This is a genomic window from Paenibacillus sp. DS2015 (assembly GCF_050433705.1).
GTDB lineage: Bacteria > Bacillota > Bacilli > Paenibacillales > Paenibacillaceae > Paenibacillus_AQ.
Map to the genome: position 1 here is coordinate 1 of NZ_JBNPWS010000038.1, position 47,661 is coordinate 47,661.

Sequence of the window (47,661 nt, forward strand, 5' to 3'; positions counted from 1 at the left end):
TCCAGAACGTGTTGGGCAGTATGTGAAATGATTTTTATCTCCCCTCGGGGAGAAGCCATATTAAAAGAGTTTACACAAAACTATTGACAGACCCGCCACTGTGGGTTGAACCGCCTCTTTGAATCAATTTTTCAGGTAGCTTCAGTAGTTATCTTCATCTTCATCCAATACAGTAAAAATTAACATATTCACCCTTTAATTGATTTATAGGATTTATACACTTAATAGCGAATAAATATATTCATGAATTAATTTCATAATTCCAAAGCCTTACTGAGCTTGAGTTTTTAGAGCATGAAAAAAGGAGTACCTCCACAAATCTCGAAGTGTTAAGTACCGCTACCAAACACCGAGAGAGAGAAAGGAAGAACTCCAGATGTATAGTATTCAACAAGAAAGTTTGTTTTCCTTGCAAGACTTGCTGGAAATGTCACCCAAAGATACCTACGGCTATCACTTTGAAACGTTAGATATTAATCCATTCTTACGTGTTGTTTCTAAGAAGGCATTTCTAGGGGCGCCAACACAGCTCAATTATGCAGCTATGCTTCACTCGCTGTTCATTCGGATCGTCGAACGGATCCCGACCATTAAAGATCTAAGAAATCGCTTAAATAGAAGTATTGAATTTAGTATGGACTGTGGCTTTTCCGGTTCCGATCGAATTCCAAGTGAAGCTTCATATACGCGGTTAATCCAAAAGCTTCAAAGATCCCAAGTTTTTCAGCAGTCCAATGAAAAATTAGTTCAACAAGCCTTTCAAGAAGGGTTTATTGATGCATCCGAGATCGCTATGGATGCCACTCATGTTGAAGCTAGAGATCGCCAACCGGAGAAGAAGAAAGACGAACCGAACCAACTAGCAACTGAACCCCCCAAGAAAAAACGTGGCCGAAAATCCAAGGATGAGCGAGAGCAATGGTTAAAGGAACAGTTAGAACTTGAAGAGAATCGTCCCCTGTTCGAGAAGAAAGTAGAAGCACAATTGTCTTACTCGTATGAAGAGTTGGTGGAGGAAATCCCATTGAACCCTGCCTGGGGCGTAAAGAAGAACTCCCAAGGAAAAAATGTGTTCTGGTATGGTTTTAAAGCGCATCTTGTCGTCGATTGTAAAAAGCAATATATCCTTACAGCATTACTTTCTTCCGGTAACATTAACGATGGCAAGATGGCGATCCCCTTACATAAGGGACTTGCCGAAAGGCACCCTGATTTACCAGTTTCTCATGTGCTCGCGGATGCTGGGTATGATTTAGTACCGATTTACAAGCAAGTTCAGGAAATGGGAGCCAGAGCGCTCATCGATTACAACCGTCGTAACGAACAACCAGATCCCGATGCGGATAAGTATTTTCGTCCGATCTGTAAAGAAGGGCATTCTTACCGATATGATAGTTTTGACTCGAAATACCAAAGCATAAAATACACGTAGCCGAAAGAGTGTAAAGAGTGTCCGTTTAACGATGGACAATGCCAGAAGGTATTCAAGAAAAAGGTCGATGATCATCCGAGAAGATACACTGTCCCAGCTCGTGGTAGCGATAGCTACTATGAACAATATAAAAAAAGAACAGCTGTAGAACGCGTGAATGCATATTTGAAGGAATACTTTCAACTGAACAACAGTCGTCATCGCGGAGCATTGGCCAAAGTCGATTTTGAACTAGCTTGTCTGACATACAATGCTTGTAAACTTACCGTTGACCGTTTGAACCAAAGTACTAAAGCAAATAAATTAACTGCGTAGCCCCTAATTTTAAAAATGAATGCGTTAATTATTCGGTTAGTCTGATTACTGTGAAGATGATTTATGAAATTGATTCTCATATAAAATATAAGTTGTGATGGAGTTCATGCAGCCCCCGTTCTTCCATACTAGATAAGTATAAATATGCTATACTAACAGATAATTCACCAGTAAACCCCCTGTGTCATAATAGTTGTCGTACCTCTCAATAGAATGTATTGTAATTAAAAAGAGAGAATGAGGTGGAGCGACAATGGCTAGATATAGTAACGAACTCAAACAACAGATTATGCTGCGGATGATGCCCCCAAATAATGAATCGGTAAATCAGATCGCGAGGGACAGTGGACTATCAGAAGGCACCCTATATAAGTGGCAAAAGGAAGCCCGAGCCAACGGATTTGTTATACCTGGTGGTGAAAAGGAGTCGGAGAAGTGGAGTACCCGAGATAAGTTTGCCATTGTGGTAGAGACATCCACGTTAAGTGAAATTGAGTTGTCCGAGTACTGCCGTGCAAAAGGGCTGTTTGTTGAGCAAGTAGAAGCATGGCGTGACGCGTGTATGCAAGCCAACGGAGGCGTTGCCGAACAAGCAACAAGACTGGAAAAGGAACTGCGAAACAAAGAACGGGAGAACAAGAATCTTGCCCGTGAATTAAAAAGAAAAGATGCCGCATTAGCCGAAACCGCAGCCCTACTGGTGTTGCGAAAAAAGGCCCGAGAGATCTGGGGGGACCCCGAGGAAGAATGATTCCTGCCTCAGATCGTCAAGTTGCCATCACACTTATTGGAGAAGCCGTACAAGCAGGAGCACGGGAACGACTGGCATGTTTGGAACTTTCCCTTACCCAGCGGACGTTACAGCGCTGGCGTAGTGAGCGAACGCCGCTAGAAGATCAACGTCCCCATTCCATCAAGAGAGCTCCTTCGCATAAACTAAATGAAACAGAAGTTCAGCAGATCATTGAAGTGATTAACCAAGCCGAGTTTAAGAGTTTACCACCGAGTCAGATTGTCCCTAGACTTGCAGATCAAGGCATCTATCTCGGTTCATAATCTACCTTTTACCGCGTCATGCACAAGCATGGGCAACAGCAACATCGTGGACGTAGCCAGAAACCCAGCTCCAAGCCCATTACGAGTCACTGTGCTACCAAACCCAATGAAGTATTGATGTGGGATATTAGCTGGCTACAGGGTCCGGTGTTTTATTATCTCTATCTCGTCCTAGATTTATATAGTCGCAAAATTGTAGGTTGGGAGATTTGGGATGAGGAATCTTCTGAATATGCAAGCCAGCTCATGCGCAGAACCGTACTGAGTGAGCAATGTTCCGTGCGAAAAAGTCCTCTTATTTTACATTCGGACAATGGTAGCCCGATGAAAGGCGCAACTCTACTTGAAACCTTATACAGTCTAGGTATTATCCCATCCCGAAGTAGACCGCGAGTAAGCAACGACAATCCGAATGCGGAGTCTATTTTCAGAACGTGTAAATACCGACCGAACTACCCTCTTAAGGGATTTGGATCGAGGGATGAAGCTCGGGAATGGACCTTACGATTTGTCCGTTGGTACAACTCGGAGCATCGCCACAGTGGATTGAACTTCTTGACCCCGAATCAAAGACATATGGGTCTTTCCGAGGAGATCTTTGAGAAGAGAATACAAGTCTATGAGGCAGCAAAAGCGAAAAATCCTAGCCGTTGGTCTGGAAAGACACGTAACTGGGAACTGGATCAAAAGGTATGGCTCAATCCCGAAAAAGATGGAGTCATAGATGCTGATGAAGAACAATTCAAATGACTACATAAATTCTATGGAATCGCGACAACTGTCTTGACAACTACCGTAAAGCAGGGAGCGCACATCGTGGAGAAACCAAAAAACCTTTATCTTCATATCAGACTTACTCTTCTTCTATTTGGTATGTTACGCTGACATATCTATACCCCATACCATTAATATATGGATATTCCATTCATATATCCAGTCTATTTCTCATTCTTGCAATCGCTTTACTAGGTCGAAACACTTCAATTATATTAGCCCTTCTTGTCTGTCTAATCCAATGGCAAGTTTTTAATCAACCGTTGATCGTATGGCTCATCGTTGTTGAGGTTATTTTTCTTATCCTCTGTCAAAGTATCCGCAGTAAATCATATGTGTTCTATGACGTTTTTTTCTGGTTGTTACTCGGTTTTCCTATAGTCATACTATTGATTTATTTACAAACAAATAGTTTAGGGACTGACGCAATATTGCAGATTTTAGTCCTTATTGTTAATGGCCTGGCCAATGCGCTTATGGCCGAACTTATTCTCACCTATACTCCTATTCGAAAGACTATCACTGGACAAAAGAAGGAAGCCATCACAATTCGCCAAATTCTGTTTCACTTAGCCATTTGTTTTCTTCGCTGTAATTATTGGATGGTATCAAAGTGATATGATTACCAAGCGTGCTACCGAACTAACTTCTACTATTGCCTCAGGTATACAGGGACAACTTCAGAATTGGGAACCTAAGGATTATAGGTTGCTCCACTTACATTCGCTTCTGCAATTAGGAAGACTACAAGAGATTACTGAGAAATATGAAGCTTCAGGAGAACCTGTGCGTATTCTAATTACAGATAACAGCGGATATAATTTAGTCGATACCCAAGGGATCAACAACGATGACCCACAATACTGGAAAGAATCAGGCTCCGTATACATAGCTGACAAAGATTTATACTTATGGCTTCCAGAGCGTTCCTACTACGATTCCGCTCGATGGGATCATTCTTACTTTATCTATAATGCTCTCATACCTAATCAAAATATGCAGATTCATATAGAAGTACCGTTCTCTTACTTTGCTAAGGATATTTATCATATTTATACTGTTAATTTCGCTTTTATTCTTGGAAGTATAGCTGCTGCAGCTTTGGTATGTTGGATTCTCAGTCGTTTTATCATCTTTCATCTAATGAATCTTATTCATTCGACTGTCAAGCTACCAGAAGAAATAAGGGAGAACAGAAAACTCAAGCTTCAAGACAGCCCAATTCTCGAACTTAAATGGTTACGAGACAACTTTGATCATATTTCACAGAAACTCACTGCTATGTTTGCAGAATCCGAAGAGATGAATAGAAGCTTGCATGAGAAAGCCTTAAAACTACTTAAATCTGAGGAACGACTCAGCCAGTTGGCTTTTACTGACAACCTCACACAGCTGCCCAATCGAAATTACTTCATGCAATATCTCCAACAGCTAGATGTTCTAAATAAAGACCTCTCCGAACTAACAGCGTTCATGTTTATAGATTTAGATAAGTTCAAGATTGTAAATGATCGCATGGGGCATGCTGCAGGAGATGAACTCCTTCGCTATGTCGCCAAAACCTTAACTCGTGTTACCAGTCATGGTACCGTCTGCCGTCTAGCTGGAGATGAGTTTGTTGTGGTTCTTACTGAGACAAACCTACAAGAAGTAGACCATACTTGTGAGAGTGTACTAGCCGCCTTCACTCAACCAGTCTTAATAGAAAACCAACCACATGAAGTGAATGTGAGCATTGGTATTGCAATATATCCTATAGATGACTTGAATTTTGAGAATATCTTTAATCTATCCGATAAAGCGATGTACCAAGCTAAATCCGAAGGAGGTAGCACTTATGTCTATTATTCAGAGCTACTATCATAATCAGAATGGAAGTGACCATAGTGCGCAAATTTCTTATCATCATTCTAAGCTTCTGTTTAATGATCCTATCTGCCTGCAGTAACCCAATGATAAGCTTAGAACCCTATTCCTTCGAACCCACTCAGGTATCTTCACAATCTCCACCTTCTGAACAACAAGACGAAATACATGATGAACTAACCATCTGGTCCTATTACGATATGACTTATTCTAATAGTTTATTTGAAACAGCACATCCTGGTGTAAAGGTACATTCAACTCTAATTGAATATAATGATATTGTCGAAACATATATCAATGCTTTCCTTACCGGCGAAGGACCTGACATCATCATTTTAGATGGAATCCAGATGAATTATTTTAACGGAATTGATGCTCTCGAAGATCTTTCTTCAGAAGCGTATGATAGTAAGGAATATCTGAACATAATCCCTAAAAATCAGATTCCAATATCTTCAAGTTTCGATCTAAAAAAATTAATTGCACTTCCAATAGAGATCACATCCGCTCTCACCTTTTATAGAGCGGATGTGCTGGAGGATAACGGGTTCCCCTCCAGATAAACTGGCAGCCTATTTACAATATCCTGAAAATTGGATTTATATGGCTAAGGAATTGAAGAAGAAGAATATCTTTATTTTTCAGCATTATACAGACCCATTTGAAATTTCTTCCATGAGTAATAGCATGTTTAATAAGAACATGGATTTCAACCGATCTGGTGAGGATTTTGATAATGCGCTAATTATCTCCAAAGAAATCAGAAAATTCGGATTAGCATTCAGAAATTCGGTTTGGGATGCTTCCGGTCAAGAAGCTTTACGTAAAGGTCAGCTTGCCATGATGTATACAGGCTCCTGGGGAGTCAGCAATCTTATGAGTTGGGTACCTGAAATGGAAGGAATGTGGCGAGCAACCGAATTACCTCTCAGCCTGTCAGGATATCAAGGTGGGGCTGCTGCTGGAATCGTCAATACCTCGAAGAACAAAGATTTAGCTTGGGAATATATTCAGTCAATAACAAATCTACTTAATCCTTCTATGGATAAGTCCAAGCAGCAATATTTAGGTGGACAGGACCTTATTCCATTAATCAACCAGAGTGTTAACAACTCATCTAGCTTATACCCCTCTCCTATAGACAATGATCTCGATAATATTTGGAACAGAAGGGTTATTATGATGATTGAATCGGACAATTCGGATGCAATAGACTTAAAAAAGACCGGTGAATTTATCGAACTTTTTACTGAAGCTGACCGTACACGACTTGCGAAATTTATTCAGCCTTAAGGGGTCTAGTAATGATATAGATCCAGTTTTCGTAGATCAAAGTGATGCTTGGTATGAGACGACGGGTCAAGAGTTCTATATTCTTAGGTTAGTTACGACGTGTCAGATATAGGCATTCCACATGCAGTAAGCAGGGGTGAAACGTTCGCCGTTTCGCTCCTGTTTTTTCTATGCTAAAAGATACACAAAGTCAAAAGCGTACCTCTTTCAGTACCCTCGGTGTAATCCTTGCGTTTTCTGTTCATTAAGGCTGATATCTAGTTGATTTTTACATCAAGTCAGCATAAGCTGCTCGCTTACACATTCTATTACTAGTTTAACGAACATTACGATATGAAAACAGCCATGCAGAAATAGTTAAATAATACTACCCAAGAAAATTGAACCGCTATTATTCATAACGTATTTTGTTCGTTCGGGGGAATCGTGAATCGTATTTCGCACAATTTCAAGCATATTGGCAAGTTTGCTTGCGGAAAATTCACCGTCCGGTCGATACCCAAAAGCCAGCAGTAACAACTCCAGCCCGCTGACATTCTCAGCACTTCTCCACTTGCAATCCATTGATCGGCAACTTCTTGTGCAATATCTGTTTCTGCCAAAGTTACTGCCACTACATAATCGGAAAGCATATAAAAATAAGCCGAATCGATCCATCGATTAAAATCAGCTTCAGTCATTGCTTTGGGGTCTGCGATTACGCCGGCAAAATACATGGCATCGTAATTCCCGGTGCTGTAAAGCTGCTCAGCCAAAGGTTGATTTTTTTTATTTTTCTTGGCGATCGGCTTCATTACGCCTGTAGCTACACCAAAAAGCGGTTCGTGCGCCCCATTGGATACGTATATTTTCTTGGTTCGTTCCTTGCCGAGAGCTTCAAGTTCCTGCATTACCATTTCGAAATTCATTGTCTGATACTTCCTTATTTTTGAATGATTTCATCCATTTTATCTTAACCACATGCTGTCCACTTTAGTTTAGCAGTTACTACTGGACAGCGATAGTGTACTGCAATTGGACAAAGATAAAAAAAAGAAGAGGTGGCTCCCGCCCCTCTTTACGTTCTTGAACCTAATGAATATTATGCTTTTTGAAACTACCACCTTTAACTTCTGCTACATCATATACGGTAACAAAGGCATTGGGGTCAATTTCATGAATGATTTCTTTTATTTTACTTTCTTCCAAACGGTTAATGACACAAGTAATTTCTTTGAATTGTTCATTGGAGTAACCGCCGTAAGCATCACTATATGTTGCTCCACGACCTAATCGATCACGAATAGTTTCTACCATTAATTCGGGTTGATGTGTGATGATTTTAAAAGTTTTAGAACCGCTTAACCCTTCTTCTACAATATGAATGACTTTAGAAGCGATGAAATAAGCGATTGCTGATAGAATAGCCCCTTGTAGACCAAATACGGTTGATACAACAATAAAGACAAACATATTTAGAAATAATATGAGATCACTTGTCCCAAAAGGTAATTTTCGTGAAAGTAGTACAGCTAACATATCAATCCCATCTATTGCACCACCATTACGCAATGCTAACCCCATACCAAAACCGATGATAATCCCACCAACAACGGTAACTAATAATGTATCCCCTTGAATAATTGTTGGTACATGGTGCATAAGACTAGTTCCAATCGCTAGCGAAGCAATACCGATAACGGAATAAATTGCAAAGCTTTTACCAATTTGCTTATATCCTAACCAAACAAAAGGGATATTAAGTACTCCAATTAGTAGCCCTAACGGTAATCCAAATAGTTGTGAGCCAACGATACTTAGACCTGTCACACCACCGTCTGAGACGTTGTTGGGTATTAATACTGATTCTAGGCCATATGCAGCTATCAGAGCCCCAATAATAATCAATAGTACTCTTGAGAGTATCATCAGTTTATTTGGTTTTTGTTTTCTTATTACCTTCATTTACTTTCCCCGATTCAAATTAATTTTTATTTCGTTACTACATATATTTTTAATCCCCTAAACTTATTGCAATGCAAAGGTGATCCATTTTTCTTGAAATCGAAGAACCGATAGAAAATAGTCTATAATAAATATTACTATTTTGGCAAGCTGAACAACATCTTCCTGATACAACATCAAGTAACGTCAGATCAAATAAACTGAACTTTCTATAAGCAAATAACCGCAAAAAAACGGACTTCCTCGTGAGAAGTCCGTTTAGTTTTTGTCTTATACAAACTCAATTCTATTATAGCACTATCAGGCTAAAGCGCAGTCAGCACAATCAGGAAACATTTCTGCGCTTCAGAATATGGTAGACATTACTCGACATGCCGGACAGGATGCCTGCAATGGGGAATACGGTCCAATTGACATCCCAGCGCTGATAGACAAAGCCTGTGAACAGGAAAATCACCGTCGCCAAAGGCCACAACACAGCCCCCACAACTCCCACAAATCGGTCCTCTTCCTTCTTCTCTGCAGTGATATTCGGCTCCTCCAGCAGTTTCGTATAAGTTCCATGAATATTCCCGTAATAGACAAACAGAAACACTGCCACAGCTGCAATTACCAGAAAGGCAGCGACTCCAAATGAGGCGAAGTCATCGTTGACGTATGAAGCCGCGAAGATAAAGACCGGCGACAGCACGCACAGACAGACGCCTGTAATCAGAGAAAGGCGGTAAGTCGGAGCGTAAAGGACTTGGCTACGCTGAAGTGCCATCTTGAGCGCATAAGGCAGCTGGAAGCCTTGCTCCAGACTCTTGAAGCGCTCAAGCTTCATTCCGCTGTGAACGAACATCCCAACGGCCACGGCGATCGGCACGATCATTCCGACCAGCCCCAGCATCGAACCTTTATCGGCCATATCAGCATTATTTTCAAACAATGTACTAAGAACAATCAACAGTGCCACCCCGCATGCGCAGAGAAAAACGCCGATACCGGTCCATAATCCGGAGCTACGTCTGGCAGACGCATAGGCGTACACCTCATCTTCCGTCAGCACAGGCAGAGCCTGTTCGGGTCCGGCTGGACGGATGCCGAGCTCGGCTGTCAGCTCCTCTATATTGCCGAATTCCGAAATAACGATGCCGATCGCCTCATTCTCCGACTTGCCATCACACTTCAGCTCCAGGTACTTCTCCTCCATCCCAGACAGCAACTCCTGCTTCAGATGCTCCAGTTCCGAGGTCTTTGGCAGACCAGCGAACATATTATTCAGATATACTATGATCGTCTCCATGCTCTATCATCACTCCCTGATAAATTGGTTTACAACCTCTTGTGTAACCTTCCATTCCTCGCATTTCTCCTTGTAATAGGCGAGACCCTGCGGGCTAATCCGGTAATATGTGCGTCGCTTGCCGAGGCTCTCATCCTGGTAAAAAGATTCAATGTACCCATTCTTCTCCAGCCGAGTGAAGGCGGAATACAGCGTTGTCTCCTTCATGACATACTTCTCTTGCGTCAGCTGCCTGATATTTTTGGAAATTTCGTACCCGTAGGATTCCCCGTCCAGCAGCATGTAGAGGATCAGCGTATCATTGTAGCCACGTATAACATCACTGCTGATCAAAAATGGTATCCCCCTTGATTACTTCATCTGTCGTAGTAGTTGCAGTATAACACAATTACTACGACAGATGAAGTAGTTAACGGTAAAATAGGTAAAAAAAATTCCGAACCGGGATCAAGGTGCGGATGAGCTTGCTTTTTATGATCGTTGTTCACAACCTAAACGACCCTTACGAGGCTCGCCGGGTGTCCTATTATTGTCTATTTTTCAAGATATGCTACGTTTTTGAAAGGATCATTTAATTTTTGTAATAGCCACCGTCCATTGTAGTTGTTGTAAAATGTGTTGAGTACTCGTGGTAATTTCGCACCTTGGTTATCTTCCTCAATTGGTAACTTGAATCACTAATGATTGAACATCAAATATATTCGGGGTTTTTGGAATCAAAATAGTTCATGTTTATGACGACTTTCCCCTTGGTGTGTCCTTCACCAAGATACCGAAGAGCCTGAGGAACTTCGCTTAATGGATACAGTCGATCTATAATAGGTACTACTTGGCCAGCCTCGAACAACTCTTTCATAGTATTTTGATCGTTGCTGTTAGGTTTGTGTATAAGGACACCCATTCTCTTTTTTTCGATCATTGAAATGAGAGGCCCTTGGAATATAACCTGGAAAATTCGGTTCATGGAACCTCCGACCATGACATAAGCGCCTTTGTGACGTAGTATACGCTTGTACTCGTAAACCGACCGATTTCCCACCACATCAAGGATCAGGTCATACTGTTGCCCTTTTGTGGTGAAATCCTCTTGTGTATAATCAATGACGTGGTCGGCGCCAATCGAACGTAGCATCTTCAATTTCAGCGTCGTGTCGACACCTGTCACTTCTGCTCCGATAGATTTAGCATACTGAATAGCAAATGTACCTACACCTCCTCCAGCACCATTAATTAATACCATATGTCCTTTCTTAATCTGTCCTTTATCACGCAATCCCTGTAACGCAAGGACAGCCGCTTGGGGAATGGCCGCTGCTTCCTCGAATGACATACTGGCTGGCTTTAGCGATAATGCACTCTCTTGAGCACATACATACTCTGCAAATCCGCCCCACCCACATCCAGAGATGTCCCCGAATACATCCTGCCCTGGCTGATATTGTTTTACATCTCTGCCAACGGCTACAACCCGACCTGCTATGTCAGCACCTAGTATGTTGTGTTTGGGTTTTAGAAACCCTCCAAGGCGGGATACGAACGGTTTCCCTCTTAGCAGATCCCAATCCCAGGAATTTACGGATGCAGCATGTACTTGAATCAGAACTTCATTGTTCTTAGGAGCGGGCTTCTCCACCTCTGCAAGTTTCAGAACGTCAGTAGAACCATATTTGCTGTATATAATCGCTTTCATCGAGAATTCCTCCCTTTAGATATATCGCATCTTCATCCATTACCGTGAAAATTAACATATCTACTGTAACGGACGGACTTTCGAACATACTGACATCATACTGCTGTAAATACTCAGTTGCTGTAAGTCCCTACTTATCTTTATGCTGCTCTTTGTTCAATACAATCACCTAATCATCATTTTTGTTATTAACATATTATTATCAGATGTACACTAGCATCCAGTCTTAATTCCCAACTATTATACATTTCGTAGATATCTTAAGAGGAACGGTTGAAGCCACGTTTTATACTTATTCGCTCCGATACCAACGTTATCGTCAATAAAGAAAATACAACAACTGACGCCTGTTGATTAACTAAATTAAGGGAACATAATATTGAAAAAAAGGTCGTTCTTCCAGTAAAATCAATTCCACCACAGAAGTTGATTTGAAAGAGGCGACCTCATGAAAAAGTCTACCACGTTCACTACCTCAGTTCGAACCCTATTGACTGAAGACGATGTGAAAGAAATTATGAAAGAATTAAAATACGAGGATATTACAACCAAGTTTACATCAACCCAACTCCTGCTCTTTTTTATGAATGCGGCTTTAGGTCAGTGGGATAGCTACCGTTCAGGCGTTGGACAAGCGGTAACAAGTGGCTTAATCCCTGTTTGTTATTCTACCTTTTCTACCAAAGCCAGTGAGGTTCCCTACGAACTATTCAAACACTTGTTTAATCGACTTATTTCAAAATGCAACCGGGAAACGAAACATCATTTGGACATTCCTAAGAATCTGTTACTCGTGGATTCAACGCCCATCACTAATCTGTCAGCAAGCGTATGTTTGCATGAAAAACCTCCCATTTGGTTTGGAAGTGGATTAAACTAAATTTAACTGCCTCTTGCAATAAACTCTCTGACTTTACGAACATGCGAGATTTCAATTTTTCCGCTAACTCCTTGGAGATGTTGTTCAGAATCATTCCACCAAGGCGATCCTTTCAGCAGCCCGAGATCAAATATACGCTCCCAGCTTTCTTCCTTCGACATGCTCAGTTCGTTCCGATAAAAGGTATCCCACTCAACTTCATCTAAAGCTAAGAAGCTATCATTTAGAACACTATGCCATGCATCAAAATCGGATAATAATACTTGTAAACTCAGAATCTCTACTTCGAGGCTTACAGCATGAGTACCTCCGTAAAAATGACCACTTCTTCGAAGATCAGGCTTCTCTGTCCATAGCCATATTGGATATTCGTCAGGATAGTGGGAAAGATGCTTCTTCATTTGTTTGATCATCCAATGGTAATCCTCAAGTATTTCTGCCCAGATGAAATCAGGGTTACCGACCAAGTAACCAACTTTCTAGGCATTCTCCCACGCTTCTATCGTTTGATTTGACGTAGCAAACACCTGCCTGAATTTGATATCTTTATTATACGAAAAACAACATCTTCCACACGAATAGATTGCGCAAAAGATGCTTCTAAATTGAAATCCGTTCTTGCAGAATATAAGGGATAATATTCGAAGTTGCAAAGGTGACGTAATTGTCCTGAAGAAGCGTAAGCCATCTAATTTCAACAGCGATCGAAAGGACAATCCGTAATCGCAGCGGTATCCTACACAAATGTGCGTGGAATTTTTCAGTGCCCTCGGAGTAATCCTGGTGTCTTCTGTTCATTAAGGTTGATGTCTAATCGATTTTTACATCAAATCAACATTTCGAGTCTATATCATATCGCAGATGAATCCTTCGTAAAATTGACATTCGAATTTAATTGTCGTAGAATAAATTCCAGTCAGTTTAAAGTACTTTAATTAAAGTACTTTAATTAAAGTGCTTTTATAAAAGTGTTTTACAGAAGGGAAGTATACAGTGAAATTCACACAATTTTTGAAATCCAAAGGGGCAATTGCTTCGATTTTTATGGGTGTGTTCTATGCCGCTGCGATGCTCGGTATTTTCTTACCAGGATATACGGCGCTTCCAGGGAACATGGATGATTTAAAAATCGCTATCGTTAATGATGATGCAGGTGAATATGGGGCTAAGATTTCGAGTCAATTTACAGAAAGCTTACCATTCAAAACGATAAAAACCGATGTATCGAATAATAAGGCTATGGATGAATTAGAGCATAATAAGTTAGCTTTAGTTGTCCATATTCCAGAAGAATTCTCCGCTAATGTTCAAAGTGGCGATGTATCCTCGAGTATTGATTTCACAGTCAATGAAGCTTCTGCCACAATGGTATCTTCAGCGATGTCTTCTGTTGTAGGAGAAATTAACAAACAATTAAGCGCAAGCTTCTCTCAACAAACCGCACAAGGCGTGTTAAAGAACTTTAACGTACCAGAAGAACAAGCAGCAGCACTTGCTGCTCAAATAGAAAACAGTTATGTAGGAAATTATGTTGTCATCAATGATGTTCCAGATGGTATGCACAACAACATGTTACCCATGTTCTTAACCATGGCTGGTTATGTTGGTGCAATGATTGCTGCATTGCAATTAGTTGCTTCATTTAAAGCGAGCCGAGGGAGAGCAAGTAAGACTAAATTATTTATTTTCGTACAATTAACTGCCTTGATAATCGCTGTATTATCAGCAGTCGTTGCCTTAGCCATTTCATTCTCTATTGCAGATGTAGAACTATCATTACTTTTACCAGTCGCTGCTCAGCAAATTCTAATGTATATGGCTGCATTTAACGTGTGTGCGATTATGGTCTTCTTACTTGGTGAAGGCGGTATGATTTTAAATATTCCAATCCTATTAATGCAAACGATCGCCAATGGTGCTACTATGCCTCGTGACATGATGTATACACCTTATGATTGGTTCGGCCGCATCACACCGATGTATTATTCTGTACAAGCTTATTTGGCACAAATGTTTGGTTCTATTAGCCCAGCACCATTCTTATGGGGATTAGCAGCCGTATTTATCGGTGCTATGCTGATTAACATTGTAATCGTCCGGTTTGTTCATAAACCAATGCCTGTGACTAAAGAAACTGTACAAACTATTGAAGTTATAAATACAGCTGAAATACCCGCCTAAGTTTGGTAAGATGTAATTAGCCAAAAGATTAGGAGTGGGTTTGTGATGTCAATTCAAATTTATATATTAAGTAAGTTAATGGATGAAAATAATTATCCGTATAAATTAAAGAAGGAACTATCCTCCCCTATTCCCTTTGATAAAATGGGTAATCTATCTGAAAGCAAACTGTATTATCACTTTGATTCCCTCTCGAAACAAGGTTTAATTGAACAAGTGGAGATCATTAAAGAAGAACATCGCCCAGACAAGCAGGTATTTTCCATTACTGATAAAGGACGTAAACAGCTCCCACTCAAAATTTATCAGTTAATAGAAAATGCAGAAGTCATTTCAGATATGATTGTCGGTCTTGTGTATCTTCGTTTTGTAGAAACTGACAAAGTGATTCCTATGATCGAGAAAAAAATTGAACAGTCGCTGATAAAAAAAGAATATATGAATCAAATTTATCATCAAATTAATGTAGATGATTCAGTTCGTGAAGTAGTAGATTTCATAAATAGCTACTCTGGGTCTCTATTAGAGCAATCCACCCATTGGTTGGAAGTTCTTTTAGAAAAGTTAAAAACGAAGACCATATAAAAGAAGAATGCCTTGGATGACACATCGTCCAAGACATTCTTCTTTTTTATCTCACCTTTTACTAAGGCCCTTGTTTTCTCCATTCAAATATTTCGTGGGGTAGACAAATAATGACTCCTGTAACGTACAGGAGTCATCTCTTATCAGCCTATTAATCATCAATAACTTATAGCCCATGTTTGATTCTCCTGTGTTATGGTTGTTGTGGTGACTCCATTTTACACGAATCTCTTATGAGCCGCTTTTTATCCGTACTACTTCATATTACAATCCGGCATTCAACGCTCGGTACATCATTGCGACGAACTGTGCACGTGTCACAGGTTCATCCGGATTAAATTTACCGTTATCACCTAATACAATCTCTATTTTTGCAAGTGCTGCAATGTAAGCATAGCTCCAATGCGTTGAAGGCACGTCTTGGAAAGTACTTATTCCACCTAGTTCTACCTTAAGGGCAAGCGCCACAATTTTTGCCATCTGTGCACGAGTCAGCGATTCATTTGGATTAAATCTACCCTTTGACCCATCTACAATTCCTGCTTGTTGCAGTGACACAACGGCTTCTAGTACGGATGGCTTGGTGATACATCAGAGAAAGATACCGGCTCACGTGTTGCTTCGAACTCGAAAGCACGCATGAAGATCAAGGCCATATGTTGGCGCTGGATTGATTCATCCGGATGAAACGAACCGTCTGGATACCCCGTAATAATCCCTTGACTAGCCAATTCCTCAATCATTCCTTTAGCCCAATGTCCCGAAATATCTTCAAAAGTCACAACCGGAAGTTCTGATTTTGGTCCATCTGGGGTTGGCTCTGGTTCTTGACCCGGCTTCGGTGCTGGGGAAGTGTTTGCAATCCATTTCGCATACAATTTTGTATCTTTTGTTACACGATCCGTTAGAAGATCCCACTTTTGGGTCAATGCAACATCTTGATACCAGCCTCCAAATATAAATCCTTCCTTGGTGGGGGTTGGTAGCTCTGCTAGTCTTGAATCATTCGCTACAGACAGATTGACTACAACGTTTCCCCCATTGGTTTCAAAATACATCGTTGAATTTTGTGGTACTGTTGGAATATAACCACCTCCATTACTTCCAGAGGAACTATTATCAATCCACTTCACATACAACGTCGTATTCGCTGTGACCAGATCCTTCGTAAAGATCCATTGCTTTGCTAATGTTATCTCTTTATACCAACCACCAAATGAATAACCTTGCTTCGTAGGTGCAGTCGGTTCGGTAGCCGTTTCATTGTATGATTTATTCTGAGGCGCTACGACACTTCCTCCATTTGACTCAAAAGACAATGTATATTGATTAATATCCCATGCTGCATAGAGTATGACATTAGCTGCGCTTATATTGAATGTATCATTCGCAGCATAGCTTGTCCCACTTCCATCTACTTTTGTATTCCAACCATTAAACGTAAATCCAGTTTTCACTAGACTTCCAGTATTATCAGCTACTGTTACACTATTCCCAATCTCATAGGGTTGACTATCTATGGGCACAAGTCCTCCAGTAGCTCCATTTCCGTCGTAGCTTACTCTATATTTGAGGATGTTGAATGTAATGGTAATCGAATTACCTGCATCATCCGTAACAACAAGTACATAGGAGTCTTCAGCGTCAACAGACGAGCCGCTTATAAACGAACTGCCGTTCAATGTTGCGGTACCTTCATAAAAAGTAATTGTTAGTAAGGAATCGTAGCTCTCTCCATCTTTTACACCGATAACGATCGGAGCTGTCATATCCAGAATAATACTAGCTTGAGCTGATCCACTATTACCCGCATGGTCGATAAATCGTACATAAACTGTCTTACTGCCATCTCCTGGTCGCAATGTATAGTTCATGCTTGCTCTATATTTTTTTTCATCTGACCATTTAAGATCATCATAAGAAAACTGTACACTATCGACATCCGTCACTCCTGCTCCTAATGTAAAATTAAGAGTTACATCTTGACTTGTTGTATACGCGGTTCCAGAGTTAATGACGACAGTACCTGTTGGTTTTACTGTATCTAGCGTAATAGTTGAGTTATACTCTGGTGATTCATTGCCTGCTCCATCAATGAGTTGTATCATAACTGCTTTTGCTCCATCTCTACTCCCAATATCCAGTAGGAAGCTACTATTGTAAGGAATCATCCATGACGGTGATCCAATCACTGTGTATTTGATATAAGCAATATCCGTTACACCTGCTGCAGGTGTTATATCAACGTATACGTTGGAGTTATTTGTATAAGCCCTACCATCATTCACAACGACCGTACCTGTTGGCTCTGTTGTATCCAAAAGGATACTACTCTGAATTTCGGTCTTATTACCTGCTCGATCAAATAAACGTACATATACCGTTTTATTTCCATTTCCAGCTGATAATGTATAGCTTTTAGTAGAACTAAAGGCTTCTACAACCGACCAACTACTATTGTTATTTGAAAATTGTACCCCTACCACATCTGTCACGCCACTACCTAAGGATAGATTAAGCGTTACATCAGGATTCGTTGTATACGCGATTCCATTATTAATAACAACAGTGCCTGTTGGCGCTACCGTATCCAGTGTAATGGTTCTTTGATATTCCGGCGATTCATTCCCAGCTCCATCAACAAGCTTAAAGGTCAGTACTTTTTCTCCGTCAACATTTCCTATACCTAGTATAAAGCTTGGTACATAAGACATCTTCGTAAATGGATTTCCATTAACTGAATATCGGATATGCGTAATATCATTTACACCCACATCTGGGGTTACTGAAACAGATACACCTATACTATTCGTATATTGGTTGCCTTGATTTACAATTACCGTTCCTGTCGGAGGAGTCTTATCTATTCGGAAATGAATCGTTTCTGATTGGCTTCCTGCTGTAACTGTTAGTGTATATGAACCTTCTACAGAAACCGGTGTACCACTCGGAAAAGCGACTCATTCAACGTTGCCGTACCAATGTTGAATTGTGGTATAACATTCGTTTTATATATTCCATCATTCTCAACGCCTGTTATTTCAATATTCTTCATCTCTGAATATGTAATAATTAATTGCGGTTTATCCATATAACCATTAAATTCTCCACTATTAATATAATGATTCATATTAGTAATATTTGAAGCTACGGCATCTGCATATGAAAATGCCGATAGAATAAGTGTTGCTTTTGGGGTAGTCTTAAGAGATTCCTCTATAATATAGCTAGTAATATCAATCGGCCCAAGTATCGGTGCATTATTAGAAACAGGGATACTTTGTGTTGACCCTATTGTCGGTTTTGGAACAGTGTTAGAATTAACAAACCCTGCAACCCAGGAATGATTGGTACTTGTTGATACTTTTAATGAGAATGGAACTATTGATTGAATATCAGCAGTTGTCACTGGGAAGTAGAGACTAGCGCTTTCAATTTCATATCCGGCAGGGATTGTTGGAAGAGTAAACTTTAACAAACTTTGAGCTTCTGTATTATTATAGTAAGCCCTGTATCCTACACTTAGAACACCCTCCCCATCCTCATCAAGAAAATGACCAGAGCTTTCATATACTAACGTTGTGTCCTCTGTTGCATAAATCGTCTGTGAGTCCCCATCTGCTGCAAAAGCATCCTCAATATAAAAAAATCCTATTATCAACGAACTTACCACTACAATCAGCAAACTTACAACCGAAACAAGCTTCTTTCTCACCACACACGCCCTTCCAATACTAGTTAATTTTCGCAAAGCAGTTCTTCGACTTTCTCTTAACTACTATACGTAAAAATATCTCCTCGTCATAGTGAGCGTTGTCATCAATTTTGTCATATGACAAAATATATTTTTATGTATAATGATTAAGAACCATCCATATTAGACATACAATATGTGTGGAGTAAACAGAGACACACAGCATGATCTAATTTCGGGACGCCTAACCCAGGTTGCTGTATAAAGAAACCTTTTTTCAAATAAGTTAAGGGCGCATGGGTGTATCGCAGCAAAGAAGCTCAAGCATCGGCAGGACAGCCGCAGACTTGAGCCTCTTCAATGTAATAACCGTGGATCGCTTTCCCGTTCCTATGCCGATTTTATTAATCGCCAAAAGTTCTTATAATGGTGTCAAACGGATCTAATTCCATGGTTTGCTTTCCATATTCCGTATCTATAGTAGTTCTTTGAAGTTGATCGCTATTGTTAATAACAACCAATATTTTACTATCCGGATAATAGGCACACTCTGTATATAAGTTATCCGTAATGTACTTCGTTTCCTTTAACTCATTGCCCGCAAAGCGAATCATATTCAGCAGCAATCTTGTATTTTCAAAGCTGAATTCGAAAGAGGGAAGGTAGATCCCCTTTCCTTTACCGAAGGCATGAGTAGACAGCGTTATCATACCACTCTTTTCATCCACTACCGCAGCTGACCCATCGGTAAGATAAATGCTATTCTTTGGTGTTATGCTGGCTCCTTCAGGCATCAACCCATGCTCGTCCTTTACCACGTATGCCCATCTTCCATGAGCTACCCTTGCGCCTGTATCTTCATCCAGACCGAGAACATGTGCCATTCTGAAAAAGCTGTCGTAACCTTCAACCGCCGAAGGCTGGTTGATGCCAATAAAGGTACCGCCCTCATAAACCCATTGGGTCAGTACATCAACGCACTTATTGTCTTTCCAGTAATCCCCACCACTCCATGCTGAACCAGCAGAGCCGGCATTGATCACTACATCACATTCTTGTAGTACTCCCTGACGGATATCTTCAAAATCAATGAAGTGCACATCAATCGGTAATCCGGATAAAGCTTCAATAACATGAATCAAATCATGCATATACGTTTCATGGAAATGGCCGGACAATGTCCACGATCTTAATTTGCCCCAAGTGTGCAGAATGGCTACCTTTGTCTTCATTTGATAAGGTTTGCCTTTTTGGTGCAGCTCTTTAATTTCTCTGAATTCATTGGCAATCTTTTCGATATAATCGCAAAAATCCGGGTAAGGCTCTACAAGATGCAAATATCCACCCAGTCCAATCCGGTCAATAGGCTCCCGCAACAGAGCGCGCCGGATATTAATCCAATACTTTTTGGCATCAAGCGTAGGGTCCCCCCCCTCCATAAAGGTAGGAAGCCCGCCTAAGCCAATGGGAAACAAGTACGGATGCAGCCGAATCTCATGCGTATCCACTTTTGCACCGGAACACAGCCTTGCCTCAAAACCTGAGAACACACATTTAATCATCCCGTCAAATCCAAACTCCTCGAAGCGATCATTGTAAGGCTCCATGCCAACCCAGCTGTCATCATAGAAGACATACGCCAGCTTGTCGTGCCTATGTGCAATATCAATTAATTTCTTGCCAAATTCGATTACAAAATCATTAATAAATGCCATCCAATCCAGCTTGCGCTGCCTAGCCGGGATATGACTGACGCGATATTTCCCACCATTCACAAAATCCTCGGCCGTCATCGAATACCCATATTTCTTGGCAAACAAATCAAGTGCTCTTGAACTTACCGTAAAATCGTATGAGCCCCAGTCAGAGAACAGATGGCGATTACGCTCATTACTGCCCCAGATCCAGGAGAAATTATAAAAAAGGGATGTAAACCGAACAACTGTTGTTTCCTTATGACGGAGACACCAATCTTCCATCCAATCTAGCAGATAACTTTGCGTTTCTACATAGATGGGATCAATCTGCATTAAATGCTCTTTCTCCCAATTATTCGCGGTGTGATTGTACATAGAAATTTCTTCCCATATGCGGTAGACCATGAAGCTTACCGTGTATTTATGCCAAGAAGAAATACCGGTAATGACCACATTTCCCGATTCCCGATCATAATTCCACTGTTCTCTTGGAACTTCCTCACCGGTCGTTCTGTCACAAACCTGCCAATACTTAAGCGCCTCTTTGGAATCATTTATTCTGAATTGTTCAGCGAAAAAATCCTCCATCAAATAGACAGATAAATAATCTTGTACAGCTACTTTCGGATTTGTAATTAAGAAACACTGCTGCAGCTTATCAAGATTTTGGGACGCCCACTCGTTATGATCTCTAATGAAACAGATTGTAGAATAAATGCCGTACCCTGCGTTTATAATCTCATCTGACAACACAGTGCCGTCACTGTCACGGATGACATCGGCACCCCAACGTTCAGCTAATTCCAGGGTTAGTGCCTCATAACCGGATTCTCCCGGTAGTGTAAAGCTCCCCGTAGTTTGTTTAGACAACTTGAATTCCTCCTATTTAAGCATATCGGACAAGAAAGAGAGTGCTAAGCCTTGACCCCAGCCCTGTATCCAGTCTTTTGGAATATTACGATACCCTTCCCGATCTTTCATAACTGCTGTCCCGCCTGATACTCCCAGTACTCGTCCATCTTCGCTGATATTCTCAAGAACACCCTTCAGTGCCTTTTGCACATATTTGGTATGCAGCGGATTGCCGTTATTGATCATAGCAGCCGCAATACCGCAAGATGCGGATACTTCTTCATAGGACTTCTCGTCATCAAGTACCGTCCGCCACAAGCCGTTCTCTGTTTGGACAACCTTCAGTCCCGCGAGTTGATCCCGAAGCGAACACTCCACGTCCATGCACTGCGGATACAAATACCAATCTTTCAAAAGCATTTTCACTTGCGACATGGTATAAGCTCCCCAAGCATTCGCTCTCCCCCAGAATAATCCGGACATGTGATCCTGCTTGATATTATTGTAGCCATGGTACCAGAAACCGGTACTAGGGTCTTGCAGGTATTTGATATGCCAGTAATATTGATTTAAGGCATCCTGGATCATTTCCTGATCGTTTAATTTGGTTCCTACACGGAGCAGAAAAAATGCCGCCATAAACAATGTATCCGCCCATGCCTGTTCTGGAAAGTCATTCGCAACAGATACGGTATGCTGAAGAACATGGTCTCCAAATCTGAGCGCATCGTTCCGAATATAATCTACCTTGCTCATCACAATATCCCAATATTTCTGGTCCCCTGTTTCTTCATACAATGTGATCAACAAGTGGCCCATGGCACATGTGTTTACCGTCCAGTTCGGTAGGCCCAACTCGATATATTCATCTGTCCACTTAACAAGCATATCCAGATACTCTTTATTTCCTGTTGTTTTATAGGCTCTGGATACACCATAATAAGCCACACCGCAAGGCCAGTCCCACGTTAAATCCATCGCCATTGTTTTTCTGACAACTTTGTCGATGACTCCTAACATCTCTTCCCGGTCATAATCTAACTGAAGCAATTTTATTCTCCTCTCTTTCGCACACGCCTCCAGAGGCATCTGAGAGCTGTTCGCCCTATTGAAAGCGCTTTATTAACTCTATTGTAAACATAAAAATGGTCTAAATCTAAGCATATTCAAAGAAAAACTGCGCAATTTCAACCATTTATTTTTTGTCACAACTTGAAATTGGCATATCGTTAACCTATAATCAACTCAAATCAACGTATGGGAGCATCGAATATGCCCAGAAAAAAGAAGCCCGTCATTGAATACCGTCACTACAGCTTGCCGATAAACTTCCCTATCTTGCTTTTAAGCGGTGAACGTTGGAAAATTTCCGATATTAGAAGTGAACATCTCCATTTCCATAACCATTTGGAGATTGGCATTTGCCATTCGGATAGCGGGATCATGGAGATCAAAGGAGAATCAGTACCTTTTAAAGCTGGCGATGTAACCTTCATCCCTAGGTATCTTCCTCATACAACTTATAGTTCGCCAAATACAGCCAGTCTTTGGTCCTATATCTTTTTTTCACCAGAGGACCTCTTTCAACATTCATTTAAAAGTGCTCACAACAATTTCGAGCCGAATTTGTGGGTGGTGAAGGGAATGAACTGTATATTGAACAAGGAGCAACATCCCAAGGTTTATACACTTGTGACTTCGATCGTAGAGGAATTAAAGCAACAGAATCCTTACTACCAGGAAAGTGCCTACGGCTTATTGCTATCCCTTTATATAGAGCTCCTTAGAATTCATTCCAGGAATGAAAAATTGGTAGATCAAGAAACAGAGCATAGCCTGCACGGCGATTTTGCCATCTCTCCAGCACTGGAGTATATTACTAAAAACTATATGAAACCCATTGCTATCGATTTTTTGGCTGATCTGTGCCACCTAAGCACCACTCATTTCCGAAGAAAATTCCATGAAATTATGGGGACTGCACCTCTAGATTTCCTAAACAGCACACGAATTGAAGAAGCCTGCAAGCTGTTAAAAAGCACGGAAGATTCGATTCTTTCGATCTCCGAACAAGTCGGTTTCCTGTCCATTTCCAGCTTCAACCGCTGCTTCTCCAAGCTTATGAGAGAGTCGCCCAAAGAGTGGCGTAAAGGGGCACAATCCGAAGCGCAATCCGCGAAAGCGTCTATACTGGAGTTCACGGGATGGGTATAGGTTAGTAGTAAGTAACAAGATGGATGCTCTATTTTCCAATTAGACCAAAATGTAAAAATAAAGACGCTCCGGGGAGCGATTCCCGAGCGTCTTCTTTCGTTCCTTCATATCGATGAATCCACATGGGATGAGTGCTGAAGGAAGACTAAACTTAGATGTGGCTGTATCACCTCCGCAAACCTATTCAAAGGCTGCAACCACTTCAATCCATGCTGTCAAACGAGTCTAAATGGTCTCTGTACTGAGTGTGAATCCTTCGATCACTGCATCTTCATCGATCTCAATCAGAATGCATCGTCTCCCTTGAAAATTCACCTGTTTTACATACTTTAAATCCTGCGGGCTGACCGAAATCGTGGCTACCTTTGTGTCGATCTTAATCGATTTTGACGTAAATTTCGGCATAACGCTGCTTGCCTTCATTTCATAGTTCCTATCGTCGACGATTGTTTGGAATGCCAGTTCCACTTTTTCCGGTGTCACGTTCTCTACGCCACTCGCCGTCAGCACGCGTTCCACATCTTTATAATCCAACTTCGGTGGTTCTTCCTCATCCTCGTTGGTTTCGATTACCTGGTAGATTTCCTCGTACACCTGTGCGAGAGTGGTTACGTCGAGTTGTTCGCCCGCCACTTCCTTCACGATGTCTTCAAATATAGCCCTCTCTTCCAGTGCCGTCATGGATCTTTCGGCATTTAAGACCTGTCCGATGAAGTGCGGATCTGGATAATTCGATTTCGCCGTACAATACAGAATGCGGTTCACATCGGAATAGTTATCCGTCACGCTAGGGTAAAAGAACCCTTGCTCCGGCGAACTTAACTTGATAATCGGATCAACAATGACATTGTACTTAAACTCCCTCTCCACATAATCGAACAAGAGAGTTTTCTTTTGCTTCTCCGTGGAATTCACGCTGCATAGAATGAACGGATGCGCGAACATTTCGTCCTTCCCGCTCTCTTCGGCTTCTTCATTCCTGCCCTTGGTCGGTCGGAAATACTGTCCACGAGCAAACGTGACCACTGTATCCCGTTCATACTTGGCATCCACCAACATTTTATCCACCAACAGCAGCATCAGGTCCTTCCATTCTTCAGGATCACCTGTCACCAAAGCTTGGTGAAGCAGCACCCGCGTTGGCTCCTCTGCTTCCTCCTGAAACTTCAACTCGAACAACTTCTGATCCAATTCACCGGTCAGCAGTTTTTTGAAATTCCCCATATGCAGCTCCTGCTTCTCTCTCTCCACCAGAGCAAACGCCTGGCGTTCCCAATGATAGACCTCGTTGCTCTCCTTCATAATATACACGTTGAGAATGTCGTTAATATTCATCATATCGTGATCCAGCTTAAATTGCTTACGTATATGCGCGACTTCTTTCTTTATCATGGATTGTGAAACAGCTCCTAAGAAGTAATTTGGTTTTATCAGTATAACCGATATATAATCCCTTCGCTACGAAATTCAATGCTCACTGAGCCGTAAAGGAAATTCTTATGATAATGCGGTGGCAGAAGCGACATTTAAACTATAAAGACAGAATCAATCAATGACGTGAATTTTCACATGTTTGAACAACTAGCTCATGAACTGTTTGATTACGTCAATGGGTACGTAGCCACTTATAAAAGTTGTTCAATTTAGTGTTGACAGTCCAATATCATCTGATCTAATCAACATCATAACGATTCATTTATTCTAACAAATGGACAATAAGGTCATACATCGGTTAGCAAAGCGCCAACTGATGTATGACCTTTAAATGTTACTACTTTGAAATAAATAACTAGATCATGCCGGATTCTTTTAGTAATCTCTCGATCATAGTAGCTACCTCAGCTCTTGTAATTAACGATTTTGGTTTCAATGCACCACCATCTCCACCATTCACGATTCCCGCATGTAAGGTTAAAGCTACATCATTTTGGGCCCATGCTGCAATCTGACCTGAATCCGCAAATTTCTCCAGAGCATGAATATCTACTTGAACGGTCAATCCGGTAATTTTCATCGCTCTAGCCAGCATACTCATTGCTTGTTCTCTTGTAATTGTATCCGTCGGTTTAAAGCTTCCATCCGAATAACCATTAATAATTCCATACTTATATGCTGCCTTCACATAGTCTAAGTACCAATCCGATTGATTAACATCCGAGAATGGTGCAGTGCCTGGCTCTACTTCTATCCCCAGTGCACGAACAATAATGGCAGCAAATTCTGCTCTGCTGATGAGCTTATCTGGTTGAAACAAACCATTACCCGTGCCACTTATAATCATTCTGGAAGCCATATTGTTGACAGCATCTTTCGACCAATGATTCTCCACATCTACGAACGATACTGGATTCCATATCAAAGCATATATACTATTGGATAGGCTATGAATGGCTGCAAAATTTTTGCCGTTCATACGTTCGATCTTCGTAGGAACATGACGGAGAGTTCCGTCTTTTCCAATCACCACAGCAGTTGAAATTTTACTTATGTCTGTTCCATCCGGCAAAGCAATGAAACGTTCAATATAAACCTGAAATTTGGAAAGTTCAATTTTTTGATTTCCAGAAGCTACATACACACTAAAATGTACAGGTGGCACAACAAGTGTATAACCACCAGTTTTCAGTGAGTTTGCTACAAGCTTCTCTTCCTCAGTAGTCAACTTAGAAATTTCAATAGACAATGCAAGTGTCTCCAACGATTCAACAGCTAATTGCTTAGCAATGATGTCCATATCAATTTCTGACGTAGGCAATCTATACTGACCATCTCTAGTTGACAGTACAATAATAATATTCTTTCGCGCCAAATCTTTAACCAATTGACCATTCAATAATAAAGTGACCTTATCTACATCGAGATCCAACGGAATTGTAATTTGTGTGTTTGCTTCATTGCCCAACATTTGCAACAATAATTGTGCATCGATAGATACAGTTGCAATATCCTGACCATTTTGCTTCGTAATCTTCAGAATACCAATCTTTTCTTGGCGATCATTCACTTTAATATTAATATATGGTACTGTGCCGTCCGACGACTCCGTAATATATTGTACTGCGCCATTCGACTCCGTACCATTACCACTAGGAGCTCTGTATGTCCATTTCGCATATAGTGTTACATCGTTTGCCGGCATGAATTCTGTGAGAAAATCCCACTGATTCACAGTACCGGCTTCCTTATACCAACCGCCAAAGCTATAGTTTAATCTTGTAGGAGATGTTGGGGCTATGATCTTGCTGCCATAAGTTGCAGTAATGACGCCAACCGTACTCCCAAGTTGGCTATCAAAGTTTACTGAATAACTATTCACGCTATACTGTGCCTTCACCGTTAAGGCACCAATAACATCCCCCAAAGCAACATCCCATCCTGTAAATGTGTGCCTACACGGCTTGGATTCGTAGGGGCTGTTGCTCCGCTTCCATGGTTCACCATCTCCGTTTTCAGCACGGTTCCATCCCAATCCTCGAATATTACCGCGTAGCTGTTCAGTATCCAGTTCGCATATAGCGTTATATGATTTGCTGGGATAGTTTCTGTTGCGAAATCCCACTGACTCTGTGTTTCAGCTTCTTTATACCAGCCACTAAAGGTGTAACCCACTCTTGTAGGATCTGTTGGAGCGGTGATCTTGCTGCCATAATTTGCAGCAGTAATGTCATCAACCATACTGCCACCTTGACTATCAAAAATTACCGTGTAACTGTTCACGCTATACTGAGCCTTCACCGTTAAGGCACCAGTAATATTCCCAAACGCAACATCCCATCCTGTAAATGTGTGGCCTACTCGGCTTGGGTTCGCAGGGGCTGTTGCTCCACTTCCGTGGTTCACCGTTTGGTTTTTCAGCACGGTTCCATCCCAATCCTCGAATATTACCGCGTAGCTGGCTAATGACCATTTCGCATATAGCGCTATAGTATTTGCTGGGATAGTTTCTGTTGCGAAATTCCACTGATTTATGGAGCCTGCTTCTTTATACCAGCCACCAAAGGTGGCATTCGCTCTTGTAGGCGGTGTTGGAGCACTGATCTTGCTGCCATAATTTGCAGTGATGTCAGCAACCGCACTGCCACCTTGACTATTGAAAATTACCGTGTACCTGTTCACGCTATACTCAGCCTTCACCGTTAAGGCACCAGTAATATCCCCAAACGCAACATCCCATCCTGTAAATGTGTGGCCTACTCGACTTGGATTCGTAGGAGCTGTTGCCCCACTTCCATGGTTCACTGTCTCTGTTTTCAGCACGGTTCCATCCCAATCCTCGAATGTTACGTTGTATGATGAAGGTCCCGATGTTAAATGACGAAGAATCCATGTATCATAAGAAACAGCACCACTTATTTTTTCATTTGCTATATATGATAATTGACCATCTACATCCTGAAACAAAAATCCAATTGCGGAATTGCCCTCTAATTCAGGATAATTAGGAGTTGATTGATTTTGTAGAACCCCTGCATTGTTATATTGTTTAAGGTAGTGATTATTTACTATATTATCATTAAAAGAATAACTTAAAATAAATCCATCATCAGAAATGATAGGTTCATTGACGGCTCCCCATGTATAAAGGGTATCAACAAACATTTCATTCGTGTACGGTGTACCATCAGCATTATAGATACGATAATAAATACTGCGGGTAGGATGGTCATTAACATCTGCTCCAACTTTTTTGTGATAAACAAATAAAAACTTATTGTTAGAGAGCGCTTTTACATACTGATTGCCATTTGGAGTTTCTGTATTTGTGCCATATACAAAGCTATTCTGACCTCCTACTTGTATAGGAGTTGTTCCCGTGTCATTGAAAATCATTCCAAGATAAGTAGTATTATAATATGAAATAGATATCATAAATTGTCCTGATTTGTTTGCTGCAATACGGTGATTGTACTGTGAACCTGATATACCAGCCAATCCAGTAATGGAAAGTTGATTCGCATCTACCGCAACTCCTGTTGTCGTAAATCTACGTAGAGCATAACTCCCCTCATTGGTATCCCATACAAATGCTAGATTGCCATTCGACAACTCGGTAACTTCTGTAAACCGATTAAGTGATCCAGGAGAAGAGTTAATTTTAGTTGGTGCAAGCACTTGAGTACCCGATTGATCAATTATTTTAAAATACGTATCAGTCAATCCATTCGAACTAGAACTGCTATACCAATAGATTAGAATATTACCATTTGAAAGCCCTTAATAAAAAATGTCCGGAGGAATATTTGATGTTGTAGGCGATACTGGTTCAGAAGGTATGGTGTCAACAGTACCGTTAGAATGAACAACCGAAAAATATTGTTTAACAGTATTCATCTCTTGATTTTCAGCCCAATCAAACCAAGGTATAAATAATTTATTCCCCACAACTGCTGGAGTTGCAGTTAATAATGAATCTAGATCATCTGTAATTTCCATATCGATACGATTTGTACCCATATCTAATGAAATTGATGCTGTTGCTTGACTAAACGGAAACATAGGAAGTATCAGTAACACTACAAATAAACACCGTATGTACTTAATAAAAGTTTTCAAAATCTCACTCCTTCATTATAATAGCCGTATTCTCAAAGATTAACCCGGGTATTGACGCAGCTGCATACATAGGTGAAGCCAAAGGTTGCAGTAACAACTGGAGACGAATTCAGTTAAATAACACCATATTTCTACTTTCTCTTAACAACAATACATATAAATCTCTCCTCGTCATAGTGAGCGTTGTCATCAATTTTGTCATATGACAAAATGTATTTTTTGTGAAATAATCCAACATTCAATATTCGATACCTCACGACCTCTATTATCCAACGCAGCATCCAATGTTTTACCGCCTTTTCCAAATCCGGGGGAGCCATTCCCGAGCGTCTTCGTACGATACACAAGGTATTTCAACCCTGTATCATTTCAACATGAGTAAGCCACTGACTCCACACGTGTGGAGTAACCATTCTTCCAATAATAGAAACTGAGCATTCGTTTCTTAATTAAGTTAATCCCTAAGTTATAAAAAAGGAAGACAAAAATACGGTAGATACTGTTTTAATAGTACCTACCGCATTCAAGTAACTTTAAACTTCTACTCTATATCTAATGAAAGACCGAGACTCACGTTCAGCATGCGCAAGATCATGAGTAACGACTCGGCTCTCGTAGCCGTAGCGTTAGGCTTGAATGAACCGTCACCAGCGCCTTTCACGATACCACTATCAGATAATGCGTTAATCGCATCCTCTGCCCAGCTTCCAGAAACATCGCTGAACTTCGTTGGATTTGATGTTGAAGTTGTGTTCATGACTTTCGAAATCATAGCCACAATTTCGGCTTTAGAGATGGTCTGATTAGGCTTAAATGACCCGTCTGAGTAGCCGTTAATAATACCACTAGATTTTAAAGCGTTGATTGCATCTGCCGCCCAATGACCTTTGGAGTCCTTAAAGTTGGAATTACCCGTAGGCTCTAAACCAAGAGCTTTCACTAACATAGTCGCAAATTCTGCTCTAGTTACTGTAGCGTTTGCATGGAATGATCCATCCGCATAACCTTTGATAATCCCAAGCTTAGTCGCTAATTCGACTGCTTTAGCTATTGGGGAATCTTTGGGCACATCATTGAATGCTACTGCAGGTACAGAGTTTGCCTTTTCTAATAGAGCCTTGATTACATCGATATTTACCTTCTCGTTGTAGAATGGCTTAGGAGTTGCTGTTGGTGCTTGTGTTGGTGCTTGTGTTGGTGCTTGTGTTGGTGCTTGTGTTGGTGTTGCAGTAGGTGTTGAACCCGGACCCGTTGAAGGGTTACTAGTTGGAGGGGTAACTACAACTGGTGGTTCAACAACCACTGGTGGTGCAAGATCAACAGTAACTTTGTAATCTTGGTACGATTCATCTTCGGCATAAACTGTGTAGGTAACAGGATGTGTAAAGTTATTCAATGTTACACCAGACTCCTGTGTAATATCTCCTACCTTGACAGATGCTCCTGTAGTAGTGAAGTGCGATGATAATGCAGTTAAATCTACATTAGAAGGTACTAGTACATCTACTGTCTTATCAGCCTGATTGATTATCCCAGATTTATTCAAAACTGAGAAAGTGCCTAAATCCTTCGATGAGTTTGGTGTCGGTATTACTGCTGCGCGACTTACATTAACCAAGTAATCTTGATACGATTCATCTTCTGCGTAAACAGTGTAGGTAACTGAACTCGTGAAATTATTCGATGTTACACCAGACTCCTGTGTAATATCTCCTACCTTAACAGATGCACCAGCAGAAACAGTGAATATTGATGCTACATCATCTAAGTCGGTATCAAAAGGTACCCTTACATCTACTGTTCTATCATCCTGATTAATTGACCCCTCATTTCCTAGCAATGAAAATTGGGTTATTTGCTTCTCCGAACTCGGTGCCACTACTTTAACCAAGGTATTAACAATAATAGGTGACCCACCTATATAATCATTACCTGCTTTAACAGTACCAATATAGATGTTTAGCGAAGCAACATAACTACCTAAAGTGTCTAGAGAATCTAAAGTGACTTGATATAAAGGTCCATCCTTAAAAGGAATATCTGAATACAAGTCTAAAACTAAATACTTCGCACTAGGCGATGACATGTTAAGTATATATGGAGTATTCATATACACATCTTCTCTAGCTACAAGCGGTTTGTAGTACCCCTCTGTATACTCATCATCCTCGTCAATGTAAGACTCCACAGAGAACTCCGTTGGATTAAACTCCAAAGTGGTTTTAATCCTATTGACGCCATTTTCGTTGATATTGGTAGTACCACTAGCTGATACAGTAACTACAACAGGCTCTCCAGGTTTGTAGGAAGCCTTGTCCGTGGTTAAACTTAGCGTCATATTGGGAAGTACGTTGACAGTCACCAAGTAATCGTGAGTACTCGCATCGGATACACTGTGTATTTTATAAAGTACGGGCGAAGAAAAATCAACAGCATCAACATTAGATTTCTGAGCAACCCCATTAATCTCAGCGTAAAATCCGTTGTGACTGAATTGAGGCTTAATGTTGGTTAAGTCTGTACCGTATGGGACAGTAACCTCAACACTATCGGTATCATTATTAATTTTCCCAGCAATTCCATTAATACTGAAATTCATGAGATCGTTTGAAGTAGGTAATTCTGAAGCGTACCCCTTTACCGTGTAATTCCGGTATGTCCCATCCCCAGAGGTTACTTTGAATATCATAGGATTGTAAACATACCAGGAATATGACCCAGGGACTGGCCAGTCCTTGACCCCATTATTATAAGAAATCGAGGACCCATCTGAAATGGCAAGATTAATATAATAGGGTGTTTGCCCCAAATTAGTACCAGGCGGTAGATAGAAATCAACAGTACCAGTATTATCACTGTAGTTTACAATCTTACCTTCGTATTGGCCCAAGTTAATATAATTAATTACGTTTGTCAAAGCAGGTGTTTCATCGCCCCCGTCCGCTGAAACCAAACTACCAAACATTGAAAAAACTAAAATAAGTGCCATAAAAACTGATACTAAACGCTTTGAACCATTTCTTATCATGTAGTTACCTCCGCTGAATCTATTTATATTGTCGCTATGCTGTAGTTAAAGCATGCGTTAACATACGAGATGTTCCATTTAAAAATTTTGTCGCATTCACTACTCTCCGCCTTGAAAAGTTTTTTCATACTAACACTGCATCTACAAATAACATATCCCCGATTTTTGGGGGGGAGGTGTGAAATTTTAAGATATACCTCGTAATACTATAATCTTTATTTTTCAGCATGCTGCTGCACATCGAAGCCACCCCCAGCAAATGCTTTGCCACCTCCAACAAACAACCCATTCAATCCACCTACTACCATCAACATCACTAACATGATGGAAGTTCCTTTCTTATAAACACTTTGCACACCATTTCCCCTTTCAAATATTCAACCTATTCGTAACAAAGACAAGCATAACAAACCCCAATGACAGCAGAATGACAAACTTCGGCAAAAAAGGCTAAGGAGCCAATGGTTAAGTCCCCGCTTCAGAAAGTACTCTTAACACCGTTTTGTGAAGTCTGCCCTGCTCCACGGGCTTCACTATGTAATCATAGGCATTCACTTCGAATGCATCCGATGCATATTCTTTATAGGACGTGACAAATACTAGCTTCATACGTCTGTCGCTCCCTCTTAATCGTTTGGCAAAATCAATACCATTCTCTTGTTGCAGCTTAATATCTAGAAATACCAAATCCACCTCATGATTCATCAAATACGAGAATGCAGCCGCAGTCTCCTGGAAACTTCCCACAATCTCGATCTCTTCTACCTTAGCGAGCATTCTTCTCATGATTAGATGCATGGCCTTCTCATCATCGATAATGACGACCTTCAAAATACATCCCTCCTCATTTACTACAAGAACTAAAGTATAACCAAACCCAATGACAGCAGAATGACAAACTTTAGCACCAAAAAGAGCCCTTCATCTGAAGGGCTCTTCATCTACCTGTATTCTATGAATCTAGCACTGACATCAGATGGCTATATAGTGCAGATACTTCGTAGGATGGGGTTATTCCAAGCTCTCTATACAATGTTTTCTCGAATTGAATATATTGTCGGTTCAATGCTTCTTTGTTCTTCGTTAGAGCCAAGGCCCTCAAATATAGCTTAATTGTTCCTTCTTCTAGCTCGTTACGGGTGATTAACTTTATTATTAGTCTAATTGCTGTTTGCGTATCACCTCGGATTAATAACGCCTCGCATAACCGCTGGGTAAAGGATGTATACATTAACGACAGGCGTTCGACCTCACTCCGAGCCCAAGGGAAAACACGATCCCCGAATAAATCGCCAGTGTAGCGCTGTTCAAGCTCAACTGCCTGTTCGATACAGTTTTCATCCACTACAGCCATCTGCTTGCAGCCTTCTTCAAAACTAAGGAAATCTACATCGACCTGGGTATGATCTAACGCATAATAGCTACTGTTGGAATGCACGATCTCCTTGAGTCCATAATTATCTAACAATTTACGAAGCTGATAGACTGTTGTGTTTAGGTAGGTTTCGCCGTTCTTTATAGGCATTTCACCAAACATATCTTCAATGATTCTAGCTCGTGACACAAGTCTGCCTTTATGCATTAACAAATAGCCAAAAAGCTCCGCGCTTTTGCTAGTTTTCCATTTAACTAACATGTTCTGAGCACTTCGAATCTCCATACCTCCTAGACAATGAAACAGAACTCGTCTAGAGGAAGAGTCTTGTTCGACCGATCCCTTTTGTGACACCATTTCGGATAGCGCCCGCTTCACAGTATGATAAAGCCTGTCTTGATTAACCGGCTTCACTATGTAATCAAATGCATATACATCAAATGCAGGAAGTGAATATTCTTTATGTGAGGTAACGAACACGATTTTCATTTGTCTGCCGCTCTCTCTTAACCGCCCGGCAAACTCAAGTCCGCTTTCCTTAGGCATATTAATATCCATAAAGATCAAATCCACATCTTGGTTTGTCAAAAATGAATAGGCCGTCGACGTTTCCTGGAAGCTCCCTACGATCTCGACATCATTAACCTTGCCAAGCATTCGCTTCATCACGATATGCATGCCCTTCTCGTCATCGATAATAACAACCTTCATACGATTTCCCCCTTCCATCTTAATGTTCAGATTGATTCGAAGCTACTGGAGGCGTCGGGAGGGAGAAATAGAAGGTGCTACCTTGCGTAAGCGCTCTGTCAAACCAAATATCTCCTCCGTTTAAGCGAACAAATTCCTTGCACAGTGTGAGTCCCAGCCCGACACCTCGTTCTCCATCGGTTCCCAAAGATGAGACTGGATAGGCTTCCTGTAATAACGATTCTGCTTGGTCGGCAGGTATGCCCAATCCTGTATCACTTACAGCGACTATTATTTTGCCATCCGCATGCTCGGCTTTTAATCGAATGCTCCCGCCGTATTCCGTAAATTTAATCGCATTTGATAGAAGATTACGGATAATTAAATCTAGCATTTCTTTATCTGCGAATACATAGAGCCCATCCGATATCTCGGATATAATATGTATATTTTTGCCCGCGCTGCGAACTTGTATCAATCGTATATTTGTCTGAACCGTGTGGCCTAAATCCCTTATAACCGGGTTAAAAACCATACCGGCCCTCTGACTCTGAAACCATTCAAGCAAACTTTCTACTAATGTAAATGTATTCTGAATTTGATGCCCCATTTCATGGACGATTTCATCATGACTCTCACCACAAGTCTGCATCTCTTCCTCCATGAGCTCCATCAGGTTAATGAGTACGGCAAGAGGATCGCGGATATCATGGGCGACTACATTAAACATCTTGTCCTTGAAAGTATTCAGCTCTGCCAGCTGTCTTGATTTATATAGCAGTGCTCCCTCGTTGCGAACTGTTTCCGTTACATCACTTAACAAAAGCATTTTAGCAACGATTTTTTGCTTATTGTCGCTAATAACCGATAAATGAACATTATAGAATTTGGCATCCACTCTTCCAGAAATTTGTATCTTGTTATCCGAGAATGGCTCTTGCTGAATAAGCCTCTCTACAAGCTTGGGATACGAGGAGAAGATCTGTACCGCAGGCTGTCCGATCACATGATTACGATTTAAACCTTCAATCGCCTGACTCGCCGACTGATTAAAGCTGGCAATACAATGATCCAGATCCAGTACAATGACCGCATCCTGCATCGACTCAAATACCTTTTGCATAGCAAAAGGAGCCATCCTCAGCATATTAAACTGATAAATCCCCCACATATAGCACACACCTGAGAAAAGAAATCCAAATGGAGTGAAATCAATAGATAGGTTGGTCACACCGCTTAAATAGATAAGTGTACCTCCATAGGGTCCACAGGAGCCTATGATCATAAGGGCAATTTGTTTCTTCATTCGAGGTGTCGCTTTACGATACATTTGGATCAATAACCCCATACCTATAATAAAAAGGGTATACGAATTCGTCACATGCACCCAATACAATGGCCCTTTAATCAAGGAAACCAGCGGGAAGCTCTCTGAACTATCCATCGTCATACTCTTATAAAATAAATGATGCGACTCATTCGTATAATGAGCCACAAGTGTAGTCATGGGAATGACCATCAGCAATGCAACAACCCATTTGCGTATAAACGCCTGACGGCCTGTATATTGCAATACCATAATAATCCAGATCATAGATCCAAAGGGAACACCAATATATTCTACGCGAAGCCAGACACGCATTATATCCAAAGTAGGACTAATAATCTCAAAAGCATATCCGAAGGTATATAATGCGCCTGCCAACATACCCAAGCCGTAACTAATTGCAATCGGAAGCTCTCTTCTTTTCCATGAGAGAAAGACCATACTTAAGGTGCCGCAAGTAGCAACTATTAGTAGAGCTGATAAATACAGGTTGTAATTCATTGTTAAACTAGCCCCACTTGTCATATTTTATTATTCTTGTCCCGCTATAAAACTATCTATTCAAAAAAAATATTCCCAAATGTGACTATAATCACTTATTTTAGCACTATTCTATGAAATTCGACAATTTTTTTCTTTCCTAGGAGAGCTAATCTATGTCTAGAGCACTACTCCAGCACTCCCGCCGTCAATGGGAATTGCTGGATATATAGGGTGGGGGAGGTTTGTAAGCTTGATTTAGTTCTTAAGACTAAAAGTCTATTGTCGTGCGGTCGAGTTTCCAGGCTACAATTTTTTCTCGCTGCCATATCGACTTTTAGAATCGAGAAAGAACCAGACAATAGCAATGTCCGGTACCGTCTTTCTCTGCTCTTGGTATACTTTACTGTCTGTCTCTTAAACGCTTCATTAAATCGTTGTCGTTGTTCCCCCATACAAAAGCACTTTCTTAAGGGAATAATATCCAAAAGACACAACAACTAGTAAATCTTTCGTATCGTTTGCGAATACGGTCGTCACAGATTAAGCTCAAGCATAGATTCCAATCCATTGATCTATTTGAAAACTCCTTCTCCGTGTCAACCCTTAGGTTCGCTGTTCATACAAATGTTTAACCAGTTTTTGATTTCTCTCTTTAAATATTTCATGATGCGAAGAAACTCTTCCTGTCTCTTCCGCCCCCGGATCGATATATTGCTTGGCTTTGTTGACTGCATTGGCTGCGTCCTGGAATGCTCCTGCGATTAAGTGAAGTTTTCCTTCATGATGTAAAATATCTCCGGCTGCAAACAATCCCGGAACCGACGTTTCGCTCATGGGGTTGCCGCCAATATAGTACTCATCCTTCATTCTAATATTCAGGTTGTTTTTCGATGTCAGCTCTTTATCTCGTTCATAACCGTGATTAATGATCACATCATCCACCTTAAGCACGAATCGAGCGCCGTCTTCTCTATTGACCAACTCAACCTTTTCGATGTTCTCATGATTTTCTCCGGCAATCAGCTTGTCAATCGTTGTGTTAAGCAAGCATTCAACGGAGCTGTCGAATAGACGAGCCACATCTGCTTCATGTCCCTTCAGCATATCTTTCCGGTACGTTAAATATACTTTTTTCGCAATCGGCTCCAATTCATTAGCCCAGTCAACAGCGGAGTTCCCACCGCCGGAAATCAATACGGTTCTTCCCTTAAAACGTTCGAGCGATTTGACGACATAATGTAAATTGCCCACCTCAAACCGCTCCGCGCCTTCTACTTCCAATTTAATCGGCTTTAAGATGCCGCCGCCAATCGCTATAATGACCGTTATCGAGAAATGGGGTTTACTCGTTGCCGTACGAATGACAAATAAACCATCTTCATCTTTATTGATTGATGTTACCTTTTCCCCCAGCACTACGTCTGGATCAAACGTCAACCCTTGTTGAACCATCTGCTCAATTAATTTAGCACCAGGAGCCGGTATTAGCCCTCCGACATCCCAAATCATTTTCTCCGGATATACGTTGACCTTTCCTCCCAAATAGGGCTGGAACTCGATGATTTTGGTCTTCATTCCTCTTAAACCGCTATAGTAAGCAGAAAAAAGTCCTGCTGGGCCACCGCCGATAATCGTTACATCATACAATTCCGTATACATCTAGAATCCTCCTCCTGATCCAAATACCAACTCATGGCGCTATGCCTTCGATTAGCAAGCAAATATAAGAAATAAGGCTCCCCCACCACCCATGGTAATAAGGTAAGTACCGCTTTCCAATATGTGCCCCAGATGCTGCCTACAATTCAAGCAGCGACGAATTAGTCGTTTTCTTGCGTTAATTGCAGGGACAGTACAAGCGCTAATGAACACTTGTATGTCTTAATAGTAAAGGCACGTTACGAATCAATAACCGATTGATTCGCAACGTGCACCTTCAATGAAATGGAGGTATTATTCCTTCGCACCATCTAACAATATGCGTTCAAAAAAGTCGAGTTGTCCATTTAGTGAAATTGGATCGCTGAAATAAAACGAGGGTTCATCCATATAGTAAACATGTTTATTCTTAACGACAGGTAACGTTGCGTATATCGTATCGTCCAAAATCGTCTTTCTCGCCTCTGTCGGTCCAGCGATAAAAACATAATCTCCTAGATAATCAGGCAATACTTCCTCTGAAAGCTGAACATATCTCTCATCGGTTTTACTCAACTGATCTTCTAATATTTTTGGGTATTTCAACCCGAGTGACGTATACAGCACTTCCGTTCCACGACCGAAATTGGGACCATAAATATACAATTCTTTTGTGTAATCGCCAATAACACTCACGGTTTGAGAAGAATCGAATTCTTCTTCAAATCTCTGCTTTGTGTTGGAAAGGAGTTTCTCCCAATCTTCTACTAGCTTTTTCGCTTCGTCAGCCTTACCTACAATCTCTCCGATGTCGATAAGGGTTTCAAGACGATTGGTTCGCTTCGTTAAATCGAAAACAATGGTAGGCGCAATTTCTTTCAACTTCTCAATATTCGGGTTAGTCGAATCCGTAATAATGAGCTCCGGATTGAGCGCCAAAGTTTCCTCAACGCTTTCTTGAGTCAGCAATTCAGCATCCTTTAATTGATCCCCTATAAGCCTGCTTTCTTTCGCATTCTCAAAAACGCCAATCGGCGTAATCCCCAAACTCAATAAGTGACCCGGATAATGCCACGTCGCAACCACGATTCGCTCCGGATTGGCGGGAACTTCAACCTTGCTTCCCAAATCGTCTACAAATATTCTTGTCTCGGAAACGTTGTTGATTGGAGTCGTTGCAACCACTTGATTTACCCCGCTCTGCTCCGTCGCTCCCGTATTCGTCGTTGCTGCCCCTCCTGAACAAGCGCTAAGCAGTAAAGCAAAGCATAGGCATAGAGTCGCTAGCATTGAGGGCTTTGTTATATTAAGCATCGATAAGTCCCTTCTTTTTTATTATGATAATGAGATTCATTATCATAATAATGCCAAAAGGATTCCACGTCATTAGCGTAATTGCTCCTCATCATAGGATAATCTGCTTCCTTCTGTTTGTTCTGATACTGAATTTTGAACTGATTGGGGGTGATGCCACTATATTTTTTGAAGAGACGAACGAAATAGAATACATCTTCATACCCTACCCTGGCCGCAATCTCTTGCAGCGTTGCATCTATCGTTAGCAGCATGATCTGCGCTTTTTGGATCCTTATTTGGATCACATAGTCGATCAGGCTCTTTCCCGTCTTTTGCTTAAACTGCTTACCCAGTTTATCCAGTACCTACCGTATTCAATCCTTAGAAACGACTACTTCTACTCTATATCTAACGAACCACCAAGACTGACATTTAACAAGCGCATGATCATGAGTAACGACTCAGATCTAGTCGCCTTCGCATTAGGTTTGAATGAAGCATCAGTTCCGCCTTTTAGGATACCGCTATTAGATAATCCTTTAATGGCTTCCTCTGCCCAACTGCCCGAAATATCATTGATATTATTGGGATTTGTAGGTGCTGTCTTGTTTAATAATTTTGAGAGTAATGCTGCTATTTCCTCTTGAGATGCTTTGATTAGGCTTAAATGAACCATCTCCATAACCATTTATTATACCGATTGATCTTAATGTTGCATTTGCATCTGCAGCCCAATGACCCTTGGTGTCATTAAAGTTGGTGCTAGAACTAGTTTCTAGACCAAGTGCTTTTACCAACATAGTCGCAAACTCTGCTCTTGTTACCTCAGCATTAGCATGGAATGAACCACCATCACGATAAATCTTATACCCAGCTAGATCAGATTCTGTATTCGCATCCCAAGTTATCATAGCTACTAGATCTCCTGACACTGCCACTACGTTCGTAGGTACAGCAGGCGCTAATGTGTTAAGTGGCGTTGCTAAAACGGCTTCACTTTTTTTCGATTGTAAATTTGATGTGTTCATAGCCACTACCTCAAAGCTGTAGGCTGTTGCATTTGTAAGAGCTGTCGCTAGATAAGTGGAGCCTATTACAGTTGATACATTTGTACGAATTTTCCTTAAAGGAACCCGTTTTCTCGCTTTGCATGATCCAGATATGGGTTACATCTATTTAAAACCACAGGAGGTTGAACAGACGGTTCCTGTTTCAGAAAACGAACTCTTCAAGCATATGAATCCTAAGCAAATCATCATCCCCTATATTACAGATATAAACGTTGCTTCTTATCTGGATAAAATGACAGTCTCCCCGAACGTTTTCAAAGCTGATTTCGAGATAGGTTACGATATAGAATATGGCAACGATATGGATGAACAAGGATATATTATAGGGATCGAGTTAACGCTTGATCATGAAAAGTTTATTACTCTTATCAAAAATCAGGCGTTTAGGATCATCCAAACAGAGTGGCGGAATAAGGAGTTTCATTTGATCACATTCGATCATTTAGACGATGTATTTAAACCGGAGAATACTATTTATAGATTGACAGACGAGGAAGATGCTTTTGTTATTGTTCAGCTTGTAGAACCTGAGAAACTTGGCTTTCATTACTCAGATGAAAAAGATTAGAAACGAACAATCGCTTTATTCAAAGCGCTGATTCCAGCTAGAGACGATATATATCCATTGGAATATTTGCTCAAACCCGAGTTTATTTTGATAGAGAACATGTAACGTCAGATTAACTATATTGAACTGTCCACCAGCAAAATATCAGCATAAAAAAGGACTTCCTTGTGAGAAGTTCTTTTATTAGTTGTCTACTCTTTGATCAAAAGAAAACAGCCCCCCTAAAGCCATTACTCAAGAAGAGGCTGTTAATCAGCTTACATATCAATCGATATTACTTTCTATGGAGCTACAACTGTACTTTTATCCAAAGTGACTGCAGTTTGTGCCAACAATCGGCCATTTATTGATGCGTTAGTCTTCAGAGTGATATTTGACTTGCCTAATATGATTCCCTCAAAATGTGCATCCGTTCCAATAGAAACAGTTTCCGCTACTTGCCAGAAGATGTTCTTGGCTTGTGCTCCACCCGTAAGGATAATCTTGGTGTTGTTGGCTTGAGTAATTCCTTTAGCTATTTGGAAAATCCAAACATCGTTTGCTCCACCGTTGAGCGTTACATCCGAATTTATTAAAACACCGGTTCCCCACTTGTAAACACCAGCTGTAAGTGTTTTACCACTTATGTTCCCATCGTACAGTTCGGTATAATTGACAGCTCTTCCAGCAGCATCGGTGTAAGCTGTTTTCATGTTATTTATCGCTGTACTAAGATTACTTTGAGTGGAAGAAGCATAGTCTGAAGCGTATGCCTTTCCATTAATTTGATTTGAAACTGAAAATACACCTGTGGCATCCAGCGTCAGAGAAAACCCAGTAATGGCTGTTGCCGCAATTGGACTCACTCCTATATCTCCAGTAACAGTAGAATTGGGCTCGGAAGAAATCCCTGCTTCTGCCAAAATCACATAATTGCCTGCTGCACCAAGGTTAACTGGAGAGGACACAACTAATGGTGTTGCACCTACAATATTAGAATAGGTACTATTGGCAATTGTGTTCGCTGCAGATATTTTGAAGTAATACGGTACGCCATTTGTTAGCGCAGTTACAACATAAGTTGCTGAAGTTACTGTTTCCGGTTTGCTAATTAAATCAAAGTTTGAATTGTCGAGTGATTGATAAACATTATAATAAGTAGCTCCTGTAACTGAGGACCATGATAAATTGATTTGTGAATTTCCAGCATTCGCAACAAGATTAGTTGGTGCTGCAAGAACTGATAGTACCGGTGTATTACCGCCGGAATTGTTGCTGCCATTACCATTAGAGCTACCATTGCTGGAGCTACCATTACCGATAGAGTTACCATTGCTGGAACTTCCACTACTGTCGACAGAAGCGCTGGTAATCATATTACCTGTCTCTTTACCCAAATAACTGAGTTTGTACACAGCCCCAGGTGCTTGCTCATTCGTTGTCAGTACAACTACGTTAGTACTGCCTGGTTTCAATTCAGCTTTGGTCACTATCAAACCATGATCAAAGGTGAAATCAACTGCATTCACCGTAGCGACATCTGAACTGAAAGTTACTTCTATGGAATTATTGTTAACTATTGTAACCATACTCACTTTTAAGTTGCTGTTAACAAGCTCATTTGCCTTTTTAACAAAGGTATCTTTGTTGTTATTGAATTCGTAAGCCAACCGAGCTACTGCTTGTCTCTCCGAATTTTCCTTAGGACTAAATTTCACAGTAGCGTCAGGATTGCCAATGCCCTGTATGAGACCAATTTTAAAAGCCAGGGATACTTGAGCTTGAGCCCAACTCGATACCGTGCTCAGATCAGATAAATTGGCATCAATAGCGACTTTACCCGCTATGTCCTCGAGACCCAGAGCACGAATAAAGAATACGGCTAGTTCTTCTCTCGTCACTTTAGAATCAGGAGCAAACGTTGTAGCCGAAGTTCCTTGTGTGATCTTGGATTCGACCAAAGCACCGGCAAAACCTCTGTACCAGCTGTTTTTGTCTACATCTGTAAAAGCTATTGCTTGGTCTGAATTCTCTTTCAACCCAAGCGACAATACAATAATTTTGGCTAGTTCGGCACGGGTAATCGTATTATTCGGCTGGAAGCTACCATCCTCGTAACCGCTAATAATACCCTTATCGACCAAGCTATTAATTTCTATTTGTGCGTAGGAATCAGTGATGTCCTTCAATTGTACTGGTGTTGCTGCGGCTCCAAAAGCTGAATTAAATGAAAGTAATACCATGCTCGTAATTAAAAAAGACGATACCAGCTTTTTGAATGATTTGTGTTTCATATTTCTCCTCTTTCTTTCTAAAAAACTATTATTATAAAAATCCGTACTAAGCTCAGCCATTACCACTTCTACTAATATTAACCAGATTAATTAATTTTGAAACTTTTATATTTTCGATCACATCCATACTGGAAATCTCGTTCCAGTCAACCGACCCTAATTGTCAGTAAGAACCTCCCGACTAGGTTGATTACAAGATGGAACACCATAAAAAAGTTGTCTAGTTTAGTATTGACAATCCACCACTTTTCAAGGTAAATAAATAACGCGTTGCGAGAGAATAGGTATCTTCTCTACCAACGCGTTATTTAGTTCATCGTCAAATTGTTCAAATCAAGGTCCAACATATCGTTGAAGTGATTAACTAAGCCGAGTTAAAGAGTTTACCCCCGAGTCAGATAGTGCCAAGACTTTCAGTTAAGGGCATCAATCTCGGTTCAGAATGTCTTGACAACTAGCGCACTGAATAAAATGCTAGTCCGATACTTGAAAGGATAAGCAAAAGTATAGTGATAAAGACCGCAGATGCTATATACATATTCTTTTTAGATTTACTGGTAGTTATTGTTCCATGTTTTTTTCCGATAAGAGAATATAGAATGAACCCCAATATGGGGGTTGTGGCAATCATTAATAATACCCAAATCCAAGGATTTATCCCTCGATACACACAATCGTTATAGAGCCATAGAGAAGATAGCGTTATCGTCAATAAAGCAAATACAACAACTAATACAACTAATGGAATCATAACGTTCTCCCTCCTTACTTTTCACCAAAAAAATAATTAAGCAGGTTCAAGTTTACTCCCCTTGCTCCTGCTTAAAAGCACTAACATACTGTTTTTTCATACTTCTAACTGGTTAACTACTTTGAACGAATATCACAACTATTGTTACCAAGAAAACCTAACCAGTTAGAAATATTTTGTTTAGATTAGAAACAGAAGCAGAAGCACAGTGAGAAACAAATGGAGAAGCAGAAACAGCCATACTCTTCTCTCGTTTCTAAATTTTCTACGGATTCATCAGTCCAAAGGAATTCTGTAGCATTTAAAGATTGCATTACCTTCCACTCCTTTCAATTTAAATTAACGGAAACAATGGATACATTTGCGTAAATGATTTCACATACAACATTCATATTTATTTTAGTCACTATAAAAAAAGTAACAATAGTTGTCGCATTTGTCGTATGAATAATTAATCTCATTCTCTAATCACTTCTAAATCATCATATTTTCCACTGTAAAGGGATATATTTCCTATGAGGACAAAGAAAATAGAAATTAATATGATAAATATATACATACTTCCATCAATAACTACATTCCCTTTAGACAAGGCTGAAACAGCAACGGATATGACTACAGTAAATAGAACCAACGACATCGCAAGAGAACATATTATGCTAATTATGCCTTTGATCACATATTGCTTCACAAGAATTTTCTTACCTATGCCCAATGACCGGATGTTTGCATACTCTTTTCTATTGAGATCATTCATTAAACTAAGTAAATTAACGTTAAATATGACTGCTGCCACGATGAAAAGGAAACAGATATATTTAAAACTAGTTAAGAATGAATCCATCTTAGATAACAGGTAATCTCCTACTACATTCATGTTAGCAATATAGCTATCCTTCACTTCATTAAGGAATCCATCATCTATTGCTCTTACTAAATAAATTGTATCGTTATATTGATTTTCAGAAGCTTTCAATATCCAATTATTATTGATACCAGCAGAATCGTATGTTCCCTTTACTCTATACTTTACAGTTTTCTCTTCGGTAGAAACTTCCAGGGTATCTCCAATATCGATTTTATAGGCGTCTGCATATGCTTTTGAAATAAGGACCTCTCTTGGATTCCCTTCAAAGACATCTTGCCCCTCGGTAATTTTAAACTTTGATGTATAATTCTTTTGGTCAATTTCATTGATACGAACTTGTTTGTTTGAGACATTATCATTGTCTATCTTTGCATCCATATAGTGCATTATCGAAAATGTCTTTATATCACTGGAGTTGACCAACACCTTATTTAGAGCCTCTTTATCACCTGTCTTAATTAAATAGTTATAGGGCAAGGATTGTTCATATCCTACATCAACAGATTCCTTTAAGGTATTTGCTAACCCAAAGCCTATTAATATAAACCAAAGCATCATAGTTAAATTTAAAATACCTACTACAAAAATGAGCTTATTTTTTTTGATTTCTTTAAATGTATATAAGGTACTACGATGATACTTCCATACAGGAAGTCTTGTAATCAGTTCAACGAGTAGTAATACCCCAATGAAAATGGCACTAAGTGTGATTAATAAAATAAAATTACTCGCCATGGAAGTACCACTACCTAATAAAAATGCATATATAGAAAAAACGATAGGTAGAGAAATAATTATCCCAAAATTTCTTAGCTTATTCCTTTTAGGAAGACCATTATCTCCTTTGACAATAAGAATAGGATCTAAATTAACCATGTATTTTAGAGCAACATTTCTATATAAAAGGAATACAAAAATGTTGAAAACAACAAATTTAAGAATATTCATCATATAGCCGGCTGTGTAAGTAACACTAATACCTTCCGTAGCTAAAATCATTTTCGCGAGTGGAATACTGAAAATAACTGACAGTATTAATGGGGTAAAAATCAAAATGTTTATCTCTAATTTCATTGCCTTAATAATGTCCTTCATCTTGATAGGAATCAGCATTAGAGTAGCAATATCTTTTTGGCTTCTCACAATCAACATTGTAATTCCACTAATTAACACAGCGATTGCTAATAAATAGCCTACTGTACTAATCAAATTCAAAGCCATAATCTGTTTATCTAAGTCTGAGAATAATTCGTTTCTTCTATCTTCAATGGTTTTGTATTTATAACCAGACTCCACGGATTGCAGTTCTTTTTTCAATATCTCTCCTGATTTACCAGAAATAAATACTAATCCAGCGTCAGAATTATAAGAGGATTCTAAATTTTTAGTTTTTATATAACCTGAAACCTGGGCATCCTCTACAACATCAATTGGAAGATATTCTATTCTCGTGATCTTTAAATCTTTGTCTTGTTCCTTAATTCCTATAAGACGGATTGTATCCCCTACATTTAAACGCTGCTTGTTCGCCAATCCTTCAGAGATTACAATCTCATCGTCGGATAAATTTTCGTATCCTGATAAAAGATAGAGCATCATTTTATTATTTTCATTTTCAAGATAGACAGGTGCTGAATGAACAAAGGAGGTTTGAATACCTTCCTGTTTATAGGAGCTAGTAGCTTTATCAAAGCTTTTGGAAGGAAAAGATTGCGTAACTACAAGATCAGCAGGATTAGATTCTTCCATAGCTCTATTAATGTAGTCCTGCTTACTCATTCGTATTTGAGGCAATATAAGTGAAACGGTCATTGTAATTACAATTGAAAGGACTATAAAAAACATTGACCATTTATTTTGGTTTAGGTTTTTAAGATTATAGAGTTTAAATAATTCTCTATATTTCATTTAATAACCCCTCATTCATTAAATATTGACGTTTACCCAGAGCTCCAATGGAATGATCATGAGTAACGATCACTAAAGCGCTGTTATAGGAAGTATTCATCTCTAAAAGGAAGTCCATTATGCTCTTACCAGTGGCAGCGTCTAAAGCTCCTGTCGGTTCATCACATAGAATCATCTTAGGATTATTAATTAAGGCCCTCGCAATGGCGACTCTTTGCATTTCTCCACCAGAAAGTGTCGGTGTCTTATGACTATGTTTGCTTGTTAAACCCACTCTTTCTAGCATTTCCATTGCACGACGCTTTTTCTTTGCATACGATAAATTTTCATGAATAGCAATGATCAAATTTTCTAATGGTGACAAACATGGGATCAGATTTGAATTTTGAAATACAAGACCAATGTAATCTTGTCTGATCTTTTCAATCTCTTTTCTATTCTTGGTATCAGTAGGTCTACCCTCAACTATTATTTGACCCTCTGTAACCTCTGTTAACAATGAAATACAATTTAAAAAACTCGTTTTTCCACTTCCCGATTTCCCCATTATAGTGATGAAGTCACCTTGCTCAATGGTCAAATCAATTCCCTTTAGAACGTGCTGCACATTTTTATCAGTGCTAAAATCTTTTTTAACATTCACACACTCAATCATTATGCCTTCAAACCTCCTATTTCACTTTTTCATTTATATTGAGAATTCACAAATCCCAATACTTTCGCCCATCTTATTTATCACATTGATTACTTATATTGAAATCATAAACCTATATTTCTTATTTTTTTTTTGCTCGTTGTAATCCGCACATTACTCGTTGTATTCTGTAAAAAAAGGGTTATAGACCAATTACACCCACCCAGGTGTTTCTGCTTAATGGAGCGAGCTCCCTTTTTGAATCCCCTTTGATGAAACTCACCCTATATACATGAATAATACCCGCAGGATAGGCACTTTTTTCCAAGTGTCCTGTCTACGGGCGGTAGTTGTCAAGACAGTTGTCGCGATTCCATAGAATTTATGTAGTCATTTGAATTGTTCTTCATCAGCATCTATGACTCCATCTTTTTCGGG

35 protein-coding genes and 4 pseudogenes are annotated in these 47,661 nt (G+C 40.2%); 10 read left to right on the forward strand and 29 right to left on the reverse strand.

The window, feature by feature from the left end; genetic code table 11:
- The first annotated feature begins 376 nt into the window (after positions 1 to 376).
- The 5 genes and pseudogenes from J2T13_RS22865 to J2T13_RS22885 all read left to right on the forward strand — a co-directional run bounded on the left by J2T13_RS22865 (position 377) and on the right by J2T13_RS22885 (position 6,736).
- Positions 377 to 1,747, forward strand: a pseudogene (locus J2T13_RS22865) (transposase).
- 253 nt (positions 1,748 to 2,000) lie between these two features.
- Positions 2,001 to 3,553 (forward strand): annotated as a pseudogene (locus tag J2T13_RS22870) (IS3 family transposase).
- Positions 3,554 to 4,195: 642 nt separating this feature from the next.
- Positions 4,196 to 5,443: a diguanylate cyclase domain-containing protein gene (locus tag J2T13_RS22875; RefSeq protein ID WP_429374696.1), complete on the forward strand. Its 1,248-nt coding sequence runs from the start codon at positions 4,196 to 4,198 to the stop codon at positions 5,441 to 5,443.
- A gap of 86 nt (positions 5,444 to 5,529) precedes the next feature.
- Positions 5,530 to 6,006: an extracellular solute-binding protein gene (locus J2T13_RS22880; protein ID WP_429374697.1), complete on the forward strand. Its 477-nt coding sequence runs from the start codon at positions 5,530 to 5,532 to the stop codon at positions 6,004 to 6,006.
- 40 nt (positions 6,007 to 6,046) lie between these two features.
- Positions 6,047 to 6,736: a hypothetical protein gene (locus J2T13_RS22885; RefSeq protein WP_429374698.1), complete on the forward strand. Its 690-nt coding sequence runs from the start codon at positions 6,047 to 6,049 to the stop codon at positions 6,734 to 6,736.
- A 390-nt stretch (positions 6,737 to 7,126) separates the two neighbouring features.
- Here the strand turns inward: J2T13_RS22885 and J2T13_RS22890 are convergent.
- The 6 genes and pseudogenes from J2T13_RS22890 to J2T13_RS22915 all read right to left on the reverse strand — a co-directional run.
- Positions 7,127 to 7,644: pseudogene (locus J2T13_RS22890) on the reverse strand (DNA alkylation repair protein); the annotation flags it as partial.
- Between the two features lie 163 nt (positions 7,645 to 7,807).
- Entirely contained in the window at positions 7,808 to 8,680 is an 873-nt protein-coding gene (locus J2T13_RS22895; RefSeq protein WP_429374699.1) for a YitT family protein, read from the reverse strand.
- Between the two features lie 325 nt (positions 8,681 to 9,005).
- The gene (locus J2T13_RS22900) at positions 9,006 to 9,968 is read right to left on the reverse strand and encodes a permease prefix domain 1-containing protein (protein ID WP_429374700.1); all 963 of its coding nucleotides are present in this window, start codon (positions 9,966 to 9,968) and stop codon (positions 9,006 to 9,008) included.
- A 9-nt stretch (positions 9,969 to 9,977) separates the two neighbouring features.
- On the reverse strand, positions 9,978 to 10,301 hold the full coding sequence (locus tag J2T13_RS22905) for a PadR family transcriptional regulator (RefSeq protein WP_429374702.1): 324 nt from the start codon (positions 10,299 to 10,301) through the stop codon (positions 9,978 to 9,980).
- A 358-nt stretch (positions 10,302 to 10,659) separates the two neighbouring features.
- Positions 10,660 to 11,658 (reverse strand): NAD(P)-dependent alcohol dehydrogenase, encoded by a 999-nt coding sequence (locus J2T13_RS22910; RefSeq protein WP_429374703.1) that lies wholly within the window; start codon positions 11,656 to 11,658, stop codon positions 10,660 to 10,662.
- A 31-nt stretch (positions 11,659 to 11,689) separates the two neighbouring features.
- Positions 11,690 to 11,788 (reverse strand): annotated as a pseudogene (locus tag J2T13_RS22915) (ADP-ribose pyrophosphatase); the annotation flags it as partial.
- Positions 11,789 to 12,106: 318 nt separating this feature from the next.
- On the opposite strand from J2T13_RS22915, the gene J2T13_RS22920 reads away from it, so the two are divergent.
- Positions 12,107 to 12,538, forward strand: coding sequence for a hypothetical protein (locus J2T13_RS22920; protein ID WP_429374705.1), 432 nt, complete (start codon positions 12,107 to 12,109; stop codon positions 12,536 to 12,538).
- 2 nt (positions 12,539 to 12,540) lie between these two features.
- On the opposite strand, the gene J2T13_RS22925 is transcribed toward J2T13_RS22920, so the two are convergent.
- The gene (locus J2T13_RS22925; RefSeq protein WP_429374706.1) at positions 12,541 to 13,005 is read right to left on the reverse strand and encodes a DUF3841 domain-containing protein; all 465 of its coding nucleotides are present in this window, start codon (positions 13,003 to 13,005) and stop codon (positions 12,541 to 12,543) included.
- Between the two features lie 526 nt (positions 13,006 to 13,531).
- On the opposite strand from J2T13_RS22925, the gene J2T13_RS22930 reads away from it, so the two are divergent.
- Positions 13,532 to 14,719 carry a YhgE/Pip domain-containing protein gene (locus J2T13_RS22930; protein ID WP_429374708.1) on the forward strand — a complete coding sequence of 396 codons (1,188 nt, stop codon included), beginning with the start codon at positions 13,532 to 13,534 and terminating at the stop codon, positions 14,717 to 14,719.
- A gap of 45 nt (positions 14,720 to 14,764) precedes the next feature.
- Positions 14,765 to 15,304, forward strand: a complete 540-nt coding sequence (locus J2T13_RS22935) for a PadR family transcriptional regulator (protein ID WP_429374709.1) — start codon at positions 14,765 to 14,767, stop codon at positions 15,302 to 15,304.
- 264 nt (positions 15,305 to 15,568) lie between these two features.
- On the opposite strand, the gene J2T13_RS22940 is transcribed toward J2T13_RS22935, so the two are convergent.
- The 5 genes from J2T13_RS22940 to J2T13_RS22960 all read right to left on the reverse strand — a co-directional run bounded on the left by J2T13_RS22940 (position 15,569) and on the right by J2T13_RS22960 (position 22,597).
- Positions 15,569 to 15,862 (reverse strand): S-layer homology domain-containing protein, encoded by a 294-nt coding sequence (locus J2T13_RS22940; protein WP_429374711.1) that lies wholly within the window; start codon positions 15,860 to 15,862, stop codon positions 15,569 to 15,571.
- An 8-nt stretch (positions 15,863 to 15,870) separates the two neighbouring features.
- Positions 15,871 to 18,078: an InlB B-repeat-containing protein gene (locus J2T13_RS22945; RefSeq protein WP_429374712.1), complete on the reverse strand. Its 2,208-nt coding sequence runs from the start codon at positions 18,076 to 18,078 to the stop codon at positions 15,871 to 15,873.
- 152 nt (positions 18,079 to 18,230) lie between these two features.
- Positions 18,231 to 19,019 carry a DNRLRE domain-containing protein gene (locus tag J2T13_RS22950; RefSeq protein ID WP_429374713.1) on the reverse strand — a complete coding sequence of 263 codons (789 nt, stop codon included), beginning with the start codon at positions 19,017 to 19,019 and terminating at the stop codon, positions 18,231 to 18,233.
- 383 nt (positions 19,020 to 19,402) lie between these two features.
- Positions 19,403 to 21,565, reverse strand: a complete 2,163-nt coding sequence (gene gnpA, locus J2T13_RS22955) for a 1,3-beta-galactosyl-N-acetylhexosamine phosphorylase (protein WP_429374714.1) — start codon at positions 21,563 to 21,565, stop codon at positions 19,403 to 19,405.
- A gap of 12 nt (positions 21,566 to 21,577) precedes the next feature.
- Entirely contained in the window at positions 21,578 to 22,597 is a 1,020-nt protein-coding gene (locus J2T13_RS22960; protein WP_429374716.1) for a glycoside hydrolase family 88/105 protein, read from the reverse strand.
- A 222-nt stretch (positions 22,598 to 22,819) separates the two neighbouring features.
- Between J2T13_RS22960 and J2T13_RS22965 the strand changes: the two genes are divergently transcribed.
- Positions 22,820 to 23,761 (forward strand): helix-turn-helix domain-containing protein, encoded by a 942-nt coding sequence (locus J2T13_RS22965; RefSeq protein WP_429374717.1) that lies wholly within the window; start codon positions 22,820 to 22,822, stop codon positions 23,759 to 23,761.
- 225 nt (positions 23,762 to 23,986) lie between these two features.
- Here the strand turns inward: J2T13_RS22965 and J2T13_RS22970 are convergent, their stop codons facing one another.
- From J2T13_RS22970 to J2T13_RS23035, 14 genes are all read right to left on the reverse strand, one after another.
- Positions 23,987 to 25,153, reverse strand: coding sequence for a DUF4317 domain-containing protein (locus tag J2T13_RS22970; protein ID WP_429374718.1), 1,167 nt, complete (start codon positions 25,151 to 25,153; stop codon positions 23,987 to 23,989).
- A gap of 397 nt (positions 25,154 to 25,550) precedes the next feature.
- Positions 25,551 to 27,122: an S-layer homology domain-containing protein gene (locus J2T13_RS22975; protein WP_429374719.1), complete on the reverse strand. Its 1,572-nt coding sequence runs from the start codon at positions 27,120 to 27,122 to the stop codon at positions 25,551 to 25,553.
- Positions 27,098 to 28,918, reverse strand: coding sequence for an InlB B-repeat-containing protein (locus J2T13_RS22980; RefSeq protein ID WP_429374720.1), 1,821 nt, complete (start codon positions 28,916 to 28,918; stop codon positions 27,098 to 27,100). Before J2T13_RS22980 ends, J2T13_RS22975 begins: the two co-directional genes overlap by 25 nt.
- A gap of 57 nt (positions 28,919 to 28,975) precedes the next feature.
- Positions 28,976 to 29,314: a hypothetical protein gene (locus J2T13_RS22985; protein WP_429374721.1), complete on the reverse strand. Its 339-nt coding sequence runs from the start codon at positions 29,312 to 29,314 to the stop codon at positions 28,976 to 28,978.
- A 541-nt stretch (positions 29,315 to 29,855) separates the two neighbouring features.
- Complete coding sequence (locus J2T13_RS22990) at positions 29,856 to 32,342, reverse strand: S-layer homology domain-containing protein (protein ID WP_429374722.1); 2,487 nt, start codon at positions 32,340 to 32,342, stop codon at positions 29,856 to 29,858.
- 215 nt (positions 32,343 to 32,557) lie between these two features.
- Positions 32,558 to 32,698: a hypothetical protein gene (locus J2T13_RS22995; protein WP_429374724.1), complete on the reverse strand. Its 141-nt coding sequence runs from the start codon at positions 32,696 to 32,698 to the stop codon at positions 32,558 to 32,560.
- Positions 32,699 to 32,807: 109 nt separating this feature from the next.
- Positions 32,808 to 33,173, reverse strand: a complete 366-nt coding sequence (locus tag J2T13_RS23000) for a LytR/AlgR family response regulator transcription factor (RefSeq protein WP_429374726.1) — start codon at positions 33,171 to 33,173, stop codon at positions 32,808 to 32,810.
- A gap of 121 nt (positions 33,174 to 33,294) precedes the next feature.
- Entirely contained in the window at positions 33,295 to 34,428 is a 1,134-nt protein-coding gene (locus tag J2T13_RS23005; RefSeq protein ID WP_429374727.1) for a response regulator, read from the reverse strand.
- 19 nt (positions 34,429 to 34,447) lie between these two features.
- Positions 34,448 to 36,235: a histidine kinase N-terminal 7TM domain-containing protein gene (locus J2T13_RS23010; RefSeq protein WP_429374729.1), complete on the reverse strand. Its 1,788-nt coding sequence runs from the start codon at positions 36,233 to 36,235 to the stop codon at positions 34,448 to 34,450.
- Between the two features lie 585 nt (positions 36,236 to 36,820).
- Positions 36,821 to 37,876 (reverse strand): NAD(P)/FAD-dependent oxidoreductase, encoded by a 1,056-nt coding sequence (locus J2T13_RS23015; RefSeq protein ID WP_429374731.1) that lies wholly within the window; start codon positions 37,874 to 37,876, stop codon positions 36,821 to 36,823.
- Positions 37,877 to 38,170: 294 nt separating this feature from the next.
- The gene (locus J2T13_RS23020; protein WP_429374732.1) at positions 38,171 to 39,169 is read right to left on the reverse strand and encodes an ABC transporter substrate-binding protein; all 999 of its coding nucleotides are present in this window, start codon (positions 39,167 to 39,169) and stop codon (positions 38,171 to 38,173) included.
- Positions 39,157 to 39,513: a helix-turn-helix domain-containing protein gene (locus tag J2T13_RS23025; protein WP_429374742.1), complete on the reverse strand. Its 357-nt coding sequence runs from the start codon at positions 39,511 to 39,513 to the stop codon at positions 39,157 to 39,159. The genes J2T13_RS23020 and J2T13_RS23025 overlap by 13 nt, the downstream gene beginning before the upstream one ends.
- Positions 39,514 to 39,548: 35 nt before the next feature.
- Complete coding sequence (locus tag J2T13_RS23030; protein ID WP_429374734.1) at positions 39,549 to 39,839, reverse strand: S-layer homology domain-containing protein; 291 nt, start codon at positions 39,837 to 39,839, stop codon at positions 39,549 to 39,551.
- On the reverse strand, positions 39,733 to 40,179 hold the full coding sequence (locus tag J2T13_RS23035) for an S-layer homology domain-containing protein (RefSeq protein WP_429374735.1): 447 nt from the start codon (positions 40,177 to 40,179) through the stop codon (positions 39,733 to 39,735). The genes J2T13_RS23030 and J2T13_RS23035 overlap by 107 nt, the downstream gene beginning before the upstream one ends.
- Before the next feature lie 55 nt (positions 40,180 to 40,234).
- Here J2T13_RS23035 and J2T13_RS23040 point away from each other — a divergent pair, with 55 nt between their 5' ends.
- Positions 40,235 to 40,789: a hypothetical protein gene (locus tag J2T13_RS23040; protein ID WP_429374737.1), complete on the forward strand. Its 555-nt coding sequence runs from the start codon at positions 40,235 to 40,237 to the stop codon at positions 40,787 to 40,789.
- Between the two features lie 281 nt (positions 40,790 to 41,070).
- Here the strand turns inward: J2T13_RS23040 and J2T13_RS23045 are convergent, their stop codons facing one another.
- The 3 genes from J2T13_RS23045 to J2T13_RS23055 all read right to left on the reverse strand — a co-directional run bounded on the left by J2T13_RS23045 (position 41,071) and on the right by J2T13_RS23055 (position 47,244).
- A complete protein-coding gene (locus tag J2T13_RS23045) occupies positions 41,071 to 43,062 on the reverse strand; it encodes an ice-binding family protein (RefSeq protein ID WP_429374738.1) in 1,992 nt (663 codons plus the stop codon).
- A 1,208-nt stretch (positions 43,063 to 44,270) separates the two neighbouring features.
- Positions 44,271 to 46,589: a hypothetical protein gene (locus J2T13_RS23050; protein ID WP_429374739.1), complete on the reverse strand. Its 2,319-nt coding sequence runs from the start codon at positions 46,587 to 46,589 to the stop codon at positions 44,271 to 44,273.
- Positions 46,579 to 47,244, reverse strand: a complete 666-nt coding sequence (locus tag J2T13_RS23055) for an ABC transporter ATP-binding protein (RefSeq protein WP_429374740.1) — start codon at positions 47,242 to 47,244, stop codon at positions 46,579 to 46,581. The genes J2T13_RS23050 and J2T13_RS23055 overlap by 11 nt, the downstream gene beginning before the upstream one ends.
- Between the last annotated feature and the right edge of the window lie 417 nt (positions 47,245 to 47,661).

Bases quoted from the DNA above. Each gene is read 5' to 3' on its own strand.
- J2T13_RS22875 (WP_429374696.1), top strand. From the start codon at position 4,196: ATGATTACCAAGCGTGCTACCGAACTAACTTCTACTATTGCCTCAGGT.
- J2T13_RS22880 (WP_429374697.1), top strand. From the start codon at position 5,530: ATGATAAGCTTAGAACCCTATTCCTTCGAACCCACTCAGGTATCTTCA.
- J2T13_RS22885 (WP_429374698.1), top strand. From the start codon at position 6,047: ATGGCTAAGGAATTGAAGAAGAAGAATATCTTTATTTTTCAGCATTAT.
- J2T13_RS22895 (WP_429374699.1), bottom strand. From the start codon at position 8,680: ATGAAGGTAATAAGAAAACAAAAACCAAATAAACTGATGATACTCTCA.
- J2T13_RS22900 (WP_429374700.1), bottom strand. From the start codon at position 9,968: ATGGAGACGATCATAGTATATCTGAATAATATGTTCGCTGGTCTGCCA.
- J2T13_RS22910 (WP_429374703.1), bottom strand. From the start codon at position 11,658: ATGAAAGCGATTATATACAGCAAATATGGTTCTACTGACGTTCTGAAA.
- J2T13_RS22920 (WP_429374705.1), top strand. From the start codon at position 12,107: ATGAAAAAGTCTACCACGTTCACTACCTCAGTTCGAACCCTATTGACT.
- J2T13_RS22935 (WP_429374709.1), top strand. From the start codon at position 14,765: ATGTCAATTCAAATTTATATATTAAGTAAGTTAATGGATGAAAATAAT.
- J2T13_RS22965 (WP_429374717.1), top strand. From the start codon at position 22,820: ATGCCCAGAAAAAAGAAGCCCGTCATTGAATACCGTCACTACAGCTTG.
- J2T13_RS22970 (WP_429374718.1), bottom strand. From the start codon at position 25,153: ATGATAAAGAAAGAAGTCGCGCATATACGTAAGCAATTTAAGCTGGAT.
- J2T13_RS22990 (WP_429374722.1), bottom strand. From the start codon at position 32,342: ATGATAAGAAATGGTTCAAAGCGTTTAGTATCAGTTTTTATGGCACTT.
- J2T13_RS23005 (WP_429374727.1), bottom strand. From the start codon at position 34,428: ATGAAGGTTGTTATTATCGATGACGAGAAGGGCATGCATATCGTGATG.
- J2T13_RS23010 (WP_429374729.1), bottom strand. From the start codon at position 36,235: ATGAATTACAACCTGTATTTATCAGCTCTACTAATAGTTGCTACTTGC.
- J2T13_RS23015 (WP_429374731.1), bottom strand. From the start codon at position 37,876: ATGTATACGGAATTGTATGATGTAACGATTATCGGCGGTGGCCCAGCA.
- J2T13_RS23020 (WP_429374732.1), bottom strand. From the start codon at position 39,169: ATGCTTAATATAACAAAGCCCTCAATGCTAGCGACTCTATGCCTATGC.
- J2T13_RS23030 (WP_429374734.1), bottom strand. From the start codon at position 39,839: ATGGTTATGGAGATGGTTCATTTAAGCCTAATCAAAGCATCTCAAGAG.
- J2T13_RS23035 (WP_429374735.1), bottom strand. From the start codon at position 40,179: ATGAACACATCAAATTTACAATCGAAAAAAAGTGAAGCCGTTTTAGCA.
- J2T13_RS23045 (WP_429374738.1), bottom strand. From the start codon at position 43,062: ATGAAACACAAATCATTCAAAAAGCTGGTATCGTCTTTTTTAATTACG.
- J2T13_RS23050 (WP_429374739.1), bottom strand. From the start codon at position 46,589: ATGAAATATAGAGAATTATTTAAACTCTATAATCTTAAAAACCTAAAC.
- J2T13_RS23055 (WP_429374740.1), bottom strand. From the start codon at position 47,244: ATGATTGAGTGTGTGAATGTTAAAAAAGATTTTAGCACTGATAAAAAT.